A 57,671-nucleotide genomic window follows, 5' to 3' on the forward strand; every position below is an offset into this window, starting at 1 on the left:
CTCTGAAAAATCATATCAGGGAAAACTTACAAACATTTCTGCAGGTGGATGCTGTATTCAGACAGACCTTCCGATTAAGGAAAAGCAATACATAGGCGTTATACTTCCAGATACTGGTATTGATGAAACTATAGTTGGAATGATTCGAAGAACCCGAAGACTTCCAACCGGAAAACTGGCACTTCATATTCAGTTTGTACAGATTTCTCTTGCAACAAAGAACAGGATTCACACTCTTGTTTATAAATATGAGTTGTAGAAAATACTTGATAACAGCGATATTTTGGAGTATTCTATAAGAATATGAGAGTCATTGAGCTACAAAACATTCAGCGCGAAGAAGGGCAGATTTTCTATCTCAGAAAATACACTTGTGATGCTGTAATGGAGTTTCCTACAAGCACAGATACAGTTCAGATTTTCTTTAGCATTGAAACAAGCCCTATGGGAAAAAAGATTATTGAGCTCTCATTCCCACAGCCTATTAACTACCCTCTTATCCCGGTAAAAAAGGCATTGCTTGAATATATATTTACAGAAGAGCTTGAAGGCAGACTGCCTTGTTGACTTTTACAACTAATTCTCCAGAAGAAACAATTGCACTTGGTGTACGCATCGGCAATAAACTGAAAAAAGGTGATGTTATTGCAATGCAGGGAACACTTGCTGCAGGAAAAACCACAATCACAAAAGGAATTGCTCAGGCACTTGGAATCATAGATACCATCACAAGTCCTACTTTTTGTCTGATTAGCGAATATTACGGAAAAATGCCTCTCTATCATATGGATGTTTATCGTCTTGAAGGCGGTGAAGATTTTGTCAATCTTGGTACTGACGATATGATTTATGGAGATGGCGTAAGCATTATAGAATGGTCTGAAAAGATCATGGAAGAATTACCTTCACGAACCATCATACTTCGTCTTACTCCAAAGGATGATGGAAGCCGTCTTATTGAAATTGAAAACTGGAATAACGGGGACATCTAAGGAGAAACTATGAATATTCTGGCACTGGACTGCGCAGTTACACGTATCTCACTCGCAGTAAAAACTGATTCTAAATTTATTTCTGCAACTTATGATATTGGAATGAGACAGTCAGAGATTCTCGTACCTTCAATTGATGAGCTTTTAAAAAAAGCAGAACTGAAGCCATCAGAATTAAATGCAACAGCTCTTACAATCGGACCGGGAAGTTTTACCGGACTCAGACTTGGAATCTCAGCTCTTAAAGCAATTGAACTGGCTTATAATGTTCCTGTTTACGGAATTTCAAGTCTTGAAGCTTATGCATATCCATATAAAAACTTAGGATTTACTGTACTTTCCTGCATTGATGCAAACAAAGATAAATTTTATGCCCGCCTTTCAGATGGGTCAAATAACCTTTTGAAAGATGATGATTATGAAATTGAAAAAATTACAGAAGCTGTAAAAGATTTAGATACAGTCTTTGTCTGCGGACCAGATGCAAAAAAACTCAGTGAAAAACTGCAGACGGTTTTTGCTGATATAAAATTCCTGATGCCAGAGGTACCGGCTCAAACTGCAGAAGCTCTTATTCTTATGACAGAAGAGCTTATAGAAAAAAAAGCCGAACCGCTTAAAGATTTTGACGGTCCGGTTTATTTACGAGCAAGTGAGGCTGAGCTCAAACTTAACGGTACAATTTCTTAATTTATTTCTTAAGAAGCTTACTTAAAGCACTTACAGCATTGATTGCCTTTTCATTACCAGACTGTTCAGTCTGAACAACAGCAGCTTTATTTTCATTCTGAATGGCATCAAAAACTTCCTGACGGAATACCTTTACATCCTTAGGAGCTTCAACACCAATTTTTACCTGATCTCCGTGAACATCAATCAGGGTAATTGTGATATTGTCACCAATTTTAATTTTCTCATCTATTTTTCTTGAAAGGATAAGCATTAACACCCTCCTTTCTGATTTAAAGTCTGAACGATATCAACCTTTGTAGACCATCTGTTATCACTGAGGATTGCCTGCATACACTGATGATTTTTTTTGTTGATTACCAGAGGTCCCTGGAAATTAGCAGTAATTGAAGAACCATCATGTGGAACAGTTACGATTGTCATTATAATTATATCTTCAGGTTTTGTAATTCCGATTTTCTTTAATGAAGCATCATCAATATCTGTTTCATATTCATTACAAATCAGAAATGGATCTACAATCAAGAATGCAAGATTTGGATCTTCACAAGACTGAAGCCAGAGAAATGGTTCATAATCTGAATCCACAAGAGCATATTTTGTGTATTCTTCAAAACCAAAAAGTCCTTCTGGAATTGTGATAAGCCTGTCTTCAGTAATCTCTATTTTTCCATGGGCTTTAGTTACTATTTCCATCTAAAATCTCCTGTTTGCTTTATGATTTTATTAACGCATATAATTTAATAATGTTGATGAATACATTTTTCCAGCCTGACTCAAGGTAGCCTGATTTGTATAGTCGAGCATCTTAAGGTCTGTAATAGCCTTTGTAAAATCAAGATCGCCTTCACGGCTAACCATTGAAGTTACATCAAGAGCAAGTTTGCTGCTTCTTGTTGCATTAAGCTGTGCTCTTTCATATTCAGAACCAGATTTTGCGATTCTGGTAACAAGGCTGTCGATTCCTTTGTCGAGTGCTCCGAGAACACGGCCGCCAATGCTTTCCTGGTCACCTGCAAGGAGAGCGTTGCGGAATGCGATGACTGTATCGAACATGCTGCCGCCGCTGACGCGTGCTCCTGTGGCCAGATTGTATGGCGGAAGTTGAGAAGCATCTTTAATTACGCCAAGCTCTTCAAGTGTACTGCCGCTTATATCCTGAAGCCAGAGCTGGCGTGCATCTGTTGTTTCAAAATTAAGTGCATTGCGTACAGGGTCAATTGTTGCCTTTACAGCAGCTCCGCTATTGTTGATTTTTGCAGCAACAGCATATACATTGTCGCCCTGCTTAATTTCAACTTTTACTCCATCAACAGAAATAACTGTATCGCTGCTTGCCTGCCACTGAGAAGCATCACGGGAACCGAATACCTGCTGATTTTCTGCCCAGAAAGTTTTGATTCCGGCATTATCATTTACAAGATATTTTCCTTCATCAACTTCTACACGATTTACATCAATATTTCCGTTGTAGCGTACATTCTGAATAAGAGGAACTCCACTGCCCTCTACATTTCCCATTTCAATATCAAAAGCAGTAGCCTTAGTATTTGTTCCGGCAAAGATTGAATTACCGTCCGCGCTTACCGCATTTGCGTTCTGCACAAGCTGCTTCAGAAGCTCATCAACCTCAGTAGCCATATTAGACATATCTTCTTTTGTATAAATTCCATTGGCACCAGTTACTGCAAGCTCGCGTACGCGCTGCATAATTTCCAGAGAATCAGTCATATACCCTTCACGCACAGTAAACTGATCAGAAAGTGTCAGCGCATTTTTCTCAAACTGATTTACGCGTCCAAGATACGACTGATATCGCACCAAATGGCCGGCCGCAATAGGATCATCACGAAGCTGCTGGATTCTGTGCTGAGACCCGATCTGGTTATTAGCACGATTCAGGCGGCTCTCCTGAAGGCGGAGACTGCTCTGTGTATTGTTATTATTCATCTGTGAACTGATTCTCTGCATAATGTGCTTTATACTCCTATAAAAAGCCATTAAACAAGTTTGTCAAGGCTTTAAGCGTAGCGTGCCTTGACGAACTTGTATATGACGGTATTGTTAAACTCCAAGTCGATTAATTACTGTATCAATCAAACTGTCCCAGACTGTAATAAACTTAGCCGCAGCATTGTAGCCATGCTGGAATTTCATGATTTCGGCAAGTTCCTCATCAATATTTACACCACTGATTGAGTCACGAAGATTACGGAGATCATCCATAATTGCATTCTGACTCAAAAGATTTGTCTCTGCCTGTTCACCTTTAAGACCTACATTTGTTACTGTATCTGCAAAGTAGTCATCAAAGGTCTTCATACCGCCAACCATAACGCTTGTATTGCGGATAGCGGCAATTTCTACTGCAGCACGACCGTCACCTGTTGGAGCTGTTCCTGCTGCATCCATATAACCTGCGGCAACGCTCATAACATCATTTCTGATTGCCTGATTAACTTCGATGTAAGCAGAAGGATTATAAACCGGAGAAACTGCATACTGACTTCCAGATGCAAGGGCATTTACCGCATCAGCCTGAGCAAAATCATAAGCTCCTGCTTCACCTGTTCCTGCTAAGATTCCTGAATATCCTGCAAGGAAATATCCTGAATCTTCTACATGGCGGATTACAAAATCAGGATTCTCTACATCCTGTGCTGTAGTAGCCTTCAAAACAAGGTGATTATTCTTATCAAGATAAGCTTTTACTTCGCTTGTACTGTCATTTATGCGGGCAATTACTGTTTCTACCGTATCTGTATGGAAATAAGGAACCTGAACTTCACCAGTTGAACCGCTGAATCTCATTACACCTTCAATTCCAACCTGCTGCTGCATATCAAGAGCATTTGTACCTGTAAAACGGAAAATATATGATGTATCAAGTTCTCCATCTCCGTTTCTGTCAAAATTACCGTGTGCATTCTCAACAAAACTATGCTGTGTAAAGAAATCAAGCCCTGTAACCTTATTTGCGCCAACTGCATTGCGGTGTACATCGTTTACAAGGTCAGCAAAGTTCATTGTCATTGTATTTAATGTCTGAATTTCATTACGAACGTCTACGTCACGGAGTTCTACGAGTGCGCCGAGTGTACCGCCATTGAATACTGCATCATTTCCAGTATCTTTCCATACAAGTTTGCTGTATCCTGTATCATCAAAACGAGGAACAAGGTCAATTTCACGGGCAATATTTCCCTGTACGATTACGCGGCCACCAACGTGCACCATAAATTCGTCGCTGTCTCTCTGATCTGTAGAAATATTTATCAACTTAGAAAGTTTATCTACAAGAAGATCGCGGCGGTCAAGCAAATCATTAGGATTATCGCCCATAGCGCGGCTTCTTACGATTTCTGCGTTGCAGTCTGCAATCTGGCGTGCATAACTGTTTACCTGCTTTACAGTTGCTTCAATATCACCATCAATAAGGTTTCCTACACCGGCTAAAGCTTCCCAGCGCTGTTTAATTGAATCTGTAAGGGTTTCGGCACGAGTTACAACTGCCTGACGGGCTGCCTTGCTTTCCGGATTTATAGAAAGTTCCTGCCATGCTTCCCAGAATTTGTCCATATTCGAACGAACCGAAATATCATCCGGCTCATTGTAGATCTGTTCTATCATGGTGTAATATTTTGAACGTGTATCCCAGTATGATTCCTGATTTGCCTGGGCAACAATGCGTTCATCAAGCAATTCATCTCGTATACGATTGATTGACTGAACATCAACACCCTGTCCAATAAGACCAGGGCGCTCAAGTCGTTCAAGATCAGGCTTATAAAGAGGATCAAACTCCTTTATCTGAACTCTCTGACGGCTGTAACCTTCAGTATTTGCATTTGAAATGTTATGACCTGCAGTTGTGATGGCATCTGTATTTGCCATAATACTGCGTTTTCCTAATTCAATTCCAGAAAATGTTGATCCCATATTTTACCCCCTCACATTTACCAGAACGCTTGCAGGCTCTGATTTTGTGATAGTGCCGTATTTCGTATAATTTTTATTGCGGGTCTGTGGCAGAGCCTTCTCTACTACTTCTGCAATAAACTCACGAGTTACATTTACATAATTTGAAATGACCTGATTTTCTACCTTGCATTTAAGGAGTTTTGTACGGAGACGACCTAAGCGATCAAAATATGGTCTGATCTCATCTGTTTTAAGCTGTTCCTGAATTTCATCACGACGAACATCGAATTTCTGAAAGCTGTCTGAAATAAGATTTACTTCATTTATATGTCCAACCAGACTTTCCCAGTCCTTATCTGTTATTGCCTTACGAAGCATTTTCTGTTTTTCTGTAAGGCGATCAAGAAGATTTTCTTCCTCTGCAAGAACTGTTGAATATTCATTAATTAATTCGTCCATCTCAAAACCTCGTTTAAAATTATGGTCATTCCCTTTGAATATCGGAATTATGAAAATTTTGTTTAGTGATTTTTATAAGAAAAAAAATTAAAAAATGTGAAAATTTTATGCTAAGAAAACGTTTTCGTTAGTAATATGATATGTTTTTATCTTGATTTTTTTTGATTTTGCGGTAACCATTAATAATTAAACATTGTTAACTAAATTTGTAACAGTTTTAAAATCTGCTTTCAGAAAAAACTGTTCCTTATTATGGAGGTTGACATGTTATTTAAAAATACTATTAAAGTCAAAGTTATCAGTTAATTCCTAAAAGTTTTCCAATTTAATTAATAAAGTCCTAAATCAAATTTAATATTATATTTGTGCGAATTCTTTTCGCATAAGGAGATTAATTATGTGTTTAACAAACACAAGGAAACTGATTAAACGAATTGCACTTACATTGTTCATTACAATGGTGGCATGCAGCTCATTAAGTGCAAAATCAAAATCAAAACCAAAAAATGAATTGGTAAAGGAAGAAGACGGATTCTATTATGGATACGGAAAAGGTTCTTCCCTTGAGGATTCAATCGCTATTGCAAAAAAAGACCTGCTTGAAAATGCATTAACTGCAATGGTTCGTGTTTCTGACCCAGCTGCAAAAAAAATTACAGTAGGTGAAGAAGTTGTTGATGAAAGACTTGGTAATATAAAACCTTTCTCTCAAAGCAAAAGCGGCGACAATGTAGTTTACAGAATTAAAGAAGTTGACTGGACAAAAAATGAAACAGCGTTCCAGAAAAAACTTCGTGATACTCTTGTTTCTGATTATAACAAGCTTATTTCAAGCAGAGATGTTGCCGTTAAATTCGAACTTGCAGCTTCAATTTTGAGCACACTCGAAAAAAAAGGTGAAACAAATCTTTTGACATACCAGGATGGAGCTACAGAACTTCTTTCAAGAAAAGTTGAAAATATCTGCAAGACTATTGCAGAAGGTTTTGAAGTTTCATTCTCAGTAAAAGACTGTATTCTTTCTGAAAATCCTGAAATTGAAATTACTGTAAAAGATAATGCAGGCACTCCAGTTTCTGGACTTAAGTTAAAGACTGTCTGGGCTGCACCTTATGTTTCAGTTCTTTCTGAAGAATCAACACTTGAAGAAGTTGTTTCTTTCGTAAAAACAGATTCAACTGGTACAGCAAAAATTGACTTCCCTCTTTCAGAAGAATATTTGAACTGTGTTCTTGACCTTACAATTACAACTTCATTCGGAGCAGAAAAATTTGTTTCTCCTCAGATGCGTGCAATTGATAATATCTCTTCAGTTGATGCAAGATACTTTGTTGCTTCAGATATCAATCAGACATACTCTTTTGCAAATGTTGAAGGTGGTGAATTTAATGTTGGTGCCCTTGGACACGATGCAAAGGCTGCTAAAAAAGAAGCTGCTCATACAGTAACTCTTGAAGCTTTTGATATTGCTGTAGCTCCTGTAACAAACTATCAGTATGCACTTTATCTTTATCTCACAAGAAATGAAGATACTCCTGAATATTTTGTAAACTCAGATTACAACAATCCAAATCAGCCTGTTATTGGAGTTTCTCTTGAAGATGCTGAAAATTATGCAGCATGGCTTTCTACTCAGATTAATGCAACTCTTCGTCTCCCAACAGATGATGAATGGGAAGTTGCTGCAAGAGCTGGTGCTGAGTTTATTTATCCTTGGGGTGATGATGATCCTTCAAAGGGAAAGAAAGCAAATTATAAAGGCAATGGAAAATATAAGTATACATCTCCAGTTGGAGCATTTGAGACAGGAATCAATGCATGGGGACTCATGGATATGTCTGGAAACGTTTGGGAATGGACAACTTCTATGAGAAATCTTCCAGAAGACTCAGAAATGAGAACTGTTAAAGGTGGTTCATGGATGGATGGTGCAAATGATTTGAGAATTTCAAACTATAAGAACATTGATAAAACTCAAAAATATCCTGATGTAGGATTCCGTTTAGTAAAGGAGGTTTCTAAATGAAAAAATCATTAAAAGTTTTATTTGTAGTTTTACTTACAGCGCTGGTAGTTTCATGTGAATCTACAGAAGTTATTGATGGAGATCCTAATGTTGCAGCAGGTATCAATGCCTGGAATTCAAGAGGACCTGATGCAGCTACAGCATATTGGACAGATATTGAAGAGCCTGCTAAGCAGAAAAAATATTTGAATTACGTTACTTTGTTCAACGCCGGAAAAAATGCTCTTGACGGTACAGATGGTGTAAAAAATTCAGGAAAACTGGTTTCTGCATCTAATACTGCACTTGCTAAGTTTAAGGCATTGGATCCAGCACTGGAACTTCCAGCAGACGTAAAAGAAAAAGGTATTGATTTGTCTGTAAAGTGTATTGATATTCTTTTATCTCAGGAAAACCTGAATGATGCAAATAATATGTATACACAATCTGTAAAGATTTACGGAAAGAGCGACAAATACAATACTGTTGCTAAGGAACTTGATGTTTGTAAGTCTATCGAAGCAAAACGCAAGAATGCTGTAGAAGAATCTGACAGAATAAAAGAAATTGAAGATGTTGATGAAAGAATTAAAGAGTTGACTTCATTTAAGGAAAGTCTTGCTGATTCTGAAGCAGAAGTTAGAAATCTTGTAAATAATTCTGGAGTTGGTAAAACAGCTGGTGTTTCTGCATTTGAAAAGAGATTCAAGAAATTGAACCAGGATGTTGCTATTCAGCTTGAAGGTGCTTACCGTGATAAGATTTACGAGTACAAAGAGCGTATTGGTGAAGAATTTGCCCGCCAGATGACAGGCAAAGAAAATGGTAACTACAAGCTCGAAGAAATTCTTGAGCATTATCAGTCAATCGAAAAGAATATCGATGCAATTTATGCCGAACTCCTCGACTTTGCTGCTAAGCATGAAAAGAACGTAGATCAGGATGTACTTGATGAAGTTACATTGCAGAAAAAAGATCTCTCTGCAAAAATTGCTCAGATCAACAAAGAAATTGCCAGAGAAAAGGAAATTGCAAGCCGTGGTAAGACTGTAATGCCTCTTATGATTGGTTTGTTCAACCCAGCTCCTGGTTCTACAGCAGAAAGCAAGAAATCTCGTCCTGCAAAATTCAGTGCTACAAAGCAGAAGAAAGCTGAATACTGGTGGGGTATGGTATCTATCCCTAAGGGTGAAATGAATGACCTTGTAATTACATTGAAGGATAACAGAAATGTTAGAGTATTCAATGAAAATACAAAGAGCGGAAAACTGATCGAAAAGAATAATCTTAAAGACCTTGTTAGCCGCAGCTCAAGAGTTGGTAACTCATGGCCAGTATTGAACGCTGGTTCTCAGCTTAAGGGATCAAACTACTTCTTCGAAATCGATAAGGGTAAGACAGAAGATTACTCTGGTGAAGTAGTTGTATATAGTTCATTTATCACAAGGATGCGTTAAGTATGAAATTAGGAAAGAAGAGTATAATTTCTATTGTCGTAGCAGCACTTGTTGTAGTTGCTGCTGTAGTTGGTGTTGTTATTTGGAAGGCACAGCCAAAGGGTGCTGTAGCTGCTGTTTCTACACTGCCAGATTCTCTTAATCCGGTTCTGGAACAGAACACTTCTGGTATGAATGCCAGTGAATTGATTTTTGATGGTCTTACAAACTTTGAAGTTGACCCTCAGACAAATCAGCTTTACACAGAACTTGCTCTTGCAGAAAGCATTGAGCAGAATCAGAAAGATAAGAAAACTTATATAGTTACACTTCGTGAAGATGTAGTATGGCATGATGAAAGCCCTCTTATCGCTGAAGATGTTGTTTATTCTTATAACGCTTATGTTCTTGAAGAAAATAACTCTCCAAAAAGAGATTACTTGAATTCTTTCATTGAAAGCGTTGAAGCACTTGATGACAAGACTGTACAGATTGTTTTCAAAAATCCTATGCCTGAATTCCGTGCTTACCCTGTTCTTACATTCAAAATCATTCCTTCAAGATTCGAAGGAAAAGATATGGATGTAAATATGCGTGACGGTGAACTCGAAAGACGTTTCGCTACAGAGCCAATCGGAACTGGTCCTTACAAGCTCCAGAGCTGGGAAATCGGTAAATGGCTTACATTCAAGGCAAATGGTCTCTACTTCAGAAACGTTCCAAAGGTTGAATCGATTGTTATCAAACGTGTAATCGACCCTATCGTTCGTATGAACGAATTGAGCAAAGGTCGTGTAAATCTCGTACTTGAAACTAACCCTATGGATCGTGACACAGTTGCAAAAATGTCAAAGGTAGATATCAATTCTTATATGCCATATGCATTCTATAGCCTCGCAATCAATACAGAATTGTTCCCTAAAGCAGAAGGTCGTCAGGCTATGGCAACTGCGTTGAACAGAACAGAACTCGTTCCAGGAATTACAGATCAAGAAGAAGGTGTTGTACTCAACTACGGTCCATTCCCATCAAATCTTTTTGAAGTAAATATTCCAGAGTATGCTAATACACCACTCCCAGATCTTATGCCATATGATCTTTCAAAGGCTAAGAAACTTGCTAAGACAGGTGATGTTCAGGGACAGAATGCAAAACTTATCTATCCTGACTCTATGGGTGAATTCGGTAAGCAGCTTGCAGATGGTATCGCAAAACAGCTTGAAGCTATCGGTTTGAATGTTGAAGTTAAACGTACTGGTGACCAGGTATTTAAGAGAATGGTATACAAAGAGAAATCTTATGAACTCGCTCTTATGTACTATGATGGTTTTGATAACATTTATTCAACAATGGGCAGCCTGTACAGAACAAACGCTTCAGAAAACATCACTGGTATTGCAAACAAAAAACTTGATTCACTTTTTGATACATGGGAAAAAGAAGTTGTAACAGCAGACTGGATTAAACAGACTCTTTTACTTAATAAAGAAATCTGTGAATTGTCTCCTACAATTGGACTTTGTTCTCTTCAGAAAGATGTTTACTCTCGCGGCTTAACTAACGTCTATATAGCAACAGATAACCCGTTCTTGTCTGCAGAAGAATGGAAATTTGATAACTAATTAAGAGGTTATTAATGCGATTCTTACGCTTTTTAGTTAGAGAATTGCTCCTCCACGGCATTATTTTTGCCGTGGTAGGAACTTTAGTTCTCTCGTTACTTTATCTTCTATCAATTGGAGCCCCTGCTGAAGCTTATGCAGATGCAGGCCGTTCTTTTTTACTTTTTATTTCCGGTAATGCCAATTCAAAGACTGTTGGCTTTACATCTGGACAGATTATTGTAGCCGGTGCCATTCAGACTTTTCCTTTAGCAATGATTTCCCTGGCATTTGTAATTTTAATTGCACTTGTATGTTCATCTTATGCTGTAACCAGTAGATATATGGCTATCCACTTTGCAAAGAAATCTGGTGAAAAAATTGAAAAGGTATGGAGTTTTATCGCTTCTATTCTGGCTGCTATTCCTTTGTTTATCGGTTTCTGGGTAGCTTATGTAACTTTTGGAAATGGCGTACCCCTCTTTTTCATTGCTCTGGTAACTGTTGTTCTGGGTGGCCTTTCATGGGATGCTACCAACTTCTTGAAAACAGACATGATTAGTCAGGTAAATCAGACACATGCTATTGTTTTCTCAACTTTAGGAAGAAATCTTGGAAGATTCTTCCCGCTGCCAGGTACTTATTCTGGATATCTTTTCCAGTCAAGTTTACCTCGCTTTATTCCTTATCTTGCAGGAAAGGTTCCTGCAATTATTGGATCAGTTACAATTGCTGAAATTGCATACAGTTTCCCAGGCTTGGGAAGTAATTTAATTGATGCTCTTGTACAGACTAATACTGACCTTCTTGTTACTTCAGTATTTGTACTTTTGTGTATAAATGCTGTTGTATCGTTCCTTGTAAAAACGATACTATTCCTGATTTATCCGAGGGTATATGAAAAAGCAATTTAACATCTTAAAATATACTGTAGTAGTATTGTTTATCTTGCCATTGATTATTTCATGGCTTCCCTGGACATGGTTTAGTGGTATTTTCTCTGAAGAATTGCGTGATGCAGATTATATACGCATACTCTTCAACTCTGTAAAAGAACTTTCTATTACTTTAGTTTCTACAATGATTTTTGCAATGCTCATCAGCTATATACTTGGCTTTTTGAGTGTTTTGTCATTAAAAGTAGGACGTTTCTTTTCAAACATTTTGAATGCCATAGAATCAATCCCTTCTATTCTTATTGCCCTCTTCTGTTATGCTCCAGTTTCTGGTGCTCTCGCAAAGAGTTCAGGTAATACATCTGCATTCCTTTCACTTGCTGTGTTTGTACTTGCATCTACTGCAACTGTTTTGCCTGAAGCTGTAAGAAGTATTTCTATTCCACTTTCTGATTTGTATCATCAGAAATATAGCGTTTCATTCCGTTCTTACGGTTTTGCAAAGGGCAGAATCCTTTCTGTTCTGATGAAAACTGCATTAATGAAAGATACATTAAAGCGTGTTGTTGCAGGCATTTTGCTTAAGACTCTGGTTCTTGATACATCATTCGGCTTTGTTATCCAGGTAGGTCTTGGAGCAACTGGTACTCCACAGCATACAAGCCCTGGTGCTTTAATTGCCTTGTACCGCCGTACACTGTTAGGATTCGATGGAACACCTTCCATGTTCTGGATTCCATCTGTTATCCTGATTGCTTTAAGTACTGCTTTCCTTATTGTACTTGGTGATAAGAAGGAGGAAGCATGAAACCTGTAGAATTAAAAGATTTTTGTATTCATCTCAGAGATAGAATTACTTTTAACAAATGTGATTTTTCAATTGAAGCAGGTTCGGCTTCTGTTATTATGGGACCGACCGGAACTGGTAAATCAGTTTTTCTTAAATCAATTGCCGGAATTTTACCAATGCATATCTTTAAGTTTGAAGGAAGCATGAAGGTAAACGGAATTGATGCTTATATTGATGGTGAAAAACTGGGATTTAATCAGTGGACTCAGATTGAACAGTCAGGCCTTATGTTTATTCCTGCAGAAACTGCGCAGGTAATGAACTCGGCATTAACACTTGATCAGAACCTTGCCTTGCTGGCACCTGGATGCCGGCCGGAGATTGTACGCCGCCTTAAGGAATTCTTTACCCTGGACTTTGAAGCATTTGCCCGCCTCTATCCGGATGAAGTTTCCGGTGGTGAAATGCAGCGTATTACATTGATGATTCTGCTTTCACGCAAAGGTAACCTTATTCTTCTTGATGAACCAACTGTAAACCTTGACCGCAACCTTAGAAAGAACTTTGTTGCATTCTTAAACAAAGAAATCCTTTGTGATAAGACAAAGACATTCCTTATGGTTAGCCATGACCTCGACTTTATTAAGCGCCTTACTCTTACAGACGCATATAAGCTCGAAGATGGCGTTCTCAGCAAGATTGAACAGCTTCCAGAAATGGAAGGATACGAAAAACCAGAGGCTAAAAAAGGTGCTTCGGGTTCTGCCATTGAATTGAAGAACGTTGCTCAGCGCTATAATAAGCGCGGTCTGTTTGGTGAAAGAAAGTTCACTGCTTTTGAAGGCCTGAACCTTACATTTGAGCGTTCTACAATTTACGGTATTACAGGACCTTCTGGATGCGGTAAATCAAGTACTATTAAAGCAATTTTGCGTCTTCTTGATGAAACTTCCGGTCAGATTCTTATGGAAGGTAACGACCTTGTTGCGCTTAAGCCATATGAAAATGGCCGCGATCCTAAGGTATTCAAGCCTTTCAGAAAGAGAATGGCTGTTGTTCAGCAGGATTCCCGTTTCTCGTTCTTCCCGGATTTAAAGATTCGCGATTCATTCCAGCAGATTGTTAATGCAGGAAACGAAGGAACTATTGAAGGACTTGCTGAAAACCTGGAAAAGGTTGGCCTTACAAAAGCTCACCTTGACTGTAAGCCACAGATGCTTTCTTCCGGCGAAATGAAGCGTATGGATATTGCCCGTGCTTTGACTGCAAAGCCTGACATCCTCCTTCTGGATGAACCATTTGCACATATTGACTTTGACACACGTTTGAATGTAATGAAGGTAATTTCAGATTATCTTGCAAGCCATGCAACAATTCTGGTTGTTGTAACACATGAAGATTTCGATTTGAGATACTTCATTGAAAAGAATTACGATTTCCCAGAATTAGTTGGTATGTATGCAATCGAAAAATAAATAGAAAGCAAATACAATTTAAAAGGGGCTGTCCATATTGAAATGGACAGCCCCTTTTTTATGGAAATCAATTTATGCGTCTGAGAGGATTCGAACCTCCTACCACCGGATTCGAAGTCCGGTGCTCTATCCAGATGAGCTACAGGCGCATTCTGGCAAAATTGCCATCAAAAAAAAAGGTGCAAGAAGTTTATTTCCTGCACCCAGGGTGCCTAGTCGGGATCGAACCGACGACAACCAGATCCACAATCTGGCGCTCTACCGCTGAACTATAGGCACCGTATTAAAAAAAAGCTCCTTGTTTTTGGCAAGAAGCTTTAATGAGCCATGCAGGGATCGAACCTGCGACCCACAGATTAAGAGTCTGTTGCTCTACCAGCTGAGCTAATGGCCCGAAGTCGTAAGTGACTTAGTGATAATGAATATACATGAAACATAACTTTTAATCAAGTGCTTTAGTGCATTTTTTAACAATTTTTTTAATTTTTTTTATTATTTTTTTCTAACTGTATAAAGCTTCATTGTTTCAGTTTTTCCGCGGATTTGAGCATCTGCAATAAAATCAAGTTCATTATTTTCATCAATTCTTTCTGCAGACGCTTCTGAAAGCAGCAAATCAGTCGTATAGTTTTTACAAAGAGATTCGAGCCGGCTGGCAGTATTTACAGTATCCCCTATTACAGTATATTCCATACGATTAGCTGCTCCTATTGTTCCTGCAAAAACAGGACCAGTATGAATTCCAATACCAAACTTTAGCTGAGGAAGGCCCTCTGCTTCAAAATCCTTATTCACTTCAACAAGAGCTTTTCTCATATCTAAAGCAGCATCAAGGGCATCTTTTGCACTGTTATTTGAACTAACAGGAGCTCCGAAAATTGCCATAATTGCATCACCAATATATTTATTTATGATTCCATGATGAGCTGTAATACATTTTCCAAGAGCAGTAAAATATTTATTCAAAAGCTGTACTACTGCAGACGCTTCCATTTTTTCACTCATAGCAGTAAAGCTTCTTATATCACAAAACAGAACTGTTACTTCGCGGGTTTCACCGCCAAGCGTTGTTCCCAAAGATTCTTTTCCATTCCCCATCAGATAATCCCGGACTTCAGGATCAACAACCTTACCGAAGGTATCCCGCATAAACTCTTTTTCTGCAAGGGAGTCCGACATGTCATTAAAACTGTCTGCAAGAAGCCCTAACTCATCTGCAGTAACAATCCCTACCCTTGATTTATAATCTCCGCTTTGAATTCTTTTTGATGCTTCAGTCAAATTTTTCAGAGGATTCAATATCAGGTTTGAAAGGCTTATTGTTATTGTAAAAGCAATTATTAATAGCAGTACTGAAACAAAAATAACACCCCTGTTAATTGCAAGTCCATTATTTATCTGAACTGATATTAGGCTTGAAAGCAGAATAATAACAGGAAAAACAGAAGAGACCATAAAACAGTAAAGCATAAGATGCTTAAAAGAAGGACGTACAGAAAAGTTCTGTCTTGAAATATGACCTTCAGGAAAGACCTTTGGAAGAAGAACTGTTCGATTCAATATTTCAATAGGAAGATAGCATAAAGTCCAGGCTGTCATTCCCGAAAAAAGAGCAAATCCCCAGCTGGAAATAAGAATCGCTTTTATATGAATACCAAAATATGATTTTGCATAAAGAACAAATGGAATTTCAATTAAATAGTAAACATTCCATCCAATAACTGATGAAAGAGAAAAAACGGATGGAATTTCAGCAATATTTTTAACTATTTTTTCATCGGTTTTAAAAATACGTTTAGCATAAATTATACAAACAAAAGCAGGTATTAGAAATGCGAACAGCATTGCAATCATAGAAAGATTATTCTGTCTTAAAAAGCTTTCCCACTTTTCAATATTGTCTTCATCAAAAACTGGAATAGAAATAAACTGAGGAACCAGAACTGCAATCATATTGGAAACAACAACAATAAGACCGTATATTGCTGTCATTTTTGCAATTAACTTTTTGTTTAACTCCATGATTTTATTTTATCATACTATTTCATGCTTTCAAGAAAAATTATGAAAATCTAATAAAAACAATGCTCCTATCTTGACATAATCCACTTATTTCTATATTCTTACATACCGTAGTCGCAAGACTTGAATGTGATTTTTCACTCGCGGGAGTGGTGGAATTGGCAGACACGCCAGACTTAGGATCTGGTGCTTCGGCGTGAGAGTTCAAGTCTCTCCCCCCGCACTTTGACTACAAACAAGATTTATGCGGAAATAGCTCAGTGGTAGAGCGCCACCTTGCCAAGGTGGATGTCGCGGGTCCGACTCCCGTTTTCCGCTCGATTAAAGGCGTTTGCCTGTAATACAGAATAATGCGGAAATAGCTCAGTGGTAGAGCGCCACCTTGCCAAGGTGGATGTCGCGGGTCCGACTCCCGTTTTCCGCTTGAATCTTATATAGAGACGCAATTTTTTGTGTCTCTATTTTTTTATTAAAACACAGGCCAAGCGGCCTTACTCAGGAGTACCATTTTGAAACTTAAGAAAGAATTCAAGAGTCTTGAAAAATCGGCAGTTGAGCTTACTGTAACAATTGAAAAAGCAGAAGTAGAGAGCGCTTACAAATCAACACTTGCTAACTATGTAAAGCACGCTCAGATTCCAGGTTTCCGTAAGGGTCATGTACCTCAGAATGTTTTGGAACGCAAATACGGAGATTCTATTAAAGCCGACACAATCGGAACTCTCATTGATCAGTCATTCGATGAAATCTTCAAGGAAGAAACAGAAAACCGCCCTCTTCCATATTCACAGCCTGTAATGGACAAGGCTCCAGAACTCGACATCACAAAAGAACTTACATATACAGTACACTATGACGTATTCCCAAAAGTAACTGTAAAAGATTTCTCTGGCGTAAATGTAAAAGAGCCACAGGTTACAGTTTCTGATGATGATTTGGCAGAAGAGCTCAAGTCTATGCAGGAAAGAAATGCAATGGTTATCGAAAAGAAAGATGCAACTGTTGCAAAAGATGATATCGTAACAATCAACTACTCAGAACTTGGAGAAGACGGAAACGTAATCGCAGGTTCAGAACGCTCTGACTTCGTATTCACAGTTGGAAGCGGCGAAAACATCTACAAGATTGATGACGAAATCATCGGTATGAAGAAAGATGAAACTAAAGACATCACAAAGAAATACAAGAAGGATGATGCTGATCCAGAACTCGCTGGTCAGACAAAGAAAATCCGCGTAACAATCAAGGCTGTAAAGATTCGTGACCTCCCTGCTCTCGACGATGATTTTGCTCAGGACTGCAACGAGAAGTACAAGACTCTCGCTGACATGAAAGCAGACATCAAAAAGAACATGGAGCTTGCTGCAAGCCGCCGCGTAAAGGAAATGAAGAACAATTCTCTCCTCGAGCAGCTTGTTGAAAAGAACAAGTTCGACATTCCTGCTTCTATGCTTCAGGCAGAACTTGATGGCCGCTGGAGAATGATGGCACAGCAGTTCCAGACAACTCCAGAACAGCTCGACAAGATGATTGCAGCTTCTGGTCAGACAAAGGAAGCTATGCTTGAGCAGTGGACAGGCGACAGCGAAAAGATGCTTAAGTCTCGTATCATCGTAGACTGCCTCATCCGCGACCGCAACATCAGCGTAACTCCAGAAGAAATCGAAGCACAGTATGCTAAGATTGCTGAAGAAGGTGGAATGACTGTAGAAGAAGTTAAGAAGCACTACGAAGATCCACGCGCTAAAGAATACCTTATCGACGACGCTAAAGAAAACAAACTTTACGACGAAATCTATAAGGAAGTTAAGGTTTCTAAGGGCGACAAGATGTCTTTCAAAGACCTCTTCTCTAACGTTCAGTAATCAAATATCTTCATTGATATAAAGATACGTCATTGCGAGGAGCGAAGCGACGTGGCAATCTTTTTAATATGGATTGCCACGCCTTTGGCTCGCAATGACGTATTTTTTTCTCTCCATGCACTCCTTAGCTCTGTAAGAAATTTATTTATTTACACTACCCAATAATCAAAAAATTCAGTATATTTAATATGATACACTAGTTGTACTAAAGGGGATTTTATGAACGAAAGCATGAACACACTGGTTCCATACGTTGTTGAAAAAACAGGTAACGGGGAACGCAGCTACGATATTTTTTCAAGACTTCTTAAAGACAGAATCGTTTTCATCGATGGCGAAATTAACGACCAGATGGCAGACCTTGTCGTAGCTCAGATTCTCTTCCTTGAATCAGAAAATCCGGAAAAAGATATCAGTATTTATATCAACTCTCCTGGAGGAGCTGTAACTGCTGGTCTTGCAATCTATGATACAATGAAATACGTAAAATGCGATATTCAGACAATCTGTATGGGACAGGCAGCAAGCATGGCTGCAATTCTCCTTGCAGGTGGAACAAAGGGTAAGCGTTATGCTCTTCCTTCAAGCCGTGTTATGATTCACCAGCCACGTGGTGGTGTTGAAGGACAGGAAAGTGATATCAGCATTCTTGCAAAGGAAATTATCAGATTAAAGAAGCTTTCTATAGAATATCTTGCTAATGACACTGGAAAAACTAAAGACAAAATTGCTGAAGATATTGAGCGCGACTTTTTCATGTCGGCACAGGAAGCTGCTGATTACGGCGTGATCGACCACGTAATGCCATCACGCAAATAACTGGAGATTTTTATGAAAAGATTTGGAAGCAATAATGACGTTTTCTGCTTTTTCTGCGGAAGCACAGCAAGCAAAGACCGTAAGTTAATTACAGGTCCAAGCGGCAATACTTTTATCTGTGATAAGTGTGTTGCAATCTGTCAGGGAATCTTAGACCAGCAGGAAGCTGATGTAACTCCTATTGAACTTAAAGACGTACCTACTCCACGTGAGTTCAAAGAATATCTCGACAGCTATGTTGTAGGACAGGAAGAAGCAAAGAAAACACTTTCTGTTGCTGTTTACAACCACTATAAGAGAATGTCAGTTTCTGCTGCAGCACAGGCTGCTGAAGATGCTGTAAAAATTGAAAAATCTAACGTTCTTTTAATCGGACCAACAGGTAGCGGAAAGACTCTTCTTGCCCGCACTCTTGCACAGCGTCTTAAGGTACCATTTGCAATTGCAGATGCCACTACCCTTACAGAAGCCGGATACGTTGGTGAAGATGTTGAAAACGTTCTTTTGAAGTTGATTAACGCTGCAGACGGAAACATTGAAGCTGCAGAACGTGGAATCATCTTTATTGATGAAATTGATAAGATTGCACGCAAGAGCGAGAACACTTCTATTACACGCGATGTAAGTGGTGAAGGTGTTCAGCAAGCACTTTTGAAAATTATTGAAGGTACAGTTGCCAGCGTTCCTCCACAGGGCGGACGTAAGCACCCTAACCAGGAAATGCTTCAGATTGATACAACAAACATCCTCTTTATTCTTGGTGGAGCTTTTGTTGGCCTTGATAAGATTATTGAACAGCGCGTTTCATCTCACGCAATGGGCTTTGGCTCAGAAGTTGGTCAGATGACCGACGAAGACAAGATGAAGCTTTTGAATCAGGTTACTCCGGATGACCTTGTAAAGTTTGGTTTGATTCCAGAACTTATCGGTCGTATGCCAATTACCTGCGCTCTCAAAGAGCTTACACGCGATGACCTTGTAAGCGTACTTACAGAACCTAAGAATGCTATCACAAAGCAGTTCCAGGCATCATTCAATATTGATGATGTTAAGCTTGAGTTCGAAAAAGACGCTATTGAAGAAATTGCAGATGAGGCAATCCGTCAGAAGACAGGTGCGCGCGGACTTCGTACAATCGTTGAGAAAATGCTGATGGACGTAATGTTCAAGATTCCTGATATCAAGGGAAAGAAAACCTTTACAGTTACAAAGAAAATTGTTCAGGGGAAAGAAAAGAACATTGAGTCTCTCATCAAAACTGACACAGCTGCAATTGAAAGTGCTTAAATATGGCAGATGTATTTGCACAGCTATCAGATAATTTAAGACAGAGCCTTTCTGCTCTGTCTATTTCCACACCTACTCCTGTTCAGGCAGAAGTAATTCCCCGCATTCTCGGCGGGGAAAATGTTCTTTTTGAATCAGAAACAGGAACAGGAAAAACCTTTGCATACCTTCTTCCACTCATAAATAAACTTGAAACAATAACAGATCATCAGAAGGTTCGCATAATTGTTGTAGCACCGACCTTTGAACTTGCTTCACAGATAAACTGTGCATGCAAAACTGTTACCTCACATAAATCTGCACTTATGATTGGTGGAGCTCCATTAAAACGCCAGATAGAAACACTTAAGGAAAAACCTGAAATCATTATTGGTACAGCAGCACGCCTCGTTGAACTTATTCATCTTAAAAAGCTTAAGATTGACGGTCTTTTTGCTGCTGTTTTTGATGAAACAGACCGCCTCGTAAAAAAAGAATCAATTGAAGACACTTCAGCTTTCAGAAACCTTCTTCCAGGCGGAACTCAGATTATTGCCTGTACTGCAACCCTCAGTAAGCAGACAAAAATATTTTTTGCTGATGCAAAGAATGTCGTTATGCCACCGGAAGATGTTCTTAAAAAACGTATAACTCACTGGGCAATCTACGCAGAAACCAGAGATAAAATTGACACACTCAGAAAACTTTTAGCTGCAGAAAATCCTACAAAGGCACTGATTTTTACATCTCGTGCTGATCAGGTAGAAAACATTTACAATAAATTGACTTATAAAAAAGTAGCCTGTGCTGCCCTTCATGCAAAAACCGATAAGCAGAAACGCAAGGCTGCTATTGACCGTTTCCGCAGCGGAAAAGAAAAGATTCTTATTACAAGTGACCTGGCCGCCAGAGGATTGGATATCCCTGATATTTCTCATATAATTCAGATGGACTTCCCTTCAGATGAAGATTTTTTCATTCACCGAAGTGGACGTACAGCAAGAGCCGGAAAAACTGGAATCAATATTGTAATTGGAGATGAATGGGAAATGAGACATTTTGCCATTCTCGAAAAGAAACTTGGTATTACAGTTTATCCTAAAGAGATTAGAAACGGAAAGGTGGTACAACCATGCGAATAGCAATTGATACCTTGGGCGGAGATCACGGACGCTCTGGTTTTGGTTCATATATTCTATACTTTATTTCAAATCTCCCAAAGAATCCTGATATTCAGATTGAACTGTTTGGTACAGAAGAAGACCGTTATACATATACATCCGGAACAGATATCCCTTATTCAGCGATAAAGCTGCTGGATACACCAAGAGCTCTTCGCCGCTGGTATAAATATCATGCTAACCGTTTTATTAAGAAACAGGGCTATGATGCAGTAATTTATCCAACTGCATGCAGAATGGTTCCACCAAAATATAAAAATCATATTGGTGTTGCAGTTATCAACAGTATCATGTCTTCTGAAATTGCAGATAAAAGCGGTAAAGAAAAACATCAGCTGAAAAAAGGAATTTTAAAGGCACAAAAGATTATTGCCGCATCAAAATATATAAAAGATGACCTTGTAAAGCTTGGAGTTTCAGAAAACAGAATCAGTGTTATTCATAACGGCATTGATCACAAGATTTTCTTCCCGATGGCAGATATTTTTGAAGATGAAATTGTTGATGTAAAGCCATTTGCAATTAAACGACCTTACTTTGTTTATGGCTCTACCCTTTCCAGTCCTGAAAAGAAACATATTGAATTGATTAAAGCCTTTGAGCTTTTCAAAAGAAATACAGGTGCACCACATCGTCTTGTTCTTGCAGGAAATGACGGTCCTTTTGCAGAAGAAATTCATAAAGCCGCATTTAATTCTCAGTTTGCAAGCGATATTTTCCTTACAGGCTTTTTCCCTCACGAGAATTTTGCACGTCTTTACGGAGGTGCAGAAGCATGTCTTTTCCCTTCAATCAACGAAGGCGTAGGACTTCCAATACTCGAAGCAATGGCTTGTGGAATTCCCGTATTATGTTCTGATAAAGGTGCTCTTAAAGAAATCGGTGGAACAGCACCACTTTATTTTAATTCTGATGATATTGACCAGGTTGCAACAAACATGCAGAAGGTTGTTGAAGAAACAGAGCTTCGTGAAAACATGATTACCGATGGTATTATGTGGGCAAAAGAGTTCAACTGGGAAGATACTGTTTCTAAGACTATTAAGAGTATTATTGGATAACAGATATCATTAAAAGATGTCAGTCTTCAGGGCTTCTGAATTATAAAAAAATAATCGTAAACATTGGCTCCCTGTCGCGTATTTGCATATCAAAAACGCGCAATAATGCGCTTGACGTTGTGTGTGGTAAAGTAACTATATTACCTGCCGCTCTCGCGGCAGCCACACACAAAGTCATTTTGACACGCAACTCCGCTCCCTCGCGCCAAATTTTACATACATCTTTTTGACACAGCAGTTCAAGACTTCGTTTCTTCATAAATACTTCCTTCAATAAACTACTTTCAAATATCTATAAAATTCACTATAATATTAAGACTATACTTAGGAGTGATTGTGTTTTTAAAAAGTCTTGATATACACGGATTCAAATCATTTGCAGATAAAACTCATATCGACTTTGCAGAGGGTATTACTGCCTTACTCGGTCCAAACGGCTGTGGTAAAAGTAACGTAGTCGATTCAATTAAATGGGTACTTGCAGAACGCAATTCTAAAAATCTCCGTGCAGAAAAAATGGAAGACGTTATTTTTAACGGTACAGAGCGTCGTCCTGCACTCAATACAGCAGAAGTAACCCTTACAATTGCAAACGACAAGGGATTACTCCCTCTTGATGAAGAAGAAATTGCTATTACCCGTCGTCTCTATCGTTCTGGAGATCAGGAATATTTTATCAATAAACGCCCTGCCGGCCCTACAGAAATCCGCCGTCTTTTTATGGATACTGGTGTCGGAAAAGCAGCCTACTCTGTTATGGAGCAGGGAAAAATCGACCAGATTCTTTCGAGCAAACCGGAAGACCGCCGCTATCTTTTTGAAGAAGCCGCAGGTATCAGCCGCTCAAAGGCAGAGGTTGCAGAAGCAGAACGCGAACTTGAACGTACCCGTCAGAACATGACTCAGATTGAAATTGCCATGGGAGAAATTAAACGTCAGTACGACACTCTCAAGGTTCAGTCTGAAAAAACAATTAAATACCGCAAATTTAAAGAAGACATCTATCTTTATGAACTTGACCTTACCCTTCTCCGTCTTAAAAACTTTGTAACAGACAAAGCCCGTCATGAAGAAGAACTCAAAAAAGTTCAGGAAAAACGAGATAAGGTTCGTCAGGAAATTGAAGAAATCAACAATACAATTTCTGAAAACATGGACAAAGTTAAGGCCATGCAGGAAGACCTTTATAATAAACAGGCAAAACTTCTTGCAATCGGTCAGGAGAAAAACGGTAAACTCGAACTGATTAAACAGCAGAATCAGCAGGCTCTTCTTATGAAAGAAAAGCTTAACAGTCTTGAAGGACGCTGTTCTGCCATTCAGGAACGCATTGATACTGTTCAGGAAGAAATTGATGAAAACAATGCAATTCTTCATGAAAAGAATAAGCAGCTCAATGACATTAAGACTAATATAGAATCTTTCCAGAAAAACATTGAAACAAGCAGCCGCCAGATTACAGACAATGACCGCAAGGCTGATTCTCTCCGCACTCAGATTGGTCAGCTTGAAGAAGAACGCGCCGGCCTGCAGAAAGAACTTGCAGCTATTACAGAAGACATTGTTTCAATGCTTGATGCAAAACTCAAGGATGCAGGTTTTAGTGAAGGTGCACTGCGTATTGCAAAAGAAGAACTCGAACAGAATTTTGCAAAACTTAAAATCTTCCTTGATGGCCGCAAAAACATTTTCTCTGATTATGCAGCAAGAAAACTCAGTGCAGAAGAAGCTGGTAAAACTGCAAGTGAAGCTGTTGAAGCATTTGAAGAAGCCGGCCGTCAGATGGCAGAAGTTGAAGCTTCCCTCAAAAAATATCAGGATGCTTCTCCAGCCTTTATTACAGAATTCCTTTCTCCAGAAGGTATCATGACTAAAAAGCGCGGAATTGATGATAAAATCAATCAGAACCGCGATAAGGTTGATGATATAAATAATCAGATTAAAGAGCTTCACTCAAAGAACAGCGAACTCACAACCAAAATCAATGAATACCGTGATACACTTCAGAAGCTCAAGCTTAATGAGATTCAGATGCAGGAACAGATTACTGCAAGCCAGAATCAGATAAACACACTTAACCGTCAGCTTACTGGAGAACAGACAACACTCCGTGAAACTCAGGACGAGCTTTATGTAGAAACAAAGCGTGCTGAAGAACTCAACGAGCAGATCAACCAGTATCAGGATGAACTTGCAGAAATTGAATACCGCGGTAAACAGCTTGCCGACGAAATGAACAAGCTCGACGAAGAAATCGCAAAAGCAAACAAGAGCGTTTCAGGAAAGAGTGATACTCTGGATAAGAAACGCGAAGAACAGAATAAATATCAGGAGCAGTTTGAAAGACTGTCGCTTTCTTTGAACTCTGCAGATAACGACATCAGAAACGTTAAGCAGAACTTTCAGGATCAGTATTCACGCGATCTTATAGAATTTGAAGAGCGTATGTACAAGATTACAACTCCTGCTACAGAACTCCGCGAAAAGCTTTCAGAAGCAAAAAAAGATTTTGCTGCACTTGGAAGCGTAAACCTTATGGCTCCGGAAGAGTTCAATGAAGTAAAGGAACGCTACGAACGCCAGCGCACAAACTACGAGGATACTCAGAAGTCTCTTGAAAACCTCGTTCGCGTAAGTGAAGAAATCAAATCTAAATCTGCAGAAATGTTCCTTGAAACATACAATCAGATTAAGAAGAACTTCCATAATATGTTCCGCCGCCTTTTCAACGGAGGACGTGCTGAACTTAAACTTGCAGATCCTGCAAACATCCTGTCTTCAGGTATTGATATTTACGCACAGCCGCCAGGAAAGAAGCTTGAAAACATTGCCCTGCTTTCCGGTGGTGAAAAGACAATGACTGCGGTTGCCCTCCTCTTTGCAACATATCAGGTCCGCCCTAGTCCATTCTGTCTTCTCGACGAGATTGATGCCGCCCTAGATGACAAGAACGTTTCTTCTTTTGTAACTGCGCTTGAAAGCTTTGCAAGTGTCAGCCAGTACATCGTAATCACTCATAACAAGAAAACTGTAATGGGTGCTTCTACAATGCTTGGTATTACAATGGAAGAGTCTGGTGTAAGTAAGATTATTGCTCTCCGTCTTGATGAAGATATTAAACGTGGAACAATTGTTGACCATAACCAGGATGACTTTAAGGATGAAGAGGTTCCGGATGAAGAAGGCGTTGTACTTCCTCCAAGACCTCCAAAGCGTGTATAGGTAAGCTATGGATTTTCAGGGACTTCTTGATAACATAAAAGAAAAGGCTTCCTCAATTTTTGAAAAGATTCGTGAGTTTTATGAAGAAAACAAAATGCTTTCATATATTATAGCGGGTCTTACAGCACTTTTGCTTATATGTATTATCCTTATAATAGTTCTTGCAGGAAAGAAAAAAGAACCGGAGGTTGTTCCAGGCTCTGTTCTCGAACTTACAGAGCCGCTTGCAATTCCTGATGGACCGGAGCTTCCAAAAGATTATACTGCTTCCCGAACAACAAAAGATAAATGGTCGGAGGAAGAAACTGAACAATGGTTTACTATTCCGACACAAAAAGAAATTGATTCGCTTTCAAAAGCTAATGATAATTTAATAAATGAAATAACAGGAGCTGCACCATGAAAAAAATACTCATAGCATCCGCATGTGCTTTTACGCTATGTTTTACTTCCTGTGCATCTAAAACCGCTCCAGAAACTGAATCTCAAACAGAAGCACCTGATACAGTAAAAGCTGATGCAGAAGAAACTGAAGCTACCTCAGATGATTCAGAAAATACTGCCTCAGATGAAGTTTTAAGCTCAGAAAGTTTTCCAGAACTTGAGGTTATAGAAGAACCTGAAATTATTACTCTTGAACCGGTAGAAGACACAGAGCTTTCTGCAGAGGATACAGAACCTGCTTCAGAAGAAGTTGAAACAGAAGAACCACCTGTAATCTCAGAGATAGAAGAAAGTCCTTCTAATGAAGAGAATAAAGCAGATGAAGCTGAAGATGCGGCAGATACAACAGAAAGTGAAAATAACTCAGAAGGTCAGGTATCAGAAGACACAAGTACTGAAACTCCTGATGTAGTTATTGACTCTTCTTCAGATGATGATGGAATTACAGTCATCGGTGGTGGAATTGATATTACAGATGAAGACTCTGATTCTGATGAAGATTACAGCGATACTCAAAAAACAATAGTTCCATCACGCTCTATAACTCTCAAGAAGTTTGAATATCTTGATGTTACCTACCCTGGTACCGGCTGGATTTACATGGGTCTTACAGATAACTCAAAAGATATTGCATACTTTGGACGCAAGCTTGGAACAAAGGATACAAAGTTTACTCTTCAGGCACGCACTGCAGGAACTAAGATTGTTCATTTCTATAGAAACGATCCTCTTACAGGAAAATATCTTGATGATTATCTTGAAATTGTAATTCTTGCAGAAAACGGTTCAAATAAAACTCATATCGAAGCACCAGAATATAAACTTCCTGTTCAGAAAAAAGAAATTCCAGTAAAACCGGCTGATGAGGACGAAGCTTCAGAAAAAGAAGAAACTGCATCTGAAACTCCAGCACCAGTTCCAACTCCTGTAGCTGCTTCTAAACCAAAAGAGACTAAAACAGTAGAACAGAAAACTGTTGTTAAAGAAGAACAACCTGCACCTCAGGAAAATCAGACTAGTGAGCCAATTCCAGCAGCTCAGGTTTCAGATTCAACAACGCTTTTAAAAGAAGCTCAACTTCTGTATAATGAAAAAGAGTATGCAGCCGCACTCAATAAACTTAATCAGTTCTTTGAGTATTCAACAGATAACCGTGATGAAGCTCTTTATCTTAAAGGACAGATTCTCGAAGCTAAATCAAATATACGTGATATAAAAGGCTCAATTGAAGCATATACATCGCTTACAAAGAACTATCCTGCAAGTAAATACTGGGACAGTGCAAATAAGCGTATTATATATTTAAAAAGATTCTATATGGAGGTTAGATAGATTCTATGAAAAAAATGATTAAATCTATTCTTATTATTGGATTGGGCGCTGCCTTATTTTCATCCTGTATGCTTGGCCGTCCTGCAAAGGAAGATGCTCCTGTCCGCTCAATAACAGTCTCGGGTTCAGGCAGCGTTTCCGTAAAGCCTGATATGGTATCTATGAAGTTTATTGTAAGAACTACAGGCTGGAACTGTCCACAGGTAGCAGAAAGAAATGCAATAAATACAGCGAATACTATTGCTGCAATCAAAGAAGCTGGTATTCCTGAATCAGATATTTCTACATTCGATTATTCAATTACTCAGGATAATTCTCATAACTATGCCGGTGAATACACAGTAAGAAACACTATCGCTGTAGTTATCAGAAATATTGACCTTACAGGAAAGGTAATTGATGCAGCCGTAAAGAACAATACAGGTGCAAACGGAATTACTTCTTTTGAGTATCTTGTATCTGACAAGGCAACTGCACTTCGCGAAGCTCGTACTCTTGCAATTAAGAATGCACAGGATGCAGCTTCCCTTCTCGCAGGTGCAAGCGGTTGTAAGGTAAACGGAGTTCTTGAAATCCGTGAAGATTACACAAGCGCTGGCAGAGGAAACGAAATGATGTTTAAGGCAGTTTCTATGGACAGTGCTTCTGGAGTTCCTACACCAATCGTTGAAGGAAACATCACAATTACATCTAATGTAACTGTAAAATACGAACTTGCTAACTAAATAAAAGAGGACTAAATATATGTTGGACTACAAATTTATTAAAGATAATCTTGATGCGGTAAAACAGAATATCGTAAACCGCAATATGACAGCTGATGCAGACAATGTTGTAGAGCTTTTTGATAAGCGCACTGCCCTTGTTACAAAACTTCAGGGCCTTCAGCAGAAGCGTAATGAAAACGCACAGGCTATGAAGCAGAAGCTAGATCCTGAAAAACGCAACGAGCTCATTGCTGCCGGAAAAGCAATTAAAGACGAAATCACTTCTGTAGAAGCTGAAACAAAAGAAACAGAAGCTGCTCTCGAAGAAGCTGCACGCCAGATTCCAAACATGGTTCATCCAGATGCACCGGTTGGAAAGCTCGATACAGAAAACCTCGAAGTTAAGAAAGTTGGAACTCCACGCAAGTTCGACTTTGAACCAAAGGATCATGTTCAGCTTGGCGAATCACTCGACATCATCGATTTTGACCGCGGTACAAAAGTATCTGGTCCAAAGTTCTACTATCTTAAGAATGAAGCTGTATTCCTTGAGCAGGCTTTGATTATGTACGCCCTCAACACTCTCCGCAAGCACAACTTCCAGATGTTCATTACACCTGATGTTGCTAAAGAAGAAGTTCTTAAGGGAATCGGTTTCAACCCACGTGGTAACGAATCTAACGTTTACTCAATCGAAGAAGAAGGAACTTGTCTCGTAGCTACTGCAGAAATTACTCTCGGTGGTTACCATCAGGATGAAATCCTCGACAAGGCAAGCCTTCCACGTTTCTACGGCGGACTCTCACACTGTTTCCGCCGCGAAGCAGGTGCTGCCGGTCAGTTCTCTAAGGGACTCTACCGCGTTCATCAGTTCGACAAAGTAGAAATGTTTGCTTATGCTACTCCAGAACAGTCTGATGAAATTCACGAAAAGCTTCGCCAGATTGAAGAGGAGATTTTCGAAGGCCTCGGACTTCCATTCCATGTTGTAGATACTTGTACCGGAGACCTCGGTGCTCCAGCTTACCGCAAGTGGGACCTTGAAGCATGGATGCCTGGCCGCAACGGTGGTGAATACGGTGAAGTAACTTCTACTTCTAACTGTACAGACTACCAGGCTCGCCGCCTCAACATTAAGTTCAAGGACGACGACGGAAAGAACAAGTACGTTCACACATTGAACGGAACTGCAATTGCCGTAGGCCGTGCAATGCTCGCAATTCTTGAAAACTATCAGAATGCAGACGGTTCAGTTACAATTCCACCAGTACTCGTTCCTTACTGTGGATTTGATAAGATTTTACCAAAGAAATAAAAAAATATACGGAGGATACAATGGACGATCAGAATAATCCTGGCTACACAAAAATGATCTTCTATCTGCTTCTGTTTCTTTCAGTTGTGCTAGCTGGTTTTCTTTTGAAAACCATATCCTCCGTTATAATTCCGGTTGTACTTTCTTTTATACTTTCGCTGGTTCTTCTTCCAATCATAAAGAAAGTCAACCTTAAAACCGGAATCCCATGGGTTGTATCTTCATTAACAATCGTAATACTTTTTTTCGTTGCTTTACTTGGAATCACATCTATCTTAGTTGGAAGCCTTTCCGGAATTGTTGCTGAATATCCTAAATATGAAAGTAGATTCATGTCTATTTTCCAGCTGATTGCCCAGAATCTTGATTTTGAAATAGATAATTCAAAGAGCCTTATCCAGAATCTCTGGACTTCATTAAAGGTTCGTGAATATGCACAGAAAACCGCTGTAGCTCTTTCTTCAGGTGTAATCTCATTCAGCAAAACACTGTTTTTAATTTCTATTATGTCTGCGTTTATTCTCATTGAAATGCGCCTTACAAAGCGTAAGATTTATTATGCATTTAAGGATAACCGCGAGAAAGTTTCAAGAATTTCTCATCAGATTGTTAATCAGACAGTAAGATACGTTTCCATCAAGTTCTTTATTTCACTTTCAACTGGTGTACTCAGTTTTCTTACAACCTGGCTTCTCGGATTGGATTTCCCAATTGTATGGGGATTCCTTGCCTTTATCATGAACTTTATTCCAATTTTCGGTTCAATCATTTCTGTAGGTTTAACTACCCTTTTCTCTTTGATTCAGTTTTATCCAAACTGGGGAAAAACACTTTTTATTCTGATTTTCCTGACAGCCATAAATATGATTCTCGGAAATATTCTCGAGCCTCGTATTGAAGGTAAAAATCTTGGTATTTCTCCTGTGGCTATTCTGATAAGTCTTTCTGTTTGGGGATATATCTGGGGATTTACAGGAATGCTTCTTGCAGTACCGCTTACTGTTATTATTAAGATTATCTGTGAGAATCTTGATTATATGAAAGGTGCTGCAATCTTCCTTGGAAATGATCCGCGGCAGTCTAACTCAAATAAAACAGCAGACTAATTAAACAGAGTACTTGTGGCCTTTTCATAGAGGAATCGTAAATCTTCTTCCTGAAGTGTTGTATAACGGAAATCAACACTGGAATAAAGGCCATCTGCACTGCGGTAGATTTTATTTACCAGGCTAGTTACAAAGATATCTCTTGTAAGAATAGGACCTCGTTTTATTGAGAAAGAAAGTTTAATTCCATACTCTTCATTTTCAAAGAAAGTACAGGAAGAAGTTTCCATTCCTACAACAAGTCTCTCATGATCAACAAATAGAATTGAAAAAGGTTTTACCCTGTTTTCCATTGCTTCCAGACCGGTTTTATGAGGTTCTGAAAGATATTTACAAACTGGAATAAGCTGAATACCATTTCCTGCATTTTTTTCCTGTTTTGCCTGTTCTACAAATTGCTCTAACAGCTCTTTTGCTTTTTTCTGATATTCCAGTGCTATTATTTTCCATACAGGTCTAACAAAGAGCTCAATACCTTCTGTTGGAATGCACTTAAGATTTAAATCACGGCGGGATTTGCAATCAAAATAAATCACAGAAGAAAAATCATAATCTGAATCTTCTTCAATATCTGCAATGCGTTCAATCTGATCAGGGATAGCAAGAGTGAGGCCCTTTTTAGTAACTGTTACGGGGGAAATAAAATATAAGCCGACTCTATTGAAATAGAACTCAACCTTTACCTTTTTATTTGCAAAGTTTTTTATTGCCTGGGCAGGATTTTCAAGAAGAATCATTCCATCCTTCTTTACTTTCATATTTTCACTTTTTATTGCAACTGGAAAGATTTGAGAAGTCAGGGAGCGGATTTCACCTTCAAAGTCTTCTTTATCAGATGAAATATTATCTTCAATTGGAGTAAGAGTTACAGGAACATTTCCATCAATGAGATACTGAAGAACCAGTTCCCGTTCAATTCCTGTCAGTTTGTCGTGTTCCATCATACTTTTGCCACCTGTCTATAGTAATCTGGTAGAATTCATTGTTTCCAGAAGAATTAAGAAACATTGTCATATCTATTGTACCACAGTCTGCGTAAAAACGCACAGGAATCTGAATAAAATCCGGACCATTAAAAGGTTCACCGAAAAGCCATCTTTTAAAAGGTGAAGATTTGTTTGTTTTTAATTTTCCGAAATATTTTATCCAGCCTTCTTCAAAGTCTTTTAGGAAAAATACATAATTAAAGATATACTTTTTACTGAAATAAGAATCAGCTCCAATATGCCCTTCAGATGCAAAAGCCGTACAAAAAGTATTTACCTTCTCTTTTACTGAAACACGTAAATCTCTTGTATCAAGACTTCCAAAATCCTCAATTGAAGGATAAACAGGACGCTGATATGTTTTTGAGATTTTATATAAGTCTTTTGTATAAGGAACATCCGAACCTAACTGCATTGAACCACGGTTGATTTTCTTTGTAAGTCTTTCACCTTCAAGTTCCATGGTCCAGGTAATGTTCTGTTCCTTTTCTTTTACATTCTGTTTAATTGTATTATTTTCTGTATATACGAGTTTTGATTCCTGTGTATTACTGCATGAAATGGTTAGTAAAGGAATTAAAAAAGAGAATATAAGAATTACAGAATTAAATACTTTTTTCAACAAAAACTCCCGAATAATAAATTCGATGCTAATTATATTAGCATACTTTATAATCATCGTCATTAACAGAAGGCTAAATTTACCGTTTTTTTATATTTATTTTAGTGAACGATATTGACACTTATGCGTATAAATGATATAAATTGAATATCAACTAACAGTTGTTTCGGGCAGTTAGCTCAGCTGGTACGAGCGTCTGGTTTACACCCAGAATGTCGGGAGTTCGATCCTCTCACTGCCCATTTATAAGACTTGGTTTTACCAAGTCTTTTTTTTATTTAACGCAATTAAATTTTAAATAAAATATTAATAGAACTTATTTTATTTTCATATTATAATTTTTAATATGAAAAGTAAGGTATTCTATTTAATTACGTTTGTTTCATTTCTTTTTATTGGTTGCACACGCAATTCGAACTATAACAGCCAGAGCGTTACAGATAGTTCACATATTGAATTTATCTCGCCATTTACAATTGGACGGCTTACTCCTGTTTCTATAAGTTTTATGGAAACTCCTAAATGTCCAATTGGAGATGCTGTAGAGCTCTTTCCGAAAATAAAAGGTGTTTGGGAATATACAGATAATAAAGCAACTTTTATACCAGATGAACCTTACAAAGGTAATTCAAAACTTACACTTAAAGCTGATCTTGCTAAGCTTTTCCAGGATGGCTCTTCAATTTATGAAAGAAATTTCTATGTTGAAGAACCATCATATGAAGTAACTTTTGATGAAGTCAGACTAAATGAAACAGGTTCTTCTTATACAGTTTCAGGAAATGTTTCAACAGATATTCCTGTTTCTGAAAAAGAAATTAAAACCATTCTTAATGCAAAGATGAAATTTCAAAATCAGGAAATAAATTGGAAAAAGACCGATACACCTGAAAAATGGAATTTTACAATTAACATTGATAATACATCAGATAAGGCTCAAGACCTTGAATTAAAGTGGTCTGGAAAAGCCCTTGGTATGTCAAATACAAAGGAAAAACTTTCTTCAGGAAAGAAGATTATTTCACTCCCTGCAAAAACAGCCTTTTCTATTATTGATATCAATAATTCTAAAAAGAATGTAATTCTTGTAAGTTTTTCAAAAGCACTTGATTCAACTCAGGACATTGCTTCTTTTATACGAACTTTAGATTTAAACGGAAAAAAGAAAACAGATTTTTCAACTTCAATTCATGGAAATACCTTATCATTATTCAGTGACTCAAATTGGTCAGATATTCAAACTGTAGCATTCGAACCTGGAATAAAAAGTTCTGAAGGAATTTATCTTGCACAGGCATCTCAAATTTCTTTGTCAGAAAATTGGGAACTTCCATCAGTTCGCTTTATGAATCAAAATGTAATTCTTCCAACTACACAAGGTTCTGTATTACCTATCGAAACAAGAAACCTTACTGGTGTACTTGTTCAGGTTTATCAAATTTACGAAAGAAACATTAATCAGTTTCTTCAGGACAATGAACTTGATGGTACAAGTAGAATTTTCAGAGTTGGAGAACCTGTATGGGAAAAGAAAATCAACTTCAACTGGAATGATTCCATGCAGAATAAATATATTTCCCGTGGACTTGAACTTTCTGAACTTGTAAAAAAATATCCACAGGGAATGTATCACATAAGAGTTTCTTTCAGAAGAGATCAAATTAAATATAGACAAGCTGGTATGGATGACTATGCAGACTTACCAATGCCTCCAGATACAATTGAAGAATACTCTATTCCTAATGAAAAAAGTAGCTGGGATTATTGGGAAAATAAATTAGACACAAGTACTTACTGGAGAAATAAAAACAATCCGTACCATCCAGCCTTTTATATTCCAAGCTATAATTCAGCAAATACCATTTCAAGAAACGTTCTTGTTTCTGATTTAGGTATTATGGCTAAAAAAGATTCATCAAATACACTTTATATTACTGTAGCAGATATTAAAACAGCAAAACCACTTCCAAATGTAGATATTATAGTAAATAATTATGTTGGAAGTACTGTCAGCGCAGGAAAAACCGACAGTAATGGTAATCTTATTCTTCGAAATATTAAAAATGCATTTGTAATTACTGCTAAACAGAATAGACAAACTTCTTATTTAAAGATTTCTGCCGGAACAAATTTAAGCACAAGCCATTTTGAAATTGGTGGTGAAAAATCTGGTACAGGACTTAAAGGAATTATCTACGGAGAACGTGGAATCTGGAGACCTGGTGACAGTCTCTTCCTTACTTTTGTTCTACAGGATCTTACTAAAACTTTACCAAAAGATATACCTGTAACCTTTGAACTTCTTGATCCAATGGGACGTGTAACTGATACTCAGTTATTAACAGAATCTGAAAATTACTTCTACCCTATTACAACTAAAACTGCATCTGATGCACCGACAGGTTTATGGACAGGCCGTGTATCTATAGGTGGAAACACATGGTCAAAATATCTTAACATTGAATCTATTGTTCCAAACAGACTTGCAGTTTCTCTTGAAACTACACAGAAAGTTTTGACTAAGAATAATAACTCATTCACATTAAAAGGTGCATGGCTGCACGGAGCTTCAATTCCAAATTACGAAGCTGATGTATCAGTGGCATTCTCAAAAGCAGAAACAAATTTCGATGGATATTCTGAATTTGTATTTACTAACTATGAAACTGATTTTGATTTCAACCGCAAGGAAATCTGGTCTGGAAAACTAAACTCAGATTCAGAAGCATCATTTAATACACAACTCAATGCTGGAAATAATCTGCCCGGTAAATTACGTGCAAATTTTGTTTCAAGAATTTATGAACCTTCCGGCAACTTCTCTACACAATCAACATCAATGGAATACTCACCTTATGACCGATATGTAGGTATAAAATTACCAAAGGGTGATGCTACTCGAAACATGCTTCTTACAGATACAGATCATACAGTTGATGTTGTTCTTTTAACACCAGAAGGAAAACCTGCAAACGATAGTAATCTCACTTATACACTTTATAAAATTGACTGGAAATGGTGGTGGGAAAAAGATGCATATACAAGCGCAACTCATGTTTCATCACGTTACTACAGTAAAATTGCATCAGGACAATTATATACAAAAAATGGAAAAGGCTCATTTAAGTTCAATGTAAAATATCCAGAATGGGGTCGTTACCTTCTTGAAGTTCGGGATGGAAACTATGGCCATTGTGCAGCAAAAATTGTTTACATTGACTGGCCAGGCTGGGCAGGACGTGCTCAGGAAGGTGGAACAGGAAGTGCCGCAATGCTTCCTCTTGCAGCAAGCAAAACATCATACACACCTGGTGAAAATGCTGAAATTACATTTACTTCAAATGCACAGGCAAGCGCTTATATTTCAATTGAAAAAGGTGGCCACATTATAAAAACACAGAGAATAGATACTGTAAAAGGCTCAAATATCTATAAACTCCCTATTACAAGTGACATGGCACCTAATGTTTATGTTCACCTTTCTCTTATTCAGCCACATATGCAGACTGCAAACAGTCTTCCGGTAAGATTGTATGGTATCATTCCTATAATGGTAGATGATCCATTAACGAAACTTTCACCGGTAATTAAATCTCAAGATACATTTGAACCAAATAAGAAAGCATCCTTTACTGTTTCAGAACAGAATGGACGACCAATGACTTATACACTTGCAGTTGTTGATGAAGGCTTACTTGGTCTTACAAATTACCATGCACCGGCAATTAGAAGTGAATTCTATAAAAAAGAAGCTTCTGAAATTGTAAACTGGGATATCTACCGTTATGTAATAAATGCATATAGTGGAAAACTTGAAACACTGCTTGCAATTGGTGGTTCGGAAGATATTCTTAATAATGCAAAGAATAATGAGAACCGTTTTGCTCCAGTAGTAAGATATTTTGGACCATTTACAGTTAAAGCAAATGAAACAAAAACAACTGAGTTTGAAATGCCTTACTATGTTGGTGCTGTACGTGCAATTGTTGTTGCAGGTAATAACGGTGCTTATGGAACTGCAGAAAAATCAGTTCCTGTAAAATCTTCTCTTATGGCTCAACCAGCATTGCCAAGAACAATGGGTACAAATGAAACTATTCAGGTCCCTGTAACAATATTTAATGGTGAAGACTTTGATAAAAATATTACAGTTACATTCTCTGCTCGAGGCATTATGAACTTTGCTAAGACAGAAAAAGTTAATATTCCTGCAAATGGAAATATTGTTGTAAACTTTACTGTTGAAACTAAAGCAGCTGGCCATGTTCTGTTTGAAACAGTTGTAAAAGATGACAAGAATACCTCAAAATCAACAATTCCAATGGAAATTGAATCAAGAGGTATACCTGTAGTTTACAGCAAGAGTTTCACTGTAAAAGCTGGTAGTTCAACAACTGTAAATACAGAAACACCATCAGAACGCGGTGGTGCAACTTTAAAAGTTGAACTTTCTACATTACCACAGATAAATCTTAACAATCGTCTTGATTATCTTATTCAGTATCCACATGGATGTATTGAACAGATTACTTCAGGAGGATTCCCACAACTTTATATTTCTGATTTTGCAAAACTTTCACCAGATAAAATTAACGAAATCAAAGATAATGTAAAATCTGTATTTGATCGTTATCCAACATATCAGACAGCAATTGGTGCAATGGGATATTGGCCTGGAAACAGTAATCCTCATTCATGGGGAACCTGTTATGCAACTCATTTTATGATTGAAGCTAAGAATCATGGATATGAAGTACCAGAGTCTATATTAGAGCCGGCACTCAACTGGCTTACAACAACAGCTTCTGACTGGCAGTCAAACAGCTACAGTTCTGAATCTTCAAGTATTCAGGCTTACAGACTGTTCGTTATTGCACTTGCAGGAAAAGCTGACATTGGCGCAATGAACAGACTTTATATGAGAACAGATCTATCTAAAGATGCGAAACTTCTACTTGCAGGAGCTTACTCACTGGCTGGAAGAAAAGATACTGCTTCAGATATTTTGAATGCATTCAGTCCATCTACAAATATCTTTAGATCTCTGGGAGATAGTTTTGATTCATCAATCCGAGAACAGGCAATGTATCTCTTTGTAAGCACACTTACAAATGATAACTTCTCAACAAAAACTGACAACCTCGCAAAGAGCGTTGCAGAAACACTTGCTTCTGATAAATGGCTCAATACACAGGAAACTGCATGGTCACTCTTCTCTCTTCTGCCATATTATTCTGCAAAGAAAACTTCTGGAGGAAGTTATATTGTAAAGAATGATATAGCAGAAAGAACTGATACATTCACACAGGCTTCTATTTCAGAAAATCTTCCAGTTTCATATAAGTTCCCTGGTCAGATGGTAACTATCCAGAACACCGGCAGCAATACACTTTATGGAACAGTAATTTGCAGCGGAATGTCTGTTGCTGGAACAGAGTTTGTTCAGAATAAAGGAATCTCTCTTCAGGTAGATGGTATTAATAAGTTGAAGAACATTAAACCAGGTGAAGAAGTTAGTTTAAGAGTACAGATAGCAAATACAAGTTCAACAGAACTTAAGAATCTTGTATTGACAGTACCTATTGGAACTTGTCTTGAATTTGCAAATGAACGCATTTCAAACGAATCCTACAGTTCATCAACTTATACCTATCAGGATATAAGAGATGATGTAATATATACATACTTTGATTTAAATAAAAACGGTACAGTTACTTTCTATTTTAAGGCAACCGCTGCCTATAGTGGAGATTTCACAATACCTGCAATTTATGCTGAAGCTATGTATGATAATAATATAAGGGCTGTTTATCCTGGATTTAAGGTAAAAATGCTTAAATAATGAAAAAAGCTGATATCCAAAAACTTTGGCTGAAAATAAAAAAAAGAAAGCATATAATTCTACTTTCTGTTCTGATTTTATTTTCAGCCAGCCTTATTTTTATAATTCCGGCAAGTCTTGTAGGAAAATCACAGAATTATTCTTATGCTCTCTACGATAAAAATGGTATCCTCTTAGGTGGGCAAGTTGCTGCTGACGAACAATGGCGATTTGCTCCAGATGAAGTTCCAGAAAAATTTAAAAAGGCAATTATTGCCTATGAGGATAAACGTTTTTATTTTCATTCTGGAATTGATATATTATCCATAGCCAGAGCAATTAAATTAAATGTTAGTAAAAAAAGAATTGTATCCGGTGGTTCTACCCTAACAATGCAGACTATCAGGCTTCTGGAAAATCATCCGAAACGTACTTACACTCAAAAAATAAAAGAAGCTTTCATTGCCGTACTCTTTGAAATACGATATACAAAAAAACATATCCTAAAATTATATTGTGCAAATGCTCCATTTGGAGGAAACGTTGTTGGACTTGAAGCGGCATCCTGGAGATATTTTAACCGCCCCCCTTCAGAACTTACATGGGCTGAAACAGCAACCCTTGCTGTTCTTCCTAACCAGCCATCTTTGGTTTATCCTGGTGCAAATTCTGAAATACTTTTAGAAAAAAGAAATTATCTTCTCAATAAGCTATATCAAAAAAAATATTTTGATAAGAAAACTTATGAACTTTCTCTTGCAGAATCACTTCCTTCAAAACCTTTCCCATTACCTTCAAATTCTCCTCATTATCTGGAATATTTGAAACAAACTCATAAAAAAAATCAGACAAAATTTTATACGACACTAGATTACAATATTCAAAAAAACACATTCCGAATAATTGAACACTGGTCTTCTGAATTTTCCCGAAGAGGAATTTCAAACGCAGCAGCTCTTATTCTGGATACTAAAACAAAAGAAGTTCTCGCTTACTGTGGAAATTCTGGAAATGCATTACGTAATCCTGACAGTTATGCAGTTGATATGATTCAATCAAAAAGAAGTTCCGGAAGCCTTTTAAAACCATTTCTGTATGGAGCTATGCTTGATGCAGGAGAACTTTTACCTGATCAGCTGGTAATTGATATTCCAACCCGCATTGGCAATTACAGACCAGATAATAATATAAAAAAATACAGTGGTGTTGTACCAGCTTCAGAAGCTCTTACCCGTTCCCTTAATATTCCTGCAATCCGCGAGCTGAGAAAATTTGGAATAAACAGATTTCTTGATTGTCTTAGAAAATGTGGTTTTACAACTTTCAATCATGATTCCGAATATTATGGATTGCCTCTTATTCTGGGAGGTGGAGAAATAACAATGTGGGAAGCAGCACGTGCTTATGCTGACTTAATGAATAAAGCCTGCATGGAACAATCTGACTTTCCAATTTCTACAGGCAGTTCATGGATAACAGTAAATGTTCTTTCTACAGGAATACGCCCAGAAGATGAAGCTAACTGGCAAAAATATGCAAATTCAAAAAGAATTGCATGGAAGACAGGAACTTCAAATGGTAATAGAGATGCATGGGCTATTGGTATTACACGAGAATATACAGTTGCTGTTTGGATTGGAAATGCAAATGGAATGGGAAATCCAGATTTAAAAAGTGTTTCTACTTCGGCTCCCGTAATGTTTGATATTTTCTCGGTTCTACCTAAAACATCCTGGCCAGATATTCCTTATGATGATTTAACAGAACAAACAGTTTGTTCTCATTCAGGCTTTGCAGCATCTCCTGATTGCAAAGAAACTAAATCTATTTTTAGATCCAGAGCTGCCGTTACCCCGGAACTATGTCCATACTGTAAGAAAATTTCATTTACTTTTGATAAAAAATATAGAGCAACAACAGAAGACCTTACAGGAGAAAAGGCTGGAATATATAATGGAACTCTTCCCAAAATCGAAAAACGATTTGTACTGCCGCCAAATCTGGAATACTGGTATAAAAATACAAGTGTAGTTTATACTTCCCTGCCAGATTTTGTGCCCTGGCACCATTCTACTTCTGCTGACAATCTTTCTATTGTATTTCCTGAGCCTAATGCAAAAATTATCATACCTGTAGAAATTGATGGCACCCAGGGAGCTATGGTAATGCAGGCTGCAGTTCGTTCTTCCGATACTTTTGTTTATTGGGATGTTGATGGTATTTATTTAGGTTACACAGAAAAAGTCCATGAAATGACAATTTCGCCAGATTCTGGAACTCATATTCTTACAGTTACAGATAGTAATGGAAATATATTGAAACGAAAATTTGAAATTCTTGAGAGCTAGCAATATTTTAATAGATAAATACTAAAATATTTATTAAAATATAAAGATAAAGATTAAAACTTGGAGGTTTTATGAAAAAAATTACAATAAGTATTTTCATTTTATGTGCATTATCACTTTTCATTAGTTGTGGAGATGAGAAAAAATCTCCTGCAAAAAAAGCAAATGAAACTAACAGCACTAAAGCAAAAGAAAATAAAGTTGAAACTATTACTTCTGTAGTTCTTTATGACGGTACACCGTTCTATTCAGAGAATGCAGACGGTAAAATGGTTTATGCAGATGAAGCTCCTTTGGGAGAAACAATCCGCATTTATGTTAAAAACAACAGCATTGAACAGAAAGAAGCAATTCGTCTTTTGAGCTCAGGTAAAGAAGAAACCTTTAATTTTGTTCACGTTGCATATTTTGATAAAGATTACTGGACAAGAGATATTTTCATCACAAATGATGCTGCTCTTACGGCTGGGTGTATTACCGCTCAGGCTCTTACCTACAGTTCTCCAGACGGTTCCTCTGCTACATCGAAGAAAATTGAAGCCGGAACACTCGTAGCTGTAAACGAATCTTCTAAAACAAGAGATACAGATCTTGATATCGAGTTCGTTGAAATCACATATTACAGCGGAGCTGCGTTTGGAAAAAGAATCTATGTTAAGAGTAATTTAGTTTCTACTAATTCAGCAGATATTGTTGCTTTACAGACAATTGCAAAGATGAAGTCAAATGAAAACTTGAATCCAGATGTAAAAACACAGTTGATGGATTCTTTAAACAGCCTGCCTGTTTCATCTTATGTTGCAGATATTATATCTGATCTGTAATTAAAAAAGGAGAAATTAATATGAAAAGAACTCTTATTTTAGTAATATCTGTTTTATTTACATTAAATGCATTTGCAGCATCTTCAAAAGTTGTAATGTTACGCGACAATGGTCCTTTGAGAAAGGCAAATGATTCAAACGGAGTTGAATGGGCCGAAACTGTAACCGCTGGAACAGAACTTGAACTTGAATCTGATGAAATAGTAATTAAAGATCTTGTTACATCTTCTAAAACTTATTCTGATGTAAAGTTCTACAAAGTAAAATACAACAAAAATACATATTTTGTTCAGGAATCTGATGTTGAAATCTGTTCATCAGCCTCTGTTCTTCAAAAAGATGCACTTCTTTTTACAAAACCTACACTTTATTCTTATAGAAATGCTATTCTTGAAAGAGGAACTCTTGTAGTTATCGGTGATTCAGTAAAACAGTTTAACAATGAATTTACAAAAATCACATTCTATGATACAAACGATGGTCTTAAGCGTTCAAGATATGTTTATTCAAACACAATCAGTAATTCTGATAAAGATGTAAAAGCTGTTCTTCTTCTTGAAAAAGGAAGAAAAACTGAAAACGAAGACTTGAAAAAAGAATTCCTTGATAATGCTAAATCAATGAAGACATCTCCACTTATCAGTTCTTATATTTCTGATGAAATCGCAAAAATCTATAATATTTCACTGTTTAGTGATGATTCAATAATTTCTATTGATGGCTTCTCATCATATATTAAAACTAATGATGGTTCTAAAGTAAATGTTCGTTCATTACCAGGAACTGCCGGCGAAGTTATTGGACAATTCGAATCAGTAAATAATCCAGCTGTATTTGTCAGCATGAAAACAGACGGTACAGAGGAAATTGATGGTATCACAGACAGCTGGTATTATGTTAGTGAATTAGATTCTGAGTCATCAGAACCTAAATTTGAAGGAATTGAAGGCTGGGTATTTGGTGCTTTCTTAAATAAATAAGCAATAGATACCAATAAAATGTCTTAAAAAAATCAGGGCTGCCCATTTCTTTTTGGACAGCCCCTTTTATTTATTCTTCAGAAGAAGAAGTTTCTCTTTCTTTTTCTTCTTTTTCCAGTTCATTAAGTTTCTGAACCATTTCGAAGCCGGCTTTCATGCCTGCGTCTACGTGGAACTGAAGTTTTGGGAACTGGCGGATTCTAAGTTTTTTTGCAATTTCACGCTGAATGAAGCCTGCTGCTGCATTAAGACCGTCTACTCCCTTTCCTACCTGATTATCAGGCAAGAAAGAAGATACGTAAACTTTTGCGTAGCTTAAGTCGCTTGTAACTTCAACACGGTTGATGCTCAAAAAGGTTGAAACACGTGGATCTTTTACTTCTCCACGCAGAATCAACTGGGAAATCTCATCGCGGAGCTGGTCATTCAGTCTTTGAATACGATACTGTCCCATTACTGAGCTCCTTCTGAACCACTTGCAGTTACATTACGTTTTGCAGCCTCAGCTTCTTCTTCGGCAATAGTCTTACCAAGTTTCTTAGCAACTTCGATGATCTCGAATACTTCGAGACGGTCACCAACCTGGATATCCTGCCAGTTCTCTAAGCCGATACCACATTCGTAACCAGTAGAAACTTCCTTGGCATCATCCTTAAAGCGCTTGAGGGAAGAAATCTTACCAGTGAAGATAACAATACCATCACGAACAAGGTTTACACTTGAAGTGCGGCGTACAATACCTTCTGATACAGAACATCCGGCAATTACGCCAACCTTTGGTACCTTGAATGTATTGCGTACTTCCACCTGACCGATAACTTCTTCTTTTGTATCCGGCTGGAGCATACCTTCCATAGCCTGCTGAACTTCTTCAACACACTTGTAGATGATATTATATTTTCTGATTTCAACCTGTTCCTGCTCAGCAAGAGTTTTTGCCTTTGGTGTTGGACGTACATTGAAACCAATGATAATTGCATTAGAGTCAGCCGCAGCAAGAGTAACGTCTGATTCGTTGATAGCACCCGCACTTGAGTGAATAACAGAAAGGCGTATTTCGCGAGTTGAAAGCTTTTCCAAAGAAGACTTGAGGGCTTCTGCAGATCCCTGAAGATCTGCCTTAATGATAACCTTAAGTTCTTTAACTTCGCTGTCTTTAATATCGCTGAACAGAGTATCAAGAGTTGTCTTCTTAACAGCCTTAGCAGCTTCGAAGCGCTTGAGTTCCTGACGCTTGCTTGAAATAGCGCGAGCATCCTTTTCGCTCTCTGTTACCTGGAATGGGTCGCCCGCATTTGGCATTTCTTCCATACCAAGAACTTCAACAGGAGTTGAAGGACCAGCTTCCTGAATACGGCGTCCTCTGTCATCAAACATAGCACGTACACGTCCAGAGTAAATACCGGCAACAAATGGATCTCCCTGTTTGAGAGTACCACGCTGTACAACAACAGTTGAAACAACACCGCGTCCCTGATCTACGCGAGATTCAAGAATCTTACCTTCTGCACGGCATTCGTAGTTAGCCTTAAGCTCAAGCATTTCTGCCTGAAGAAGAATTGCGTCAAGAAGATCATCAATACCTTCTTTCTTAAGAGCAGAGATGTGTACATACTGAGTATCTCCACCCCATTCTTCCGGAGTAAGTCCCTGCTCAGAAAGCTGAGTCTTAACACGGTCCGGGTTAGCTTCAGGCTTATCAACCTTGTTTACAGCAACGATGATAGGAACCTTAGCGTCCTTAGCATGAGCAATAGCTTCCATAGTCTGAGGCATAACACCATCATCAGCAGCTACTACAAGAACTACGATATCTGTTACCTGAGCACCACGTGCACGCATCATAGTAAATGCTTCGTGACCTGGTGTATCAAGGAATGTAATTTTTCCCTTAGGAGTTGAAACTGAGTAAGCACCGATAGACTGAGTAATACCACCAGCTTCTCCGGCAGCAACGTTTGCATGGCGAATAGCATCCAAAGTCTTTGTTTTACCATGGTCTACGTGTCCCATTACAGTTACAATTGGAGGACGTGGAAGAAGTTCTACACCATCATCCTTTTCGCTTTCAATTACAGTTTCATCATAAAGGCTTACGAGGTGAACCTCACAGCCATATTCTGCAGCAAGAAGAGTTGCAGTATCAGAATCGATAGACTGGGTAATTGTAACCATCATACCCATGCCCATAAGCTTTCCGATAACTTCACTTGCCTTAAGATTCATCTTACGAGCAAGGTCAGAAACCGAAATAGTTTCCATGATATCGATTGACTTTGGTACTACAGAAGCTGGAGTTTCAACCTTCTTCTTCTGACCAAAGAGGTTATCATCGTACTGCTCTTCGTCCTTGCGGTTATATATCTGTTTTTTGCCTTTAAATGCCTTTTTAGCTGGCTGGCGTGACTGATCTACCGGAGGAACTGGAGCAGCCCCTCCCATTCCGCCTGTACGAGGTCTAAAGCCTCCCTGTCCGCCCTGGCCGCCACGGTTGAATCCACCCTGGCCTCCCTGACCACCGCGGTTAAATCCGCCCTGGCCACCTTGTCCGCCGCGGTTGAAGCCGCCCTGACGTCCGCCCTGGCCGTTGTTATCGCGGTCGCGGTTCTGATAATTCTGACGAGCCTGAGAGCCGCTGAAGCCACCGCCCTGACCATTTCTGTCACGGTTGTAGCCACCCTGTCCTCCCTGTCCGCCGCGATTATATCCGCCCTGACCGTTTCCGTTTCTGTCGCGGTTATATCCACCCTGTCTAGGCTTATCTGAAAGATTACCAGCCTTTACATTTGGGCGAGCTGAGTTTAATTCAAAAGCACGAGGCTTAGCACCTTCAGGTCTTGTTCCATTACCAGCTGGCTTAGATTCTGGTTTATGCTGTACAGGAGCCGCATTCTCATTCTTCTTAACGACAACATGCTTCTGTCCATTACCGCCTGACTGACCAGCCTGTCCCTGAGGTTGTGTATTTGTCTGTGGAGCTGCAGGTGCCTTCTTTTTTACAACAACTACCTTTTTCTTTTCAGGAGCTGTGGCAGGAGTTGAATCCTGCTGTTTCTTATGCACTACAAATCCGGGCTTTTTTTCGTTTTCTTCAGCCATTATTATCTTCTACCTTCCTTATTCCTCTACTTCAAACTCAAACTCAACGCCACAATTTGGACAGTGAGTCATATCCAAAGTAATCTTTGCACCACATTCAGGACAGAAGTATTCTTCTTCCTCTTCTGCAGCAGCTTCTTCGCTTGCTGGAGCTTCTGGCTGAGCAGCAGCCTCTTCTGCAGGAGCTTCAGATGCATCAGATTCATCTTCCTCTACGAACTCTACATTTTCATTGATAAGTTCGTTTATCTTATCAAGAGCTTCTTTAGAAACTCCTTCTACATTAATTGTGCCATTATCATAAGCTTCAACGAAGTCCTGGAACTCTTCAATTCCAGCAGCCTTAAGAAGAGCTGCAACTTCAGCATCAACTCCAGGAAGCTCAGAAATCTTAGAAATCTCTTCAACAGCCTCGTCGTTGAACAGGTTACGTGCATTCTGAACAGTGTTGAATGAAGAAAGATCAAGTTCTTCAGCCTGTTCAATAGTCTTAACATCGATATTCCAGTCACACAAGCGGTTTGCAAGGCGAACATTCTGTCCCTGGCGACCGATTGCAAGAGAGAACTGAGAATCTTCAACAATTGCAAGAGCCTGTTTCTTGTCTGCATCAGTAATAATTACACGTTCAACCTGAGCTGGTGAAAGTGCATTCTTAATGAATACAGCTGGATCAGCATCCCACTTAAGAACGTCGATTTTTTCGTTCATAAGTTCGCGGATAACATTCTGAATACGAACACCACGAAGACCAACACAAGCTCCAACAGGATCAACCTCTTCACGAGCAGAAGAAACAGCAATCTTTGTTCTGTAACCTGCATCGCGAACGATTCTGTTAATTTCAACAGTTCCGTCAGCAATTTCTGGAACTTCTTTTTCAAGAATAGAGCTTACCAGCTTTGTATCGCTTCTTGAAAGAACAAGCTGAATACCAGTATTTGTTGGCTTAACGTCTACGATAAGAGCCTTAATTCTGTCTCCCTTTTCATAAATCTCAAGCTTTGACTGATATTTTGTTGGAAGGAAACCTTCAATACGACCTGCATTTCCAAGGTCAACAAAGATATTTCCATTGCGTTCGCGCTGGTGATATCCGATAATCATTTCACCAATTTTGTCTTTATATTCGTTCATCAGTGATGTCTTATAAGTTTCGTTCAATCCCTGGTGAGCAGTCTGCTTTCCAACAGTAACAGCCGAACGGTCAAAAGTTTTAGGGTCTTCAAGAATATCAATCTCATCACCCTCTTCAACTTCGTCTCCAGCAAGCTTTCTTGCATCTTCAAGTTCAATTTCCTTAACAGGGTCGTAAACACCGTCTACAACAACCTTACGTGAATAAATTGAAACATCCGACATATCATCATTGAATTTTACAATTGCATTCTCATCATCACCATAAGTGCGTTTATAAGCAGCCTTCAGAGCCTTTTCAATAGTCTGTTTTACAGAATCCTCTGAATAACCTTTTTCCGAAATCAACGCTCGGATTGCCTCTGCCATTTCTGACATCTTCAACTCCTCGGGAATTATTTCCCTAAATAATTGTCTTAGTTATAGTCAAATTTTGCTTTCGCAATATTTTCATAAGAAACAGAGAAAGATTTTCCATCCTCTGCTTCCAAAGTTACCTGTTTATCATCTGCAGAAAGAATCTTACCGCTAACCCAGTCAGTAACAGTCTTATCCCAGACACGAACAGCACGTCCAGCAAATACTCCGAACTCTGCCGCATTTTTAATATTGTGCTCAATACCAGGGCTTGTAAGTTCCATCATAGTATCTTCAGTTCCAAGCAGCGCTTCGAGGCGTGGAAGAAGAACACGGTGAACCTTTGCGCAATCATTAACTCCAATATTACCATCCGGCTCAGTTGAAGCAATCATTGCAGAAATCTTTGTGGTAGTCTTAGAAGGAACAATCTTCAAATCAACAAGCTTAAAGCCCATTCCCTCAACAAGAGCAGCACATTCATCATAATACTTAATGCTTTTGTAAGATGTGTATTCCATAAATCCTTTTTAATCCGCCGGCTCTCAAAAACCGGTTTCTGGCAATAAAAAAGACCCGTGGGCCTCACGAGTCTTTTTAATATTTATATTAAACTGACTATTACAATATAGAAGAAAAGTAAATTTTTGTCAATCTTTTTATAGGAGGGAGAAGCCTCTCCCTGCGCTCCAAAGTCCTCACTCACTCCGTTCGCTCCGGTCTTTTCCGCTACCCTCTCTGCGGGGACACCCCGCAACGCCCCTCTTCTCATATTATTTATTGATTTGTCAAATCTACTACAACAGCAGGAACAACTCCGGCAATGACATCAGTTGTCTTATAAGTTTTTCCAGAACCCCAAATTATTGGAGCCTGTTTCTTTTCTTCGTCAGTAAGTATGTCCACATACTCTTCACATCGCAGCCACCACGCGCTACCTTTTGCAGCTTTATTTGCGATTGCATAATCTGTTGGAATCCTTTCTCTGGCATCACAAGGTACATCAAATGGAGTAAATCCATAATTCTCATTGGTTACTTCAGATGGGCTTAATAAAAATGCATTACTAATAAACATATATTCGGAAGTTATATACTTTTTCAAACCACACCTCATTAAACAAGACTTATCAAGATTAAATGCCATATTAAAAAAACCTTTGTTAAGGTAAGTATTTTCATATATACCTCTTGAATTTATATATTCAATACCATCCAACCAAGCCCTTATTAAACTATATTCATAATCATTAGGATATATTTCTTTGCGATTATATATTCTCCTCGTGGATTTATTATACGGCATTGCAGTAAGTATATTTTCAGCTAAAAGTAATGAATATTTCGGGTGAATTATTTCACCTTCATTTTCCCCCGCAACACCTTCCATATAATCTATATACTCATTTGTAAGCACACGCCATTTGATTGGTTCAACCTTAAAATATGTAATTTTTCCAGTTGAAACTGGAGTGCCATCGCTGTATATATAATTGTCTCTATATGGATTTTCTGAAACTTTTACATACCATTCTCCATCACTTCCCAAATAAGAAATAAAACCTTCATTTTCTCTCGTTTTAGACTCATCTACTGTAATATTATCTTTTTTTCTTGTTTGTGGCCATCTTCCAAATTCAACATAAGTCCAGTCTGCCCCTGCAGTTCCATCGGTTCCTGGCGGCAATATGTTTAATTCTATATCTTTTTTTATCCACAATGCATATAATTCCATATCTCCATATGATGGAGATACGGTTGATTTTTGAGTTTCCTCTGCATAATTTTCATCTGTATACCAGCCACCAAAGATGTATCCAGTACGCACTGGTACAGGAAGATAGTAATCTGATTCTATATTATATATTGTTTCAGTGATAGATTCGCGCTCATCATTGTAATGAAATGTTATTTTATAACTCCATTTTGCAAACAATACTTGCCCATAAGCATATGAATCATCAAGTTCTGTAACTTTTTGTCCAGAAAAATCAGCATTGTAATAGAACCCTTCAAAAGCAAAAGGGGCTTGTTGAGGTGCTACAAGTTGTAAAGGAGTTTTTCTTCCATAAGTATAAATATAAGGTGCATCATCAGGCAGTATTCCTCCATTTAAAACATAAAGTATAACTACACGAGCATTCACTCCATCAGTACCATCAGTACCATTTGTACCGTCAGTACCATCTTCGCCGTCGATTCCATCTTTACCATCAATTCCGTCATGTCCATCAATTCCATCTTTTCCACTGGCTGCTAAAAGGGTCCATTTTTCACCATCATAAATATACGAACAGCCATCTGTTGTATTGTAATACGCCCAAAGATATTCCGGGTTTTCAATTTCATCAGCACTGGCAAAAGAACCTTTCCAGACTATTGTTTGCGTAACTGTAATTACCTGTGGAGTAGTATCCACATTGCAGGCAAATAATAAAACCTGAAAGAAAAACAGAAAACTTATTCTTATTGCAAACTTTTTCATAAATTACTCCATTCTTTTAATTTATAATTAATATAAAATTAATTTAGTATTTAATCATTACATCACTCATTGCTGTAGTACCATCGGCGAAATGGGCGATTACTACGTAGCATTGGTTAGTTTCTATTTCATTTAATGGTATATCATACTTATCTTTTTTCCAGTTGCCAGTATCATTCGGAATAAATTTATCTCCTATTGTTTTTTTGTAGAATTCCCAATCATCTATTTCCCAATTCTTACATATTTGATTAGAAAGTTTTGAAAATATACTGTTCATAAAACATCTCCGCTTATTATATTATTACTATAATTTTACAATACAAATTCTGATTTGTCATTTAAAGAACGTCGTTAATTACCTGCTAATTGTCTTAAACGCCGTTTTTCACTATTATACTACTTCAAAGAGGAATTATATGAAGACAAACGCACTTAAAGGCATGAAAGATATTTTACCGGCAGAACAGAGACTGCGCGATTATGTTCAGGGAAAGATTTTGGCGACTTACCGTGCAAGCGGATTTGAACGCATTTCTACTCCTATGCTTGAAGATGCGGAAAATCTTGATAAATCTGACGGCGGCGATAACCTCAACCTGATTTTTAAGGTGCTTAAACGCGGCGACAAGCTTGATGCTGCCCTTGCAGAAAATCCTGTAAATGAAAAATCTCTTTCTGACATGGGACTTCGCTACGATCTTACCCTTCCTCTTACACGCTTTTTTGCAGCAAACCGCAATGAACTTCAGTTTCCATTTAAGGTAATTCAGACCGACCGTGTTTACCGTGCAGAGCGCCCTCAAAAAGGTCGCAGCCGCGAGTTTGTTCAGTGCGATATCGATATTCTTGGCGATTCATCTTGCAACGCAGAGGTTGAACTGATTGACGTTACAGCCCGCGCACTTTTGAACATTGGATTCAACAACTTTGTAATCAATATCAACGACCGCCGTATTCTCCGCAACATGCTCGAAAATATGGGCTTTGCACCAGATACACTCGATTCAGTTTGTATCACTTTTGATAAGATGGATAAGATTGGTGCCGAAGGAGTTGAAGCAGAACTCCGTGAAAAGCAGATGCCGGACGGTGCAATCAAGGCTCTTGTTGAGTTTATCTCTAAGGCAAGCGGCTATTCAATTTCTGTTGATGATGTTGCAGCACGCTGTGCAGATCCTTCAATTGCAGATGATTTGAAATACATTATTTCTACTGCAGAAAAAGTTTCAGGTGGAAAATACAAAATCAACTACACTCCAAGCCTCGTTCGTGGTCAGGGCTATTATACCGGCGTAGTATTCGAAATTGGAAGCCCGGACTTCAGCGGTGCAGTTGGCGGCGGTGGACGCTACGACAACCTGATTGGTAAGTTCATCGGTCAGCAGGTTCCAGCTGTTGGATTCTCTATCGGCTTCGAACGTATCTGCAGCATTCTTCTTGATCAGAAATATCAGATTCCTGGAGCAAAAGAAAAGTGCGCCCTTCTTTATGATGATTCAATTGAATTTGCAAAAGTAATTTCAGAAGCAGAAAAGCTCCGCGAAGACTATGCAGTAACCATTCTCAAAAAGGCAAAGAAACCAGGCCCTCAGTATGATATGCTTGAAAAGCAGGGATATACTAAGTTTGCTACATTTAAAGATGGAACTGTAAACATTAAATAAATTCCTCGCAGAGCAAAGGAGGACACGGAGAAAATTAAAAAACTCAGTGTCCTCTTCAGCTCTGTGAGAAACAGGATTATTTATGACACTGATTTTCGACATCGGAAACACAAATATAAAAACTGCACTTTTTGACGGCGACAAACTTCTTTATACCTGGCGCATTTCAACTGATTTAAAGCGTACAGGAGATGAATACTTTTCTTTACTCCGCCCTCTTTTCCGTGATGCAGAAATTGACTTTTCTAAAATCTCGACAGTTGTTTTAAGCACCGTTGTACCGGCTCTTATTGGTCCTTTTGTAATTGTTTCCCAGCATTTTTCAGGAAAGAAGCCTGTTATTATTGGTCCGGATATTTATTCAAAACTTCCTCTTAAATTGCCGGAAACTGCCGTTCATGAAATTGGAACTGACCTTTACTGCGATGCCCTCGAAGCATGGTGCCGATATAAGTGTCCTTGTATTGTAACTGATTTTGGCACGGCACTTTCTTTTACTGCAATTGATGCAAACGCAAATATTGCCGGTGTAGCAATTGCACCGGGAATCCGTACAGCTTTTAATTCTCTTTTTGCAAATGCTGCTCAGATTCCAGCCATTCCACTCGACATTCCGCCGACAAGCCTTGGTAAAAATACAGTTGTTTCTGTTCAGAGCGGAATTGTACTCGGTTATAAAGGACTTGTAGAAGGCCTTCTTAAACAGATGAAGGAAGATCTGGTAAAAGAAACTGGCTGTAAGATTGAAGACATAAAAGTAATTGCTACAGGCGGACTTAACAGTATGCTCTCGCCTATTACAGACGCTTTTGATTATGTTGATAAAGATTTAACGCTCTGTGCAATGAAACGTATAGCAGATATTATTGGGTAATAGATTGCCACGTCGCTGCGCTCCTCGCAATGACGTCATTGCGAGCCGAAGGCGAAGCAATCCATTTTATGAACTCCAGCTCCTGATGTTACATCTCTCAGTAATTTTTTACCAATTACCTTATCCAGCCAGTCTGGTGTGAGCCCTGGAGTAAGTACCTTTTCTGTTCTCAAAACAGCTACATCATCCGCGCCAATAATTTCACCTTCTTTCATATCACGCATAAAATGAAGACTTCTGTTTGTACGGCCATAGTTGGCTTCTTCTGCTGGAGCCAGACGTTTTATGCCGTCACCGAGAACAGATAAAACCCGTTCCTTTCCAAACTGATCTGAAAGCTGTTCAACAGTACGTTCCATTCCAAGCTCTGTTCCATAATGACGGAATGTTGCTTCTGTCTGATGAACTGTATGTACCATTAAAGCAAACTGTTCCGGTTCAAGTGCAACAGGATCATCGAGCCCCATAGTTTCACGACTTAAAGTAATATGTTTTTCTATTACAGTTCCACCAACGGCTACAGAAAGACATGGAACTAATACAGGATCCAGACTGTGATCGCTTACCCCGCATTCAATTTCAAACTGATTTGCCAGTGTCGAAATAACCTTTAGATTATACTCATCTTCTGGAGCTGGATAACTTGTAATACAATGCAAAAGAGAAACGTTCTTTGTTCCTACAATATCAACTGCGTTTTTAATATCTTCAAGTTTACTTACACCGCTGGATAAAATGACAGGTACATTCTCCGCGCCAAAACGTTCACGGTAAGAAGCCAGAGCCTTTAACATAGGAAAATGATTTAATTCAGGACTGGCAACCTTTACATAATCAGGTTTAAGTTCTAAAAGCTCTGAAAGACTTCTCAAACCAAATGGAGAACAGCAGAACTTACAGCCTTTGGAATGAACATAATCAACCATTTCCTTATAAAAAGATGGCGGGCATTCCAGCTGCTTAAAACGATCATAAAGACGGATATTTCCTGTGGGAAGTTTTACAAAACCTGTATCTGGATGCAGGATTTCATCTGCATAAACCCATTGAAATTTTATAGTATCCGCGCCGGCCCAGGCTGCTGCATCAACAAGTTCTTTTGCCTTTTCTATTGAGCCTTCGTGTGAGGTACCTATTTCTGCTATGATATTTATATTACTTTTATTCATTTACAAGATTATTCGAAACAGTCTCTGCCTTATAGCGGTTGTTGAAAATTGAAACACTGCTTTGTGAAAGCCAGCCACCATCAAAGTAATACCAGTTTTCTTTGTTGGCATCCATTGATTTTCCTTTTACCTGAAGGATTTCTCCCTTACGGCAATGACCTGCAGTTGCTGCTCCCCATTCATCAGTTTCTTTGAAAACTGCATAAGGTTCAATTACAACAGCCCATTCTACGTCAGGAGCAAGAGCCAGAGGATGTGAATTATCAAAAACAATTTTCTCCATACCCTTCTTCTTACAGGAAACAAACATAACAGCAAAAATCAGGATTAAGAAAGCAGATACAAAAAGTTTATTTTTCATTTTCACACCATTTTTTTACGTCATTATAAATTGATAAATCAGAATCTACAAAATTAAGGCTTGGGATTAACTCTATATCTTCCCACTTATAATCTGTATGCTCAGTAAGTTCAAACTTATTTTGAATTCCATCATGAGGAAATTTAACTTCAAGAACATCGAGGGTACAAGGCTTTCCTTTATGAGTGAAGGTTCCGGAAGTGATTTTACGGCCAACAGTAACAGTTACTCCGAACTCTTCCTGCATTTCCCGAACTACAGCGGTCTGTAAATCTTCCCCATCTTCTATTTTACCACCCGGAAACTCCCAACGACCGCCCATATCGCCGACCATCTGACGTTTTGCTATAAATATTTTTCCATTTCTGTAATCTATACAGGCAATTGACCGGCTCATACCCTACCTCTTCACTTCCGCAGAAAGCTCCTTCTCATAGCCCCCCGCATTCAAAATTACGTCTACACGTATTATATCATAATCCGTAAACTTTGTACGAATATACTGCTCGCCTTCATTATAAACAAGCTGTCCCTGACGCTTATCCCCCACCTGCCCGTTCGGATCAATCGCAAAAAACTCCGCCTGAACATTTACAGGGGCAGTTTCACGGCTGCGGCTGCTTCGCTTCATTTGCAGAGAAACATATACCTCTTCTTCATACGAAAAAGCCATCAGTTCAAAATTAACTCCGGCAAGAGTTGTACCCGCCCGAGTTCTGTTCAATCCGGTATAAATCCACGTAGCGCCGATAAAAAAAATCAACGCAAAAAATATGTAACGATTCTGTTTAGTAAAAAAAATCCTGAACCCGCGGACTGGCTGAAGTTTACCGTTATAATAATCTTTTACCAGCTGAGGAGCTCTGGCAATACGATTTTCGCGGTTATAATAAAACTTAAGAGGCTGTTCAACTCCATCATCTGGCTTTATTTCTTCGACATCTTCAAACATAAGGATTGTCTTTCTCCGCTTACAATTACACTAATTCTTCAAAATCGCATCTATAAGATTATCAGTTCTATACCAGACAACACGTGCCGTTTCTTTTTCCAGGTAAAGCGCTGTAAGAATACCGTCCTGTGAAAGACACATTGAATCATAAATAATATTTGAATGAACCGCATTAAAATGCCGACGCAGGATCCTCTGGCTTTCACTTTGAATCATTTCAATATTAAAGCCGTCTTCAGTTTTTACAATAAAGAACTTCCAGCCGCTTTTTGTAACGCCAAGAAAATCATAAGGAATACGATAAGTCAATTTACTGTAATCAGAAACAACAGATTCTTCGTACGGAGGAACAGAAACCGGGTCTTCGTAAGTTCCAGTTTCAATATTTAATGGATAAAGCATTGACTGAATATAATTGATTCCAGACTGTACTTTTGAATCTTCATCAACATATGTTGAATAATAGTCAATCTGAACATAAAGCTTATAAGAAACAGGATCCGGAACAACATTCTGAATTGTCAAAAAGATATCTGAATGTTCTTCTTTATCTGCAACTGAAGGAGCATCTTTTATAGTAACCGGAATCATATACTTTAAGAAGCCGTCATTAGCAAACCAGTAAACAAGCATTCCCTCAGATGAAGCTGCAACTACAACGAGTTCATCTTTTGAAGTGGTGTAAATGTTTTTAATATAAGGAAATGGAGTTCCCCCCGGTCCCTGCTGGCCAATATAATCTACAGAAGAACCGTCGCGGGCAAATCTAAGGATTGTATGGCTGTAAAGGGTTGTTCCGTCATCACTTTTTTCCTGACGGTCCCAGGGAATTGAACAGACTGTGTAGACATTTTTATTAGAATCTACAGCAACCATTCCAGGATAATCAAAAGGATATGAAATTTCATGATGAATACTTTTATCCGGACGGTTTGAATTTTCTAAAAGACGGGCTGTATGTGAATCTTCATTATAAAACAGTGTAAGAAGGTCACCATACGAATTGAGCTCAAGGATTTTCTTTGATTCACCATTTACGATATAGAAAAATCCATCCTGCATTGCAATTCCAAAGCGGACATCACCAACATCATTAAGATCGGTTACACTTAACTGCTCTTCAAAATTTCCATACGGAAGGGAAAACAGTTCAGTTTCACTAATAGACTGCACGGTTTCACTTTTTATACAGGAAGTAAAAACAAGGGCAGAGACAAACATTGCTGCAGATAAGAAGATTTTTCTCATAGAAACTATTATATATACATATCAACTTTTTTGAAAGTGCATTTTTTTCTTGCCGTTATACAACATAATATAGTAAATTTTATAAATATAAGGTATAATAGAATATCTAAAATTATTTGATTAAGGAAAAACTATGTTTATTGATAAAGTCCTTACCGCGATTTTCGGAACACAGAACGATCGCGATGTAAAAGCCCTTATGCCAATTCTGGCTGCTGTAAATGCTAAAGAAGAATGGGCAAAATCCCTAAAACCAGAAGAATTCCCGGAACAGACTAAAAAATTCAAGGAGCGCCTTGCTGCAGGTGAGACTCTCGATGATATTCTTCCAGAAGCCTTTGCACTCTGTCGTGAAGCTTCATGGCGTGTAATTGGTGAACGTCCATTCGATGTTCAGATTATGGGTTCTATCAATCTTCATCAGGGTAAAATCACTGAAATGAAGACTGGTGAAGGTAAAACACTTGTTGCCGTTGCTCCGGCTTACCTTAATGCCCTTACAGGAAAAGGTGTTCACGTTGTAACTGTAAACGATTACCTTGCAGAACGCGATGCCAATTCCCGCCGCCCTATTTTTGAATACCTTGGTCTTACAGTAGGTTCAATTCTTTCAAGCATGGATAACGATACCCGTAAAGCAAATTATGCATGCGATGTAACTTATGGTACAAACAACGAATTTGGTTTTGACTACCTTCGCGATAACATGAAGGTTGATCTTAAAGATAAGGTTCAGAGAGGCTTTAACTACTGTATCGTCGACGAAATCGACTCTATTTTTATTGATGAAGCCCGTACTCCACTTATTATTTCTGGTGCCGGCGAAGATGATACTTACAAATATCACGAAGTTGATAAATATGTTGGCGAACTTAAGGAAGTAGCAAAGGATCCAAAAACAGGTGAATATCCTGATGAAACCTTTATGACTCCGGAAGAGCGTGCCGCAATTGAAGGAGACTACACAATTGATGAAAAATCTAAGCGTGTATCTTTCACAGACAAAGGTATGCTCCACATCAATGACATTCTCCACAAGCACAATCTGATTACAGGTTCTCTCGAAGATGAAGAGAACTTTGAATACACACACTACTTTACACAGGCTCTGCGCGCTCACCTTCTTTTCCATAATGATGTTGATTACCTCATCCGTGACGGAAAAGTTGAGATTATTGATGAATTTACAGGACGTGTACTTGAAGGCCGCCGTTATTCTGATGGTCTTCACCAGGCTATTGAAGCTAAGGAACACATCCGAATTGCACAGCGTAACCGCACAATGGCTACAGTTACCTTCCAGAACTTCTTCCGTATGTACGACAAGCTTTCTGGTATGACTGGTACAGCCGCAACAGAAGCAGTTGAATTCAACAAGATTTACGGCCTCGATGTAGTAGCTATTCCTACTAACCTTCCTGTTGCACGTAAAGATGAAAATGATGAGGTTTACCTCAACGAAAAAGAAAAATGGGAAGCAATTGCTAATGAGATTAAGGAAGCCCACGAAAAAGGACAACCAGTTCTCGTTGGTACAGTTTCCGTAGAAAAATCAGAATTGCTTTCTGCCCTTCTTACACGTAAGGGAATCCGCCACGAAGTATTGAACGCTAAGAACCATGCACGCGAAGCTATGATTATTGCAGAAGCAGGTGCAAAAGGTGCCGTAACAATCGCTACTAACATGGCAGGTCGTGGTACTGATATTAAGCTTGGTGGTAACCCTGAATTCCGTGCCAGAAAACGTGCCGGAACAAATGCTACAGAAGAACAGTACAAGGCTGCTCTTGAAATCGAAAAGGAAAACTGGAAAAAAGATTACGAGGAAGTAAAAGCTCTCGGTGGTCTTTATGTAATCGGTACAGAACGTCATGAATCACGCCGTATCGATAACCAGCTCCGCGGTCGTTCTGGACGTCAGGGTGACCCTGGACGTTCTAAGTTCTATATTTCTATGGATGATGACCTTATGCGTCTCTTTGGTGGAGAACGCATGAAGGCTATGATGAGCCGCATCGGTATGCAGCCGGGAGAACCTATTGATCACCCATGGCTCAACAAAGGTATTGAAAAGGCTCAGCAGAAGGTAGAAGACCGCAACTTTGAAATTCGTAAGCATTTGCTTGATTATGATGAT

At 38.5% G+C, this 57,671-nt stretch carries 48 protein-coding genes and 7 tRNA genes (2 of these 55 cut by a window edge); 32 read left to right on the forward strand and 23 right to left on the reverse strand.

Features of this window, described 5'->3' with window-relative positions; all coding sequences use genetic code 11:
* The 4 genes in view from BMY21_RS12770 to tsaB are tightly spaced (at most 44 nt apart) and all read left to right on the forward strand, a layout consistent with a single transcriptional unit that may run on beyond the window.
* Nucleotides 1-259, forward strand: partial view of a PilZ domain-containing protein gene (locus BMY21_RS12770; RefSeq protein WP_074644813.1) — the end only. 845 nt of this gene lie to the left of the window's left edge; the window shows 259 of its 1,104 coding nt (coding positions 846-1,104); its start codon lies beyond the left edge, outside the window; it ends in the stop codon at nt 257-259.
* A 44-nt stretch (nt 260-303) separates the two neighbouring features.
* Nucleotides 304-567: a hypothetical protein gene (locus BMY21_RS12775; protein WP_074644814.1), complete on the forward strand. Its 264-nt coding sequence runs from the start codon at nt 304-306 to the stop codon at nt 565-567.
* A complete protein-coding gene (gene tsaE, locus BMY21_RS12780) occupies nt 564-992 on the forward strand; it encodes a tRNA (adenosine(37)-N6)-threonylcarbamoyltransferase complex ATPase subunit type 1 TsaE (RefSeq protein ID WP_074644816.1) in 429 nt (142 codons plus the stop codon). Before BMY21_RS12775 ends, tsaE begins: the two co-directional genes overlap by 4 nt.
* Before the next feature lie 9 nt (nt 993-1,001).
* The gene (tsaB, locus tag BMY21_RS12785; RefSeq protein WP_074644818.1) at nt 1,002-1,682 is read left to right on the forward strand and encodes a tRNA (adenosine(37)-N6)-threonylcarbamoyltransferase complex dimerization subunit type 1 TsaB; all 681 of its coding nucleotides are present in this window, start codon (nt 1,002-1,004) and stop codon (nt 1,680-1,682) included.
* A gap of 1 nt (nt 1,683) precedes the next feature.
* Here the strand turns inward: tsaB and csrA are convergent, their stop codons facing one another.
* The 5 genes from csrA to BMY21_RS12810 all read right to left on the reverse strand — a co-directional run bounded on the left by csrA (nt 1,684) and on the right by BMY21_RS12810 (nt 6,062).
* Nucleotides 1,684-1,935, reverse strand: coding sequence for a carbon storage regulator CsrA (gene csrA, locus BMY21_RS12790; RefSeq protein ID WP_074644820.1), 252 nt, complete (start codon nt 1,933-1,935; stop codon nt 1,684-1,686).
* On the reverse strand, nt 1,935-2,378 hold the full coding sequence (gene fliW, locus BMY21_RS12795; RefSeq protein ID WP_074644822.1) for a flagellar assembly protein FliW: 444 nt from the start codon (nt 2,376-2,378) through the stop codon (nt 1,935-1,937). Before fliW ends, csrA begins: the two co-directional genes overlap by 1 nt.
* A gap of 30 nt (nt 2,379-2,408) precedes the next feature.
* On the reverse strand, nt 2,409-3,653 hold the full coding sequence (locus BMY21_RS12800) for a flagellar hook-associated protein 3 (protein WP_074644824.1): 1,245 nt from the start codon (nt 3,651-3,653) through the stop codon (nt 2,409-2,411).
* Between the two features lie 93 nt (nt 3,654-3,746).
* Nucleotides 3,747-5,621 (reverse strand): flagellar hook-associated protein FlgK, encoded by a 1,875-nt coding sequence (flgK, locus tag BMY21_RS12805; RefSeq protein ID WP_074644825.1) that lies wholly within the window; start codon nt 5,619-5,621, stop codon nt 3,747-3,749.
* A gap of 3 nt (nt 5,622-5,624) precedes the next feature.
* Nucleotides 5,625-6,062 (reverse strand): hypothetical protein, encoded by a 438-nt coding sequence (locus BMY21_RS12810; protein ID WP_074644827.1) that lies wholly within the window; start codon nt 6,060-6,062, stop codon nt 5,625-5,627.
* A 397-nt stretch (nt 6,063-6,459) separates the two neighbouring features.
* Here BMY21_RS12810 and BMY21_RS12815 point away from each other — a divergent pair, with 397 nt between their 5' ends.
* Genes BMY21_RS12815 through BMY21_RS12840 form a run of 6 tightly spaced genes read left to right on the forward strand, consistent with a single transcriptional unit; the run spans nt 6,460 to nt 14,265 of the window.
* Entirely contained in the window at nt 6,460-8,088 is a 1,629-nt protein-coding gene (locus tag BMY21_RS12815) for a formylglycine-generating enzyme family protein (RefSeq protein WP_074644828.1), read from the forward strand.
* Complete coding sequence (locus BMY21_RS12820; RefSeq protein WP_074644830.1) at nt 8,085-9,524, forward strand: AAA family ATPase; 1,440 nt, start codon at nt 8,085-8,087, stop codon at nt 9,522-9,524. The genes BMY21_RS12815 and BMY21_RS12820 overlap by 4 nt, the downstream gene beginning before the upstream one ends.
* 2 nt (nt 9,525-9,526) lie before the next feature.
* A complete protein-coding gene (locus tag BMY21_RS12825) occupies nt 9,527-11,125 on the forward strand; it encodes an ABC transporter substrate-binding protein (protein ID WP_074644832.1) in 1,599 nt (532 codons plus the stop codon).
* 14 nt (nt 11,126-11,139) lie between these two features.
* Nucleotides 11,140-12,018, forward strand: a complete 879-nt coding sequence (locus tag BMY21_RS12830) for an ABC transporter permease subunit (RefSeq protein ID WP_074644835.1) — start codon at nt 11,140-11,142, stop codon at nt 12,016-12,018.
* Entirely contained in the window at nt 12,002-12,808 is an 807-nt protein-coding gene (locus BMY21_RS12835; RefSeq protein ID WP_074644837.1) for a hypothetical protein, read from the forward strand. The genes BMY21_RS12830 and BMY21_RS12835 overlap by 17 nt, the downstream gene beginning before the upstream one ends.
* Nucleotides 12,805-14,265 carry an ATP-binding cassette domain-containing protein gene (locus BMY21_RS12840; RefSeq protein WP_074644839.1) on the forward strand — a complete coding sequence of 487 codons (1,461 nt, stop codon included), beginning with the start codon at nt 12,805-12,807 and terminating at the stop codon, nt 14,263-14,265. The genes BMY21_RS12835 and BMY21_RS12840 overlap by 4 nt, the downstream gene beginning before the upstream one ends.
* Before the next feature lie 75 nt (nt 14,266-14,340).
* Here BMY21_RS12840 and BMY21_RS12845 read toward each other — a convergent pair.
* From BMY21_RS12845 to BMY21_RS12860, 4 genes are all read right to left on the reverse strand, one after another.
* Nucleotides 14,341-14,414: transfer RNA gene (locus BMY21_RS12845), tRNA-Arg, on the reverse strand.
* 58 nt (nt 14,415-14,472) lie between these two features.
* A tRNA-His gene (locus BMY21_RS12850) sits at nt 14,473-14,544 on the reverse strand.
* A 42-nt stretch (nt 14,545-14,586) separates the two neighbouring features.
* Nucleotides 14,587-14,659 (reverse strand) — tRNA-Lys (locus tag BMY21_RS12855).
* A 98-nt stretch (nt 14,660-14,757) separates the two neighbouring features.
* A complete protein-coding gene (locus BMY21_RS12860) occupies nt 14,758-16,287 on the reverse strand; it encodes an adenylate/guanylate cyclase domain-containing protein (RefSeq protein WP_074644841.1) in 1,530 nt (509 codons plus the stop codon).
* 143 nt (nt 16,288-16,430) lie between these two features.
* On the opposite strand from BMY21_RS12860, the gene BMY21_RS12865 reads away from it, so the two are divergent.
* The 8 genes from BMY21_RS12865 to BMY21_RS12900 all read left to right on the forward strand — a co-directional run bounded on the left by BMY21_RS12865 (nt 16,431) and on the right by BMY21_RS12900 (nt 22,479).
* Nucleotides 16,431-16,510 (forward strand) — tRNA-Leu (locus tag BMY21_RS12865).
* Between the two features lie 23 nt (nt 16,511-16,533).
* A tRNA-Gly gene (locus BMY21_RS12870) sits at nt 16,534-16,605 on the forward strand.
* A gap of 34 nt (nt 16,606-16,639) precedes the next feature.
* A tRNA-Gly gene (locus tag BMY21_RS12875) sits at nt 16,640-16,711 on the forward strand.
* Between the two features lie 85 nt (nt 16,712-16,796).
* Nucleotides 16,797-18,152 carry a trigger factor gene (tig, locus tag BMY21_RS12880; protein ID WP_074644843.1) on the forward strand — a complete coding sequence of 452 codons (1,356 nt, stop codon included), beginning with the start codon at nt 16,797-16,799 and terminating at the stop codon, nt 18,150-18,152.
* A gap of 219 nt (nt 18,153-18,371) precedes the next feature.
* The gene (clpP, locus tag BMY21_RS12885) at nt 18,372-18,971 is read left to right on the forward strand and encodes an ATP-dependent Clp endopeptidase proteolytic subunit ClpP (RefSeq protein WP_074644845.1); all 600 of its coding nucleotides are present in this window, start codon (nt 18,372-18,374) and stop codon (nt 18,969-18,971) included.
* Nucleotides 18,972-18,983: 12 nt separating this feature from the next.
* Nucleotides 18,984-20,258 carry an ATP-dependent Clp protease ATP-binding subunit ClpX gene (clpX, locus tag BMY21_RS12890; RefSeq protein WP_074644847.1) on the forward strand — a complete coding sequence of 425 codons (1,275 nt, stop codon included), beginning with the start codon at nt 18,984-18,986 and terminating at the stop codon, nt 20,256-20,258.
* 2 nt (nt 20,259-20,260) lie between these two features.
* Nucleotides 20,261-21,379 carry a DEAD/DEAH box helicase gene (locus tag BMY21_RS12895; protein ID WP_074644849.1) on the forward strand — a complete coding sequence of 373 codons (1,119 nt, stop codon included), beginning with the start codon at nt 20,261-20,263 and terminating at the stop codon, nt 21,377-21,379.
* Nucleotides 21,370-22,479, forward strand: coding sequence for a glycosyltransferase family 4 protein (locus tag BMY21_RS12900; RefSeq protein WP_074644851.1), 1,110 nt, complete (start codon nt 21,370-21,372; stop codon nt 22,477-22,479). Before BMY21_RS12895 ends, BMY21_RS12900 begins: the two co-directional genes overlap by 10 nt.
* Nucleotides 22,480-22,519: 40 nt before the next feature.
* Here the strand turns inward: BMY21_RS12900 and BMY21_RS12905 are convergent, their stop codons facing one another.
* On the reverse strand, nt 22,520-22,738 hold the full coding sequence (locus BMY21_RS12905; RefSeq protein WP_074644853.1) for a hypothetical protein: 219 nt from the start codon (nt 22,736-22,738) through the stop codon (nt 22,520-22,522).
* 77 nt (nt 22,739-22,815) lie between these two features.
* Here BMY21_RS12905 and BMY21_RS12910 point away from each other — a divergent pair, with 77 nt between their 5' ends.
* From BMY21_RS12910 to BMY21_RS12935, 6 genes are read left to right on the forward strand one after another with little or no spacing between them, the layout of a single operon-like run.
* The gene (locus BMY21_RS12910; RefSeq protein ID WP_074644855.1) at nt 22,816-25,701 is read left to right on the forward strand and encodes a chromosome segregation SMC family protein; all 2,886 of its coding nucleotides are present in this window, start codon (nt 22,816-22,818) and stop codon (nt 25,699-25,701) included.
* A gap of 7 nt (nt 25,702-25,708) precedes the next feature.
* Nucleotides 25,709-26,104, forward strand: a complete 396-nt coding sequence (locus BMY21_RS12915) for a hypothetical protein (RefSeq protein ID WP_074644857.1) — start codon at nt 25,709-25,711, stop codon at nt 26,102-26,104.
* The gene (locus BMY21_RS12920; protein ID WP_074644859.1) at nt 26,101-27,477 is read left to right on the forward strand and encodes a DUF8523 domain-containing protein; all 1,377 of its coding nucleotides are present in this window, start codon (nt 26,101-26,103) and stop codon (nt 27,475-27,477) included. Before BMY21_RS12915 ends, BMY21_RS12920 begins: the two co-directional genes overlap by 4 nt.
* A 5-nt stretch (nt 27,478-27,482) precedes the next feature.
* Complete coding sequence (locus BMY21_RS12925; protein ID WP_074644860.1) at nt 27,483-28,202, forward strand: SIMPL domain-containing protein; 720 nt, start codon at nt 27,483-27,485, stop codon at nt 28,200-28,202.
* A 19-nt stretch (nt 28,203-28,221) separates the two neighbouring features.
* A complete protein-coding gene (gene serS, locus BMY21_RS12930; RefSeq protein ID WP_074644862.1) occupies nt 28,222-29,499 on the forward strand; it encodes a serine--tRNA ligase in 1,278 nt (425 codons plus the stop codon).
* Nucleotides 29,500-29,519: 20 nt separating this feature from the next.
* Nucleotides 29,520-30,605 carry an AI-2E family transporter gene (locus tag BMY21_RS12935; RefSeq protein WP_074644864.1) on the forward strand — a complete coding sequence of 362 codons (1,086 nt, stop codon included), beginning with the start codon at nt 29,520-29,522 and terminating at the stop codon, nt 30,603-30,605.
* Here the strand turns inward: BMY21_RS12935 and BMY21_RS12940 are convergent.
* A complete protein-coding gene (locus BMY21_RS12940) occupies nt 30,602-31,549 on the reverse strand; it encodes a hypothetical protein (protein ID WP_256210452.1) in 948 nt (315 codons plus the stop codon). The genes BMY21_RS12935 and BMY21_RS12940 overlap by 4 nt on opposite strands.
* Nucleotides 31,518-32,213 carry a hypothetical protein gene (locus BMY21_RS12945; RefSeq protein ID WP_074644866.1) on the reverse strand — a complete coding sequence of 232 codons (696 nt, stop codon included), beginning with the start codon at nt 32,211-32,213 and terminating at the stop codon, nt 31,518-31,520. The genes BMY21_RS12940 and BMY21_RS12945 overlap by 32 nt, the downstream gene beginning before the upstream one ends.
* A 168-nt stretch (nt 32,214-32,381) precedes the next feature.
* On the opposite strand from BMY21_RS12945, the gene BMY21_RS12950 reads away from it, so the two are divergent.
* The 5 genes from BMY21_RS12950 (at nt 32,382) to BMY21_RS12970 (ending at nt 42,186) form a co-directional block, all read left to right on the forward strand.
* Nucleotides 32,382-32,455: transfer RNA gene (locus BMY21_RS12950), tRNA-Val, on the forward strand.
* Between the two features lie 104 nt (nt 32,456-32,559).
* A complete protein-coding gene (locus BMY21_RS12955) occupies nt 32,560-38,055 on the forward strand; it encodes an alpha-2-macroglobulin family protein (RefSeq protein ID WP_083379874.1) in 5,496 nt (1,831 codons plus the stop codon).
* Nucleotides 38,055-40,382, forward strand: a complete 2,328-nt coding sequence (gene pbpC, locus BMY21_RS12960; protein ID WP_074644868.1) for a penicillin-binding protein 1C — start codon at nt 38,055-38,057, stop codon at nt 40,380-40,382. The genes BMY21_RS12955 and pbpC overlap by 1 nt, the downstream gene beginning before the upstream one ends.
* Before the next feature lie 71 nt (nt 40,383-40,453).
* Complete coding sequence (locus tag BMY21_RS12965; protein ID WP_074644870.1) at nt 40,454-41,206, forward strand: hypothetical protein; 753 nt, start codon at nt 40,454-40,456, stop codon at nt 41,204-41,206.
* A 20-nt stretch (nt 41,207-41,226) separates the two neighbouring features.
* Complete coding sequence (locus tag BMY21_RS12970) at nt 41,227-42,186, forward strand: SH3 domain-containing protein (protein WP_074644871.1); 960 nt, start codon at nt 41,227-41,229, stop codon at nt 42,184-42,186.
* Nucleotides 42,187-42,256: 70 nt separating this feature from the next.
* Here BMY21_RS12970 and rbfA read toward each other — a convergent pair whose 3' ends face one another.
* From rbfA to BMY21_RS13000, 6 genes are all read right to left on the reverse strand, one after another.
* Nucleotides 42,257-42,640, reverse strand: a complete 384-nt coding sequence (rbfA, locus tag BMY21_RS12975; protein ID WP_074644873.1) for a 30S ribosome-binding factor RbfA — start codon at nt 42,638-42,640, stop codon at nt 42,257-42,259.
* Nucleotides 42,640-45,285 carry a translation initiation factor IF-2 gene (gene infB, locus BMY21_RS12980; protein ID WP_074644875.1) on the reverse strand — a complete coding sequence of 882 codons (2,646 nt, stop codon included), beginning with the start codon at nt 45,283-45,285 and terminating at the stop codon, nt 42,640-42,642. Before infB ends, rbfA begins: the two co-directional genes overlap by 1 nt.
* An 18-nt stretch (nt 45,286-45,303) precedes the next feature.
* A complete protein-coding gene (gene nusA, locus BMY21_RS12985) occupies nt 45,304-46,800 on the reverse strand; it encodes a transcription termination factor NusA (protein WP_074644876.1) in 1,497 nt (498 codons plus the stop codon).
* Between the two features lie 38 nt (nt 46,801-46,838).
* A complete protein-coding gene (rimP, locus tag BMY21_RS12990) occupies nt 46,839-47,300 on the reverse strand; it encodes a ribosome maturation factor RimP (protein ID WP_074644878.1) in 462 nt (153 codons plus the stop codon).
* Between the two features lie 256 nt (nt 47,301-47,556).
* Entirely contained in the window at nt 47,557-49,263 is a 1,707-nt protein-coding gene (locus BMY21_RS12995; protein WP_074644880.1) for an InlB B-repeat-containing protein, read from the reverse strand.
* 43 nt (nt 49,264-49,306) lie between these two features.
* Nucleotides 49,307-49,543 carry a hypothetical protein gene (locus BMY21_RS13000; protein ID WP_074644881.1) on the reverse strand — a complete coding sequence of 79 codons (237 nt, stop codon included), beginning with the start codon at nt 49,541-49,543 and terminating at the stop codon, nt 49,307-49,309.
* A 139-nt stretch (nt 49,544-49,682) separates the two neighbouring features.
* Between BMY21_RS13000 and BMY21_RS13005 the strand changes: the two genes are divergently transcribed.
* Complete coding sequence (locus tag BMY21_RS13005) at nt 49,683-50,930, forward strand: histidine--tRNA ligase (RefSeq protein ID WP_074644883.1); 1,248 nt, start codon at nt 49,683-49,685, stop codon at nt 50,928-50,930.
* Between the two features lie 82 nt (nt 50,931-51,012).
* A complete protein-coding gene (locus BMY21_RS13010; RefSeq protein ID WP_074644884.1) occupies nt 51,013-51,804 on the forward strand; it encodes a type III pantothenate kinase in 792 nt (263 codons plus the stop codon).
* A gap of 35 nt (nt 51,805-51,839) precedes the next feature.
* Here the strand turns inward: BMY21_RS13010 and BMY21_RS13015 are convergent, their stop codons facing one another.
* From BMY21_RS13015 to BMY21_RS13035, 5 genes are read right to left on the reverse strand one after another with little or no spacing between them, the layout of a single operon-like run.
* On the reverse strand, nt 51,840-52,973 hold the full coding sequence (locus BMY21_RS13015; protein ID WP_074644886.1) for an N-acetylneuraminate synthase family protein: 1,134 nt from the start codon (nt 52,971-52,973) through the stop codon (nt 51,840-51,842).
* Complete coding sequence (locus BMY21_RS13020) at nt 52,966-53,334, reverse strand: hypothetical protein (RefSeq protein WP_074644887.1); 369 nt, start codon at nt 53,332-53,334, stop codon at nt 52,966-52,968. The genes BMY21_RS13015 and BMY21_RS13020 overlap by 8 nt, the downstream gene beginning before the upstream one ends.
* On the reverse strand, nt 53,324-53,731 hold the full coding sequence (locus BMY21_RS13025; protein WP_074644889.1) for a (deoxy)nucleoside triphosphate pyrophosphohydrolase: 408 nt from the start codon (nt 53,729-53,731) through the stop codon (nt 53,324-53,326). Before BMY21_RS13025 ends, BMY21_RS13020 begins: the two co-directional genes overlap by 11 nt.
* 3 nt (nt 53,732-53,734) lie before the next feature.
* On the reverse strand, nt 53,735-54,286 hold the full coding sequence (locus BMY21_RS13030; RefSeq protein ID WP_074644890.1) for a hypothetical protein: 552 nt from the start codon (nt 54,284-54,286) through the stop codon (nt 53,735-53,737).
* Nucleotides 54,287-54,316: 30 nt separating this feature from the next.
* Nucleotides 54,317-55,534 carry an LIC_12708 family protein gene (locus BMY21_RS13035; RefSeq protein WP_074644892.1) on the reverse strand — a complete coding sequence of 406 codons (1,218 nt, stop codon included), beginning with the start codon at nt 55,532-55,534 and terminating at the stop codon, nt 54,317-54,319.
* 133 nt (nt 55,535-55,667) lie between these two features.
* Here BMY21_RS13035 and secA point away from each other — a divergent pair, with 133 nt between their 5' ends.
* Nucleotides 55,668-57,671 carry the 5' portion of a preprotein translocase subunit SecA gene (gene secA, locus BMY21_RS13040; RefSeq protein ID WP_074644894.1) on the forward strand. 819 nt of this gene lie beyond the right edge of the window, so 2,004 of the gene's 2,823 nt are visible here — the first part of the coding sequence; its start codon is at nt 55,668-55,670; its stop codon lies off the right edge, out of view.

The organism is Treponema bryantii, assembly GCF_900111035.1.
Taxonomy (GTDB): Bacteria; Spirochaetota; Spirochaetia; order Treponematales; family Treponemataceae; genus Treponema_D; species Treponema_D bryantii_C.

Bases quoted from the DNA above. Each gene is read 5' to 3' on its own strand.
- BMY21_RS12775 (WP_074644814.1), top strand. From the start codon at position 304: ATGAGAGTCATTGAGCTACAAAACATTCAGCGCGAAGAAGGGCAGATT.
- tsaB (WP_074644818.1), top strand. From the start codon at position 1,002: ATGAATATTCTGGCACTGGACTGCGCAGTTACACGTATCTCACTCGCA.
- csrA (WP_074644820.1), bottom strand. From the start codon at position 1,935: ATGCTTATCCTTTCAAGAAAAATAGATGAGAAAATTAAAATTGGTGAC.
- fliW (WP_074644822.1), bottom strand. From the start codon at position 2,378: ATGGAAATAGTAACTAAAGCCCATGGAAAAATAGAGATTACTGAAGAC.
- BMY21_RS12800 (WP_074644824.1), bottom strand. From the start codon at position 3,653: ATGCAGAGAATCAGTTCACAGATGAATAATAACAATACACAGAGCAGT.
- flgK (WP_074644825.1), bottom strand. From the start codon at position 5,621: ATGGGATCAACATTTTCTGGAATTGAATTAGGAAAACGCAGTATTATG.
- BMY21_RS12810 (WP_074644827.1), bottom strand. From the start codon at position 6,062: ATGGACGAATTAATTAATGAATATTCAACAGTTCTTGCAGAGGAAGAA.
- BMY21_RS12815 (WP_074644828.1), top strand. From the start codon at position 6,460: ATGTGTTTAACAAACACAAGGAAACTGATTAAACGAATTGCACTTACA.
- BMY21_RS12820 (WP_074644830.1), top strand. From the start codon at position 8,085: ATGAAAAAATCATTAAAAGTTTTATTTGTAGTTTTACTTACAGCGCTG.
- BMY21_RS12825 (WP_074644832.1), top strand. From the start codon at position 9,527: ATGAAATTAGGAAAGAAGAGTATAATTTCTATTGTCGTAGCAGCACTT.
- BMY21_RS12830 (WP_074644835.1), top strand. From the start codon at position 11,140: ATGCGATTCTTACGCTTTTTAGTTAGAGAATTGCTCCTCCACGGCATT.
- BMY21_RS12835 (WP_074644837.1), top strand. From the start codon at position 12,002: ATGAAAAAGCAATTTAACATCTTAAAATATACTGTAGTAGTATTGTTT.
- BMY21_RS12840 (WP_074644839.1), top strand. From the start codon at position 12,805: ATGAAACCTGTAGAATTAAAAGATTTTTGTATTCATCTCAGAGATAGA.
- BMY21_RS12860 (WP_074644841.1), bottom strand. From the start codon at position 16,287: ATGGAGTTAAACAAAAAGTTAATTGCAAAAATGACAGCAATATACGGT.
- clpP (WP_074644845.1), top strand. From the start codon at position 18,372: ATGAACGAAAGCATGAACACACTGGTTCCATACGTTGTTGAAAAAACA.
- clpX (WP_074644847.1), top strand. From the start codon at position 18,984: ATGAAAAGATTTGGAAGCAATAATGACGTTTTCTGCTTTTTCTGCGGA.
- BMY21_RS12895 (WP_074644849.1), top strand. From the start codon at position 20,261: ATGGCAGATGTATTTGCACAGCTATCAGATAATTTAAGACAGAGCCTT.
- BMY21_RS12900 (WP_074644851.1), top strand. From the start codon at position 21,370: ATGCGAATAGCAATTGATACCTTGGGCGGAGATCACGGACGCTCTGGT.
- BMY21_RS12905 (WP_074644853.1), bottom strand. From the start codon at position 22,738: ATGAAGAAACGAAGTCTTGAACTGCTGTGTCAAAAAGATGTATGTAAA.
- BMY21_RS12915 (WP_074644857.1), top strand. From the start codon at position 25,709: ATGGATTTTCAGGGACTTCTTGATAACATAAAAGAAAAGGCTTCCTCA.
- BMY21_RS12920 (WP_074644859.1), top strand. From the start codon at position 26,101: ATGAAAAAAATACTCATAGCATCCGCATGTGCTTTTACGCTATGTTTT.
- BMY21_RS12925 (WP_074644860.1), top strand. From the start codon at position 27,483: ATGAAAAAAATGATTAAATCTATTCTTATTATTGGATTGGGCGCTGCC.
- serS (WP_074644862.1), top strand. From the start codon at position 28,222: ATGTTGGACTACAAATTTATTAAAGATAATCTTGATGCGGTAAAACAG.
- BMY21_RS12935 (WP_074644864.1), top strand. From the start codon at position 29,520: ATGGACGATCAGAATAATCCTGGCTACACAAAAATGATCTTCTATCTG.
- BMY21_RS12940 (WP_256210452.1), bottom strand. From the start codon at position 31,549: ATGATGGAACACGACAAACTGACAGGAATTGAACGGGAACTGGTTCTT.
- BMY21_RS12955 (WP_083379874.1), top strand. From the start codon at position 32,560: ATGAAAAGTAAGGTATTCTATTTAATTACGTTTGTTTCATTTCTTTTT.
- pbpC (WP_074644868.1), top strand. From the start codon at position 38,055: ATGAAAAAAGCTGATATCCAAAAACTTTGGCTGAAAATAAAAAAAAGA.
- BMY21_RS12965 (WP_074644870.1), top strand. From the start codon at position 40,454: ATGAAAAAAATTACAATAAGTATTTTCATTTTATGTGCATTATCACTT.
- BMY21_RS12970 (WP_074644871.1), top strand. From the start codon at position 41,227: ATGAAAAGAACTCTTATTTTAGTAATATCTGTTTTATTTACATTAAAT.
- rbfA (WP_074644873.1), bottom strand. From the start codon at position 42,640: ATGGGACAGTATCGTATTCAAAGACTGAATGACCAGCTCCGCGATGAG.
- infB (WP_074644875.1), bottom strand. From the start codon at position 45,285: ATGGCTGAAGAAAACGAAAAAAAGCCCGGATTTGTAGTGCATAAGAAA.
- nusA (WP_074644876.1), bottom strand. From the start codon at position 46,800: ATGTCAGAAATGGCAGAGGCAATCCGAGCGTTGATTTCGGAAAAAGGT.
- rimP (WP_074644878.1), bottom strand. From the start codon at position 47,300: ATGGAATACACATCTTACAAAAGCATTAAGTATTATGATGAATGTGCT.
- BMY21_RS12995 (WP_074644880.1), bottom strand. From the start codon at position 49,263: ATGAAAAAGTTTGCAATAAGAATAAGTTTTCTGTTTTTCTTTCAGGTT.
- BMY21_RS13000 (WP_074644881.1), bottom strand. From the start codon at position 49,543: ATGAACAGTATATTTTCAAAACTTTCTAATCAAATATGTAAGAATTGG.
- BMY21_RS13005 (WP_074644883.1), top strand. From the start codon at position 49,683: ATGAAGACAAACGCACTTAAAGGCATGAAAGATATTTTACCGGCAGAA.
- BMY21_RS13010 (WP_074644884.1), top strand. From the start codon at position 51,013: ATGACACTGATTTTCGACATCGGAAACACAAATATAAAAACTGCACTT.
- BMY21_RS13015 (WP_074644886.1), bottom strand. From the start codon at position 52,973: ATGAATAAAAGTAATATAAATATCATAGCAGAAATAGGTACCTCACAC.
- BMY21_RS13020 (WP_074644887.1), bottom strand. From the start codon at position 53,334: ATGAAAAATAAACTTTTTGTATCTGCTTTCTTAATCCTGATTTTTGCT.
- BMY21_RS13025 (WP_074644889.1), bottom strand. From the start codon at position 53,731: ATGAGCCGGTCAATTGCCTGTATAGATTACAGAAATGGAAAAATATTT.
- BMY21_RS13030 (WP_074644890.1), bottom strand. From the start codon at position 54,286: ATGTTTGAAGATGTCGAAGAAATAAAGCCAGATGATGGAGTTGAACAG.
- BMY21_RS13035 (WP_074644892.1), bottom strand. From the start codon at position 55,534: ATGAGAAAAATCTTCTTATCTGCAGCAATGTTTGTCTCTGCCCTTGTT.